57 protein-coding genes and 1 pseudogene (1 of these 58 running past the window's edge) are annotated in these 56,387 nt (G+C 63.5%); 26 read left to right on the top strand and 32 right to left on the bottom strand.

What is annotated here, in order from left to right:
- Both Q4F19_RS07130 and Q4F19_RS07125 read left to right on the top strand, forming a co-directional pair.
- Positions 1-371: the final stretch of an alpha/beta hydrolase gene (locus tag Q4F19_RS07130; RefSeq protein ID WP_303541125.1), read on the top strand. Its footprint begins 568 nt before the window's first position; the window shows 371 of its 939 coding nt (coding positions 569-939); its start codon lies beyond the left edge, outside the window; its stop codon occupies positions 369-371.
- Positions 368-832, top strand: coding sequence for a hypothetical protein (locus tag Q4F19_RS07125; protein WP_303541123.1), 465 nt, complete (start codon positions 368-370; stop codon positions 830-832). Before Q4F19_RS07130 ends, Q4F19_RS07125 begins: the two co-directional genes overlap by 4 nt.
- 693 nt (positions 833-1,525) lie before the next feature.
- Here Q4F19_RS07125 and Q4F19_RS07120 read toward each other — a convergent pair.
- Both Q4F19_RS07120 and Q4F19_RS07115 read right to left on the bottom strand, forming a co-directional pair.
- Complete coding sequence (locus Q4F19_RS07120; protein ID WP_303541121.1) at positions 1,526-2,005, bottom strand: hypothetical protein; 480 nt, start codon at positions 2,003-2,005, stop codon at positions 1,526-1,528.
- A 41-nt stretch (positions 2,006-2,046) separates the two neighbouring features.
- A complete protein-coding gene (locus Q4F19_RS07115; RefSeq protein WP_303541118.1) occupies positions 2,047-2,535 on the bottom strand; it encodes a hypothetical protein in 489 nt (162 codons plus the stop codon).
- On the opposite strand from Q4F19_RS07115, the gene Q4F19_RS07110 reads away from it, so the two are divergent.
- The 5 genes from Q4F19_RS07110 to Q4F19_RS07090 all read left to right on the top strand — a co-directional run bounded on the left by Q4F19_RS07110 (position 2,513) and on the right by Q4F19_RS07090 (position 8,647).
- Positions 2,513-3,673, top strand: a complete 1,161-nt coding sequence (locus tag Q4F19_RS07110) for a Gfo/Idh/MocA family protein (RefSeq protein ID WP_303541116.1) — start codon at positions 2,513-2,515, stop codon at positions 3,671-3,673. The genes Q4F19_RS07115 and Q4F19_RS07110 overlap by 23 nt on opposite strands.
- A gap of 514 nt (positions 3,674-4,187) precedes the next feature.
- Positions 4,188-5,219: a ribosome small subunit-dependent GTPase A gene (rsgA, locus tag Q4F19_RS07105; protein WP_303541114.1), complete on the top strand. Its 1,032-nt coding sequence runs from the start codon at positions 4,188-4,190 to the stop codon at positions 5,217-5,219.
- Positions 5,220-5,256: 37 nt separating this feature from the next.
- On the top strand, positions 5,257-5,583 hold the full coding sequence (locus Q4F19_RS07100; RefSeq protein ID WP_303541112.1) for a YdcF family protein: 327 nt from the start codon (positions 5,257-5,259) through the stop codon (positions 5,581-5,583).
- Between the two features lie 38 nt (positions 5,584-5,621).
- Positions 5,622-7,484 (top strand): glycoside hydrolase domain-containing protein, encoded by a 1,863-nt coding sequence (locus Q4F19_RS07095; RefSeq protein ID WP_303541110.1) that lies wholly within the window; start codon positions 5,622-5,624, stop codon positions 7,482-7,484.
- Positions 7,485-8,116: 632 nt separating this feature from the next.
- Complete coding sequence (locus Q4F19_RS07090; protein ID WP_303541108.1) at positions 8,117-8,647, top strand: hypothetical protein; 531 nt, start codon at positions 8,117-8,119, stop codon at positions 8,645-8,647.
- On the opposite strand, the gene Q4F19_RS07085 is transcribed toward Q4F19_RS07090, so the two are convergent.
- Entirely contained in the window at positions 8,599-8,952 is a 354-nt protein-coding gene (locus Q4F19_RS07085) for a hypothetical protein (RefSeq protein ID WP_303541106.1), read from the bottom strand. The genes Q4F19_RS07090 and Q4F19_RS07085 overlap by 49 nt on opposite strands.
- A gap of 172 nt (positions 8,953-9,124) precedes the next feature.
- On the opposite strand from Q4F19_RS07085, the gene Q4F19_RS07080 reads away from it, so the two are divergent.
- Positions 9,125-9,298 carry a hypothetical protein gene (locus tag Q4F19_RS07080; protein ID WP_303541104.1) on the top strand — a complete coding sequence of 58 codons (174 nt, stop codon included), beginning with the start codon at positions 9,125-9,127 and terminating at the stop codon, positions 9,296-9,298.
- Between the two features lie 138 nt (positions 9,299-9,436).
- On the opposite strand, the gene htpG is transcribed toward Q4F19_RS07080, so the two are convergent.
- Positions 9,437-11,317, bottom strand: a complete 1,881-nt coding sequence (gene htpG / locus Q4F19_RS07075) for a molecular chaperone HtpG (RefSeq protein ID WP_303541102.1) — start codon at positions 11,315-11,317, stop codon at positions 9,437-9,439.
- Positions 11,318-11,618: 301 nt separating this feature from the next.
- Between htpG and Q4F19_RS07070 the strand changes: the two genes are divergently transcribed.
- The gene (locus Q4F19_RS07070; RefSeq protein ID WP_303541101.1) at positions 11,619-11,813 is read left to right on the top strand and encodes a hypothetical protein; all 195 of its coding nucleotides are present in this window, start codon (positions 11,619-11,621) and stop codon (positions 11,811-11,813) included.
- A 487-nt stretch (positions 11,814-12,300) separates the two neighbouring features.
- Here Q4F19_RS07070 and Q4F19_RS07065 read toward each other — a convergent pair whose 3' ends face one another.
- The 11 genes from Q4F19_RS07065 to Q4F19_RS07015 form a co-directional block, all read right to left on the bottom strand.
- A complete protein-coding gene (locus tag Q4F19_RS07065; protein WP_303541100.1) occupies positions 12,301-13,056 on the bottom strand; it encodes a 3'-5' exonuclease in 756 nt (251 codons plus the stop codon).
- 128 nt (positions 13,057-13,184) lie between these two features.
- Positions 13,185-14,249, bottom strand: a complete 1,065-nt coding sequence (locus Q4F19_RS07060; RefSeq protein WP_303541099.1) for a lipocalin-like domain-containing protein — start codon at positions 14,247-14,249, stop codon at positions 13,185-13,187.
- Positions 14,249-16,753: an ABC transporter permease gene (locus Q4F19_RS07055; protein WP_303541097.1), complete on the bottom strand. Its 2,505-nt coding sequence runs from the start codon at positions 16,751-16,753 to the stop codon at positions 14,249-14,251. The genes Q4F19_RS07060 and Q4F19_RS07055 overlap by 1 nt, the downstream gene beginning before the upstream one ends.
- Before the next feature lie 2 nt (positions 16,754-16,755).
- Positions 16,756-17,433 carry an ABC transporter ATP-binding protein gene (locus Q4F19_RS07050; protein WP_303541940.1) on the bottom strand — a complete coding sequence of 226 codons (678 nt, stop codon included), beginning with the start codon at positions 17,431-17,433 and terminating at the stop codon, positions 16,756-16,758.
- The gene (locus Q4F19_RS07045) at positions 17,433-17,990 is read right to left on the bottom strand and encodes a 3'-5' exonuclease (protein ID WP_303541095.1); all 558 of its coding nucleotides are present in this window, start codon (positions 17,988-17,990) and stop codon (positions 17,433-17,435) included. The genes Q4F19_RS07050 and Q4F19_RS07045 overlap by 1 nt, the downstream gene beginning before the upstream one ends.
- A gap of 254 nt (positions 17,991-18,244) precedes the next feature.
- Positions 18,245-18,427, bottom strand: a complete 183-nt coding sequence (locus Q4F19_RS07040) for a DUF3606 domain-containing protein (protein ID WP_303541093.1) — start codon at positions 18,425-18,427, stop codon at positions 18,245-18,247.
- A 431-nt stretch (positions 18,428-18,858) separates the two neighbouring features.
- Positions 18,859-19,572 (bottom strand): SDR family NAD(P)-dependent oxidoreductase, encoded by a 714-nt coding sequence (locus Q4F19_RS07035; RefSeq protein WP_303541091.1) that lies wholly within the window; start codon positions 19,570-19,572, stop codon positions 18,859-18,861.
- On the bottom strand, positions 19,566-20,063 hold the full coding sequence (locus Q4F19_RS07030; protein ID WP_303541089.1) for a DUF427 domain-containing protein: 498 nt from the start codon (positions 20,061-20,063) through the stop codon (positions 19,566-19,568). Before Q4F19_RS07030 ends, Q4F19_RS07035 begins: the two co-directional genes overlap by 7 nt.
- Complete coding sequence (locus Q4F19_RS07025; RefSeq protein WP_303541087.1) at positions 20,060-20,422, bottom strand: DUF393 domain-containing protein; 363 nt, start codon at positions 20,420-20,422, stop codon at positions 20,060-20,062. The genes Q4F19_RS07030 and Q4F19_RS07025 overlap by 4 nt, the downstream gene beginning before the upstream one ends.
- Positions 20,413-20,952, bottom strand: coding sequence for a TspO/MBR family protein (locus Q4F19_RS07020; protein WP_303541086.1), 540 nt, complete (start codon positions 20,950-20,952; stop codon positions 20,413-20,415). Before Q4F19_RS07020 ends, Q4F19_RS07025 begins: the two co-directional genes overlap by 10 nt.
- Positions 20,949-21,194, bottom strand: a complete 246-nt coding sequence (locus Q4F19_RS07015; RefSeq protein ID WP_303541085.1) for a glutaredoxin domain-containing protein — start codon at positions 21,192-21,194, stop codon at positions 20,949-20,951. Before Q4F19_RS07015 ends, Q4F19_RS07020 begins: the two co-directional genes overlap by 4 nt.
- A 196-nt stretch (positions 21,195-21,390) precedes the next feature.
- Here Q4F19_RS07015 and Q4F19_RS07010 point away from each other — a divergent pair, with 196 nt between their 5' ends.
- On the top strand, positions 21,391-21,663 hold the full coding sequence (locus Q4F19_RS07010; protein ID WP_303541084.1) for an HAD family hydrolase: 273 nt from the start codon (positions 21,391-21,393) through the stop codon (positions 21,661-21,663).
- A gap of 117 nt (positions 21,664-21,780) precedes the next feature.
- Here Q4F19_RS07010 and Q4F19_RS07005 read toward each other — a convergent pair whose 3' ends face one another.
- Entirely contained in the window at positions 21,781-22,725 is a 945-nt protein-coding gene (locus tag Q4F19_RS07005) for an NAD(P)/FAD-dependent oxidoreductase (protein WP_303541083.1), read from the bottom strand.
- Between the two features lie 4 nt (positions 22,726-22,729).
- On the bottom strand, positions 22,730-22,852 hold the full coding sequence (locus tag Q4F19_RS07000; RefSeq protein ID WP_303541082.1) for a hypothetical protein: 123 nt from the start codon (positions 22,850-22,852) through the stop codon (positions 22,730-22,732).
- A 683-nt stretch (positions 22,853-23,535) separates the two neighbouring features.
- On the opposite strand from Q4F19_RS07000, the gene Q4F19_RS06995 reads away from it, so the two are divergent.
- Complete coding sequence (locus Q4F19_RS06995) at positions 23,536-24,282, top strand: Crp/Fnr family transcriptional regulator (protein WP_303541080.1); 747 nt, start codon at positions 23,536-23,538, stop codon at positions 24,280-24,282.
- Here the strand turns inward: Q4F19_RS06995 and Q4F19_RS06990 are convergent.
- Positions 24,279-24,452: a hypothetical protein gene (locus Q4F19_RS06990; protein WP_303541078.1), complete on the bottom strand. Its 174-nt coding sequence runs from the start codon at positions 24,450-24,452 to the stop codon at positions 24,279-24,281. The genes Q4F19_RS06995 and Q4F19_RS06990 overlap by 4 nt on opposite strands.
- A gap of 46 nt (positions 24,453-24,498) precedes the next feature.
- The gene (locus Q4F19_RS06985; protein ID WP_303541076.1) at positions 24,499-24,921 is read right to left on the bottom strand and encodes a hypothetical protein; all 423 of its coding nucleotides are present in this window, start codon (positions 24,919-24,921) and stop codon (positions 24,499-24,501) included.
- Between the two features lie 891 nt (positions 24,922-25,812).
- On the opposite strand from Q4F19_RS06985, the gene Q4F19_RS06980 reads away from it, so the two are divergent.
- Positions 25,813-27,807 carry a hybrid sensor histidine kinase/response regulator gene (locus Q4F19_RS06980; protein WP_303541939.1) on the top strand — a complete coding sequence of 665 codons (1,995 nt, stop codon included), beginning with the start codon at positions 25,813-25,815 and terminating at the stop codon, positions 27,805-27,807.
- Positions 27,808-28,047: 240 nt separating this feature from the next.
- On the top strand, positions 28,048-29,055 hold the full coding sequence (locus Q4F19_RS06975; protein ID WP_303541074.1) for a sensor histidine kinase: 1,008 nt from the start codon (positions 28,048-28,050) through the stop codon (positions 29,053-29,055).
- Between the two features lie 541 nt (positions 29,056-29,596).
- On the opposite strand, the gene Q4F19_RS06970 is transcribed toward Q4F19_RS06975, so the two are convergent.
- Entirely contained in the window at positions 29,597-29,998 is a 402-nt protein-coding gene (locus Q4F19_RS06970) for an acyl-CoA thioesterase (RefSeq protein WP_303541072.1), read from the bottom strand.
- A gap of 612 nt (positions 29,999-30,610) precedes the next feature.
- On the opposite strand from Q4F19_RS06970, the gene Q4F19_RS06965 reads away from it, so the two are divergent.
- From Q4F19_RS06965 to Q4F19_RS06955, 3 genes are all read left to right on the top strand, one after another.
- Positions 30,611-31,504 (top strand): SDR family oxidoreductase, encoded by an 894-nt coding sequence (locus tag Q4F19_RS06965; RefSeq protein WP_303541070.1) that lies wholly within the window; start codon positions 30,611-30,613, stop codon positions 31,502-31,504.
- Positions 31,505-31,589: 85 nt separating this feature from the next.
- On the top strand, positions 31,590-31,874 hold the full coding sequence (locus Q4F19_RS06960; protein ID WP_303541068.1) for a hypothetical protein: 285 nt from the start codon (positions 31,590-31,592) through the stop codon (positions 31,872-31,874).
- A gap of 3 nt (positions 31,875-31,877) precedes the next feature.
- Entirely contained in the window at positions 31,878-32,165 is a 288-nt protein-coding gene (locus Q4F19_RS06955) for a DUF1488 family protein (RefSeq protein WP_303541066.1), read from the top strand.
- A gap of 3 nt (positions 32,166-32,168) precedes the next feature.
- On the opposite strand, the gene Q4F19_RS06950 is transcribed toward Q4F19_RS06955, so the two are convergent.
- Positions 32,169-32,675, bottom strand: a complete 507-nt coding sequence (locus Q4F19_RS06950; protein ID WP_303541064.1) for a metallophosphoesterase family protein — start codon at positions 32,673-32,675, stop codon at positions 32,169-32,171.
- Entirely contained in the window at positions 32,672-33,754 is a 1,083-nt protein-coding gene (locus Q4F19_RS06945) for an SPL family radical SAM protein (protein ID WP_303541063.1), read from the bottom strand. The genes Q4F19_RS06950 and Q4F19_RS06945 overlap by 4 nt, the downstream gene beginning before the upstream one ends.
- 97 nt (positions 33,755-33,851) lie before the next feature.
- Here Q4F19_RS06945 and Q4F19_RS06940 point away from each other — a divergent pair, with 97 nt between their 5' ends.
- Together Q4F19_RS06940 and Q4F19_RS06935 are read left to right on the top strand one after the other, a co-directional pair.
- On the top strand, positions 33,852-34,316 hold the full coding sequence (locus tag Q4F19_RS06940) for a hypothetical protein (RefSeq protein ID WP_303541062.1): 465 nt from the start codon (positions 33,852-33,854) through the stop codon (positions 34,314-34,316).
- A 383-nt stretch (positions 34,317-34,699) separates the two neighbouring features.
- Positions 34,700-36,154, top strand: coding sequence for a CYTH and CHAD domain-containing protein (locus Q4F19_RS06935; protein ID WP_303541061.1), 1,455 nt, complete (start codon positions 34,700-34,702; stop codon positions 36,152-36,154).
- Positions 36,155-36,256: 102 nt separating this feature from the next.
- Here the strand turns inward: Q4F19_RS06935 and Q4F19_RS06930 are convergent, their stop codons facing one another.
- The gene (locus tag Q4F19_RS06930; protein WP_303541060.1) at positions 36,257-37,159 is read right to left on the bottom strand and encodes a dimethylarginine dimethylaminohydrolase family protein; all 903 of its coding nucleotides are present in this window, start codon (positions 37,157-37,159) and stop codon (positions 36,257-36,259) included.
- A 566-nt stretch (positions 37,160-37,725) separates the two neighbouring features.
- On the opposite strand from Q4F19_RS06930, the gene Q4F19_RS06925 reads away from it, so the two are divergent.
- From Q4F19_RS06925 to Q4F19_RS06915, 3 genes are all read left to right on the top strand, one after another.
- Complete coding sequence (locus Q4F19_RS06925; RefSeq protein ID WP_303541059.1) at positions 37,726-38,133, top strand: hypothetical protein; 408 nt, start codon at positions 37,726-37,728, stop codon at positions 38,131-38,133.
- A 135-nt stretch (positions 38,134-38,268) separates the two neighbouring features.
- Complete coding sequence (locus Q4F19_RS06920) at positions 38,269-38,415, top strand: hypothetical protein (protein WP_303541058.1); 147 nt, start codon at positions 38,269-38,271, stop codon at positions 38,413-38,415.
- Between the two features lie 100 nt (positions 38,416-38,515).
- Complete coding sequence (locus Q4F19_RS06915) at positions 38,516-38,803, top strand: hypothetical protein (RefSeq protein WP_303541057.1); 288 nt, start codon at positions 38,516-38,518, stop codon at positions 38,801-38,803.
- Between the two features lie 587 nt (positions 38,804-39,390).
- Here the strand turns inward: Q4F19_RS06915 and xth are convergent.
- From xth to Q4F19_RS21385, 3 genes are read right to left on the bottom strand one after another with little or no spacing between them, the layout of a single operon-like run.
- Positions 39,391-40,188 carry an exodeoxyribonuclease III gene (gene xth, locus Q4F19_RS06905; protein ID WP_303541056.1) on the bottom strand — a complete coding sequence of 266 codons (798 nt, stop codon included), beginning with the start codon at positions 40,186-40,188 and terminating at the stop codon, positions 39,391-39,393.
- Entirely contained in the window at positions 40,189-41,544 is a 1,356-nt protein-coding gene (gene ligD / locus Q4F19_RS06900) for a DNA ligase D (protein ID WP_341850182.1), read from the bottom strand.
- Positions 41,545-41,553: 9 nt separating this feature from the next.
- The gene (locus tag Q4F19_RS21385; RefSeq protein WP_341850164.1) at positions 41,554-42,054 is read right to left on the bottom strand and encodes an ATP-dependent DNA ligase; all 501 of its coding nucleotides are present in this window, start codon (positions 42,052-42,054) and stop codon (positions 41,554-41,556) included.
- A gap of 170 nt (positions 42,055-42,224) precedes the next feature.
- Between Q4F19_RS21385 and Q4F19_RS06895 the strand changes: the two genes are divergently transcribed.
- Together Q4F19_RS06895 and Q4F19_RS06890 are read left to right on the top strand one after the other, a co-directional pair.
- Positions 42,225-42,410, top strand: coding sequence for a DUF3606 domain-containing protein (locus tag Q4F19_RS06895; RefSeq protein WP_303541055.1), 186 nt, complete (start codon positions 42,225-42,227; stop codon positions 42,408-42,410).
- Position 42,411: 1 nt separating this feature from the next.
- Positions 42,412-42,735, top strand: a complete 324-nt coding sequence (locus Q4F19_RS06890) for a hypothetical protein (protein WP_303541054.1) — start codon at positions 42,412-42,414, stop codon at positions 42,733-42,735.
- A gap of 341 nt (positions 42,736-43,076) precedes the next feature.
- On the opposite strand, the gene Q4F19_RS06885 is transcribed toward Q4F19_RS06890, so the two are convergent.
- From Q4F19_RS06885 to Q4F19_RS06865, 5 genes and pseudogenes are all read right to left on the bottom strand, one after another.
- Positions 43,077-43,475, bottom strand: a complete 399-nt coding sequence (locus tag Q4F19_RS06885) for a BLUF domain-containing protein (protein WP_303541053.1) — start codon at positions 43,473-43,475, stop codon at positions 43,077-43,079.
- A gap of 109 nt (positions 43,476-43,584) precedes the next feature.
- Positions 43,585-43,959 carry a response regulator gene (locus tag Q4F19_RS06880; RefSeq protein ID WP_303541052.1) on the bottom strand — a complete coding sequence of 125 codons (375 nt, stop codon included), beginning with the start codon at positions 43,957-43,959 and terminating at the stop codon, positions 43,585-43,587.
- Positions 43,960-44,616: 657 nt separating this feature from the next.
- On the bottom strand, positions 44,617-46,113 hold the full coding sequence (locus Q4F19_RS06875) for an argonaute/piwi family protein (protein WP_303541051.1): 1,497 nt from the start codon (positions 46,111-46,113) through the stop codon (positions 44,617-44,619).
- A complete protein-coding gene (locus Q4F19_RS06870) occupies positions 46,110-48,644 on the bottom strand; it encodes an SIR2 family protein (RefSeq protein WP_303541050.1) in 2,535 nt (844 codons plus the stop codon). Before Q4F19_RS06870 ends, Q4F19_RS06875 begins: the two co-directional genes overlap by 4 nt.
- Positions 48,645-49,249: 605 nt before the next feature.
- Positions 49,250-50,053: pseudogene (locus tag Q4F19_RS06865) on the bottom strand (DUF4238 domain-containing protein); the annotation flags it as partial.
- Between the two features lie 158 nt (positions 50,054-50,211).
- Between Q4F19_RS06865 and Q4F19_RS06860 the strand changes: the two are divergent.
- The 3 genes from Q4F19_RS06860 (at position 50,212) to Q4F19_RS06850 (ending at position 55,737) form a co-directional block, all read left to right on the top strand.
- Complete coding sequence (locus Q4F19_RS06860) at positions 50,212-51,405, top strand: PIN domain-containing protein (RefSeq protein ID WP_303541049.1); 1,194 nt, start codon at positions 50,212-50,214, stop codon at positions 51,403-51,405.
- Positions 51,406-51,957: 552 nt separating this feature from the next.
- Positions 51,958-53,055 carry a sensor histidine kinase gene (locus tag Q4F19_RS06855; RefSeq protein WP_303541048.1) on the top strand — a complete coding sequence of 366 codons (1,098 nt, stop codon included), beginning with the start codon at positions 51,958-51,960 and terminating at the stop codon, positions 53,053-53,055.
- A gap of 126 nt (positions 53,056-53,181) precedes the next feature.
- A complete protein-coding gene (locus tag Q4F19_RS06850; protein WP_303541047.1) occupies positions 53,182-55,737 on the top strand; it encodes an ATP-binding protein in 2,556 nt (851 codons plus the stop codon).
- Between the two features lie 284 nt (positions 55,738-56,021).
- On the opposite strand, the gene Q4F19_RS06845 is transcribed toward Q4F19_RS06850, so the two are convergent.
- A partial coding sequence (locus Q4F19_RS06845; RefSeq protein ID WP_303541046.1) for a thioredoxin domain-containing protein occupies positions 56,022-56,387 on the bottom strand: 366 nt, incomplete at its 5' end.

Genomic DNA, 56,387 nt, shown 5'->3' with positions numbered 1-56,387 from the left:
CGCGTGTCGGCATGATTGGCTTCTCAGCCGGGGCACAGGCAACGTTGCAAACCGTATTGTCAGGCGCCCCGACCGACATGCCCGCGTTCATCGGCTACATCTATGGGCCGATGGAGAAGGTCGACGTACCGCCGGCGGCTCCGCCAATGTTCGTCGCCCTAGCGCTGGACGATGGCCTGTTCGGCCGTCAGGGCTTCGGGATTGTCGAGGCCTGGCATGCCACGAACCGGCCGGTCGAGTTCCACGCATATGAGCGGGGCGATCATGGCTTCGGTACGGGCCGCCCCGGGACGACGTCCACGCAGGTGTTGCCCGAATTCATGGCGTGGCTTGCGTCGCGCGATCTGCTGACAACCCCGACCCGGCCGTGACAGCCGAACATCGCCATTATCTCGCGGCCGAAACGAGCATAGGCTTCGCAATCAGTGCGGTGTTGAGCTTGGTCTTCTGCTTTTTCATTTTCGGCGGCCAAGCCTCCATACCGGTAGGCGGCACTGGCGGATTGATCGTTGACGCGATTCCCCAGAGTTTCATGGTGGCGTTGATGTCCACTTTCGTGCCGACGCTGCTGACGCGTCGCCGTGTCCGATCGGGCGCGATCCCCGTCCGTAAAGCGCGAAGTCGATTGCCAACGCACGCCATGCTTCGCGCCCTGCTCGTTGCCTGCTGTGCTGCCGGCATCGGCGTCCTTTTGACCGCTATCGCCCTGCTCGCAGGGCCTGACGAATGGCCTTTCGTGACCGTGGCGACGGTCAAGACGGTGTATGGAGCACTGCTTGGCGGCAGTGTCGCGGCGCTCGCGACGTGCGCGGCACTGGCCGACCCGACATAGGCTGCCTTCGGTGGTTGCCTATTTCCGATTGAACGAGGCGTTACAAAGCAGGAGCGTGGCGGTCCCAAGTTTCAATCCCACCTTCGCTCCTTGGCAGCGCATTCGCTTTCGACAGGCGTTACGAGATCAGTGGTCCGACCTCGTCGACTTGTCGCTCGCTATGCGCCGTCGACGTTCTTCAAGACGGCGTTCTGCCACCAACCAATTACCGGCGATCAACCGCTGGTTCGACTGCCCGCAAAAACGGCCATAATATCTCCATAAGCAGACGTCTAAAGGTGGAAATCCGAAATCGACCCGCCAAGGTCCAGGAATGGGTCGTTTCAATCAGGCGTAATGATGGGAGCCGGCCCGCACGAACTCTCCTGCGCCGCCCTTGCCGAAAGTCTTGATCTGCCGAGCCTGCGCATTGTTTTGACGGTCGATTGAAGCCGGATCGGGGGAACGGTGAGCGGAACTGTGTCGAGAGTCTCTTTGAAAGTCCGAGATCGACAATCACGACGAACTTATCAGCCGTCAGGGCTCCCGCGACGGCGCGATCATGCGGCACATCAATTGTTTCGTGCCAGGTGGACCAGCTCGGCACGACGTCGATATTGCAGCGCGCGAGTATCAGCGTGGATACGGCTACACGCGAGCGACAGGACGCCCGCGAGGATGCTCCATGTCGCATGGCTGATTGTCACAGCGTCATCATGGACGTCCGGCAAGCGCTATGTTTGCGATCGGCATGCCGTCGTCATAGCATTGCACGAAGCGGCCGTTCAGCTCGGATGTGAGCAGGACGAAGCCGTGCCGCGCCGGCAGACTCATGCGCCGGTAGACGTCGCCGACCCGACGCCCGATGCTGGTACGGATCGCCAGATCGATGAGCGGCTGCGCTGCGCCGAGCTTCTGCAACGACGCCTGGCGCGCATAGAAACCCGTTATCCACAGCAGGTTTCGGGAAATAGAGGGATCCGCCGAGCCGAGGTCGGAAACCGCAGTTTCGACACACTTGATCGCCTCCATCACGTCCCGCGGAGCATCGGCCGCGCCGATCGGGTCTGCCGCCGCGACGTCGACGGTGCTCAGGACGTGATCGGCGAAGCCGGCGCGGGCCAGCCGGTCTGCCACGAAGCGTTCGATTGCCGCGAAGGTCGCAGCACGGGTCGGCAGATCGAATTCGGTCACATCGACGATATTTTACCACCGGATAAGGTGCGCATGCAGCTTTACTCCGGTTCCGATCGCCTTGAACAATGAGGCGACGTCGAGGAAGTCATCGATTTCGGCCAGCGCCGTGGGCTCGCAAGCACGATATGCACGTGCATGGCTTCGCCGCGTTGCATGCCCTCGTAAAGGCCGATCGCCAGCGTGTCGTGGATCTTCCTTGGAACGAGCGTGGATCGCAGTTTTGCAAAGAGGCGCGGGGAGAACTCACGCAAGGCGGTGAAATCCTTGTCGCCAAGCCGTACATATTCCGAAGATCGAAAAGCACCGATAGTGTGCTTTCGGCATGACGTGATCCAGCGTAATTGCTGGCGCAGGACTATGCGGCATGCGTCGCCTCGCTGCTCGGCGAACAGGCGATGGATCGCGGCGAGGCCGTGACCTGGCCAACCTCGCTCGTCGCCGTCTGATGCCGTTTCCGTTTCATCTCCACCGGCGCGATGCCGCCTGACCGAAAGGCCGTTTTCGATGATCGATGCAGACCGCCGCACCCTTCTTGGTCTCGGGGCCGCCGCCGGCCTGTCGGGCCTTGCCGCCGCCGATGTCTTCGCTCAGTCCGCCACGCGCGGCGACGCGCCCACCGAAGGCGCGCCCGCGCGGCCGGCGCCCGAGGCCACATATCGCGTCCCCTTCGCCGTGATCGGGCTCGACCATAACCACATCTACAGCATCACGGACGCGATGATCCGCGGCGGCGGCGTGTTGACCGCCTTCTACGCGAGCGATCCCGGCCAGATCGCGGCCTTCCGCAAGCGCTATGGCGACGTGAAGCTGGCGCGATCGGAAGACGAAATCATCGACGATCGCAAGATCAAGCTGGTCTGCAGCGCCGCCATCCCCGCATTGCGCGCGCCGCTGGGCATCAAGGTGATGCGCGCGGGCAAGGATTATCTGAGCGACAAGGCGGCGGTGGTGACGCTGCAGCAGCTTGCCGAAGTGCGGCAGGCCATCACGGAGACAGGCCGCAAGTTCGGCATCCTATATTCGGAGCGGCTGGAGGTGCCGGCCGCGGTGATGGCGGGGCAGCTGGTGCACGAAGGCGCGATCGGGCGCGTGATCCAGACGATCAATCTCGCGCCGCATCGCTTGTCCGCGCCGTCCCGCCCCGAATGGTTCTGGGATACCAAGCGCAACGGCGGCATCTTGACCGATGTGGGCAGCCATCAGGCGGATCAGTTCGTATATCTCACGGGCAGCACGCGCGCCGAGGTGGTCGCCTCGCAGGTCGGCAATTTCGGCAACCCCCAGCATCCCGATTTCCAGGATTTCGGCGACATGATGGTGCATGGCGACGGGGGCGCTGGCTATGTCCGCGTCGACTGGTTCACACCGGACGGCCTGCCCACCTGGGGCGACGGGCGCCTCTTCATCCTCGGCACCGAGGGCTATATTGAACTGCGCAAATATGTGGACCTGGTGGGCCGGCCGGGCGGAAACCACCTCTTCATCGCCGACCGGAAGGGGGCGCGCTACCTCGATTGCTCGAAGGTGCCGTTGCCGTTCGGCCCGCAGTTCATCGCCGACATCGTCGAGCATACGTCGATTGCGCAGGATCAGGAGGGCGCACTGCTCGCCGCCGAACTGGTCCTGACGGCGACCGCATCTGCAAAGCGTGCCACGACGGGCTGATCAGAAGCAGGGTTGCGGACGCGACCCAGGCCGCCTCGTGGCGCTTGGTGCGTCCTGACGGTCGCTGAGTTTATTCATCACGATCGCACCGTGCGGCGAACGCTGTCCATCGCATCGAAGCCATAGGAATGAATGTTTGAAGTTGGGGGCGCGGCGACGGCGCTGAACGTCGGCTCTAGGGTCAGCGCTGACTCTCTTGGGCTACCTCAAGCCGCTAGCCTAGCCCCGAAGCCAGGATCGGTGTAGGCGGACCCGGGCGCCCAACGGCATAGGCCCTTCACGAGCGCCTGATCTTTTCGGAGCAACGGACACGCCACGCAAAACGAATTATGATTTCGAGCGCCGCGAGCGCGAGAAAAGCAAGGCTGCCGAGACCGCCGCGAAGGTGAAGGCCAAGGCGGATAAAAAGCTGTCCGGATCAGCGACGCCGAACAAAGAGAGCGGGATCGATCCCTAAGCGGACGAAGCTCCGCTCCCTCCGCATGCGGGTTCCGATGAAAGCTCTGTTGGACCGATGGACGCACCGAGCTTGACCCTTCACCAACTCGGCTGGAAGCCGTTTTTCAGCGAGCAGCTGTCCGGTGAGGATCGGCTGCACCTACCGGCTCGCGTGATGTCGGTCCATCGCGGAATGGTCGATGTGGTGGGGGAGGGGATCGATGGCTCCGTCTCGTCCAGCCTCGCGCTGCCGGTGGGGCCGCTGGACCGGCCTACCGTGGGCGATTGGCTCCTGATCGATCCGGAAACCCGGAGCATGGCACGCATTCTGGATCGTATCAGCGTGTTCAAGCGGCCGGCCCCCGGCGACGAACGGCGGGTTCAACTGATCGCCGCAAATGTCGATACGCTGTTCATCATCACCTCCTGCGATCAGGATTTCAATGTCGCGCGCATCGAGCGCTACCTCGTGCTCGCCCGGGACGTGAGCGTGAGGCCGGTCGTCGTGCTCACCAAGGCGGACCTTTCCTCTTCGTCCGAACAGTTCGTCGAGGGAGCGCGCGCGCTCCAGCCGGGCTTGCAAGTGGAACTGATCAATGGGCGCGATCCCAAGAGCGTCGCCCGCTTGGGCGACTATTGTTGTGCCGGCGAAACCGTAGCGCTCGTCGGATCGTCGGGCGTGGGCAAATCGACACTCGTCGGCACGCTGACGGGATCCGATCGCATCGCGACGCAGGCGGTACGCGCGAGCGACGGCAAAGGCCTGCACACGACGACCGTCCGGCAAATGTATCGGTTGGGTCAAGGGCCGGAGGCCGGCGGCTGGCTTGTCGATACGCCCGGCATGCGAGAGCTGCGGATGTCCGAGGTGAGCTTGGGCGTCGCCGAGGTGTTCGACGATATCTTGGCGCTGACGCTCGCCTGCCGGTTCTCGAACTGCACCCATCGTGACGAGCCCGGATGCGCAGTTCGCGCCGCGATTGCGGAAGAGGCGATCTCGCTCACGCGCTTCGAACGGTGGCGCAAGCTCGCCAGCGAGGACGGGGTGAACAGCAGTGCCGCCGCGGTTCGACGGTCCCGTGCCGCAAAGGGCGGCAAAAGGAGATGACGGTGGCGCATCGCTCCTCAAGCCATGGGCCCCAAGGATGAAGCGCCTGCTCGTCAGCACCTATGGCGTGCCGGCGGATCGCATCCTGATCGAACCGCATGCGCGCCACACGACCACCAATTTGCGCGACTGCGCGCACCCGCTGCTCGCGGCCGGGGTCCCGAGCGACCGGCCGGCGTTCGTCGTCTCCGATCCGCGCACGATCCCGTATACCGGCGGCAAGGAGCTGGCGCAGCGCAACCTGGCGGAGAGGCGCATCCAGCCGGGCGCCCCGATGCCAGGCCCGGACGAATCCCGCCTGCGCGTCGTGCCGGATCCGATCGCGTTCCAGGTCGATGCGGCGGCGGATCCGCTCGACCGATGAGGCGCCGGGCCGCCGCCCTCCTTTTCCTGTTTGCGGCCGTGTCACTCTCACGAGCGGCGGTCGCGCGGGATCTCGCGCACAAGGTGAATCCGTTCATCGGGACGCTTGCCGACTTCGGCCAGCTGAACCCGGCCGCGGTCGCGCCTTACGGGATGGTCCAGTTGGGACCGGATACCCGCCCCGCCAATCATGCGGGCTATGATTTCGCGGCCGGGCACCTCATCGGCTTCTCGCACACGCGCGGCGTCGGCGTCGGCTGCAGCGGCGCGGGCGGCGACGTGCGGGTGTCGCTCGGCTATGCGGGCACGGGGCCGGCGTGGGCGATCGACAAGGCGCATGAGACCGCGCACGCCGGCATCTATTCGGTCCGCTACGGCGGCGGCATCGCCGCCGCGATGACGGCGACGCGCGGCGCGGGCGTGATCCGGTTCGTGATGCCCCGTGCCGGCAGCGTCGATCTCCTCCTCACCTTCGACGAAGGCTATTCGCGCCGCCATGCCGCGCAATGGCAGGCCGAGCCGGACGGCGACGTCCGCGCAAGCTTCTCTGCCGGAACGGTCTGCGATCAGGGCCGCTACCATCTCTATTCCGCGACGCGCGTCACGCGTTCGGGCGGGAACGTCCGGCTGGTTTGGACCGGGGCGGGCGGCAAGGCCCGATCGGTGCTTCAGGTCCGCAAGGGTGAGGTGGTCGAAATACGCACGGGCCTGTCGTCGATCGATCCCACCGCGGCGGCGGCGGTACGAGATTACGAGCTCGGCACGCGATCCTTCGACGCGATCGCTGGCGCCACGCGGGCGGAATGGACCAGGCAACTCGCCCGATTGACCATCCGGGGCTCGGCCGAGCAGGAGACCCTGTTCTACACGTCGCTATTCCGTGTCATGCAGACGCCTGTCGCCATCGCCGATCCGGACGGGCGCTTTCGTGGGAGCGATGGCGCGATCGTGCAGCTCGCGCCCGGCGAACAGCATTATACGAGCTGGGCATTGTGGGACAATTATCGGACCCAGATGCCTCTGCTGGCATTCATCGACCCGCTACGCGCCGGGGCCATCGCTCGATCGCTCGTCCGGCTCTATCAAACGGGCAAGCAACGCTGGGCCACCACCACCGAGCCGTTCCTGACCGTCCGGACCGAACATGCCGGCATCGTCCTGCTCGATTTTCGCCGCCGCGGAATCGTCGATTTTGATGCCAAGGCCGCGTTGGCGGGGATGATCGCCGAAAGCGCGACGTTGGCGCGCACCACTCCAGACGAGCAGATCGAGGCAGCGTATGACGACTGGGCGATTGCCGAACTGGCAGCGGATCTGGGCCAAGCGGCCACCGCAGAGCAGTTCCGCGCCAAGGCGCTCTCTTATCGCATCATGTGGCGGGCGACCTTCGACATGCTCGGCGCGGATGCGGACCTTGTCCATGCGCGTGGGCTCTATCAAGGCACGCTCGCCCAATATCGCTGGGCCCCGGTCTTCGATCTTCCGTGGATCGCCGCCACGTTGGGCGCGCGCTTTCGCCCCGAGCTCGACCGCTTCTTTGCGGACAATCTTTATAACATGACCAACCAGCCTGATATCCATGTCCCTTACCTGTTCGCCTGGTCCGGCGATGCGCAGGCCACGGACCGGATCGTCGAACGCTACCTTCGTGATCGCGTTGCGCATCGCTACACGAATGCCGGCATCCGGCCGCAAGCGTGGACCGGGCGCAGCTTCGCACCCGCGCCGCAGGGCTTTGCGGAGGGCATGGACGACGATAACGGCACGATGTCAGCATGGTATATCTGGTCGTGTCTGGGGCTCTATCCGCTCGTTCCCGGGACGCCAGGCTATGTGGCGACGACACCGCACGTGCGCGCCGAAAGCTCCCAACGAGGGAGCTGGCAGACCTCGGTTCCATGATGGTGAAGCGGCAGGGTGCCGTGAAACGATCGGCTTCTGGGAGATCGGTGCCCTAGACGAGCTCGCGGTCCCGCGGATGGCGAGCGCGCCTTCAGGACCGCCGCAGCTTGACGCGTGATCGGCCACGACGCGTCGCGTGACCCCGACTTTATGGCGTTTACCCATCTATCCTCTGGGCGGTCGCGGTGAAGAGGCCGGAGCAGGTTTCGGCATCGGCCGAGACGATCGTATGATCAGCGGAGTTCATGTGGAGCGCCTCGCGAGCAGGAGCGGCCTGAAAAGTCGTGCGTCCATGTTGGCAGAGAGCCCGTCGCCCAGGGCGCTGCAGACGTCCGTAGCGTGCACTCCTGGAGGCAGGATGTCGTGGCGTTTCTGACCACCATCGTTCGGATCATCGGGGTTGATCGATGTGACCCGCAGCCCATGCACCGGCGGAAGCCCGGGGCTGCGGCCCTGCCAGGCCGATGCGAGAGGTGCCCCGATAGCCACGACCACCCTTTGATCAGCGCCTCACAAAGAACCAACAATGACACTTTACCCGCGGTTTTCGGGTAAAGTGTCATTCGTGTTTATTCACCTCCTCGCGCTCAAGAGGGATTCACATTCCGTTCCCGCTGTGCTTGGAATGTTCCATGATGCAGCCGGACCTCTTTGCTCGAGACGTGGCTACCGAGGATCTTGATCTTCCGGCGGTCCTCAAGCGCGTCGCGCAGACCTCTCCGAGGCCCCGTTATACGTTCATGGTCCTGAATCTGATTGCACGCGCCGCCGGCCAATCCAACAGCATCGGACCGTACGTGCGGGAAGCTGGGCATTCGATCCCCGTCAGGGATTGGCTCAGCGACGCGCTGCTACCAATGGTGCAGCGCGATTCCCGGCGTCAGGCGGTCATCGCACAGGTTCGTGCCGACTTGCTCCGGAATGGCCAGTTGCCGATCGAACCCAAAGCGGCGGAGGAAATGATCGCAAGCGAAGTGCGCGACCGTCTCCGTCATTCCGGACGGACCAATATCAGTCGCGCCGTGTCCGACCTGGTACGCGCCGGATTGGTCCGCCGTCACTATCAGGGCTTTCGCGTGGACCACGAGAATCGAGGGGCGCAGCGGGAGGCCGTCTACACGATCACTCCCGCCGTCAGACGGGCTTTCGGCAAAGCCGCGTAGGGGATCGGCCCCAGGGGCCGGTCAAAGCTGGATGAAGCCGCCGCGCACAGCCACCAGGGCTGCGCGAGGAGGATCGCCACGTCGAGCGTGCCGACGAGGCTGTTCAGATCGACTTTGACGATGTCTGTGGAGACATCAGCACGCGCGCAATTTCGGTGTCCGCCAGCCCTTTCGGCACAAAACGAGCGTGTCGAGTTCCCGGGGGTCAACCGCTCTCCGATGGCGTGCAGGACGATCTGAGCGACGTCGGGCGCACTCGCCCGCGCTTCGGCATGGTCCTTGCGGATGGTCTGCGCGACGATCACCCTGTGCGGCCGAGCGGATTATGGATGATATCCGGCGCAGCCTGCGCCCCAACTGGAGCATCCGTTCCCGAGATGGGCAACGCGCTACCGGCGGCCGGCTCCTCGGCATGTTGCATCCCGTCCAGCAGACGCTATCGGCATCGCTCCTGCACCGCGGAGCGATCGAGCCCCTTTGCTACAGCCCGATCCCGATCGCGAAGGTGCCGCTGCGATCTTGGACCACATCAAGACCACTCACATGGCCACCGCCTTCGCCGTGCGTGAAATGCAAATTCTGGTCTGGCCGCAAGCATCGGCGTTCGGAACGCAGGTCACGGTTCCGAGCGGATCCGATCGCGCGCCATAGACTTTCGAACTTTTCGCCAGCGCGGTCGGCGCAGCCTTCGCCCCACGCATCGCCCGCTGCATACCGTGCGGGGACGCGAGTTCGTCGCTTATGACGAACCCGCGCGCCCATGGGGCGTGATCGGCCCGCTGCGTGTGGCTACCAGCCCTGCGCAAGCGCGCGGGTCAGCCGCGTGGAGAATGCGCGGAGATCGACGGGCAGCTCGCCATCGGCAATCCGGGCTTCGTCGAGCAGGAGGTGCGCCGCATCTTCTCGACGCGCTTGCTCGCTGTCGCTTGCCTCGCTGAGCTTCACGATGAGCGGATGACGAGAATTGATCTCGAGCACGGGCTTTGCCGCTCGATCAAGCCGCCCCGCGCCGGCGAGCAGCTTCTCGAGCTGCCGATCCATGCCGTGTTCGGGCGCGACAAGACAGACGGCGCTCTCGGTCAGGCGCTCCGAGGCGCGAACGTCGGACACGGCATCGCCGAGCGTCGACTTCACGAACGCGATGAATCCAGCGACCGCCTCCGAGGCCGCCGCTGGCGGCTGCTCGCCATCTGGCAGCGGGATGAGTCCGAGATCGGTCAGTCCCTGCGTCACGGACTTGAAGGGCTTGCCCTCATAGTCGACGCCCGATGTCACCCAGAAGCTGTCGACCTGGTCGGCGAGCAGCAGCACTTCGATCCCGCGCGCGCGGAAGCCTTCCAGCTGGGGAGACGATGCCAGGCGATCGAGATCCTGACCGGTCGCATAATAGATCGCCGTCTGGTTCTCCTTCAGACCGGCGGTGTAATCCTTCAAGGATCGCCAGGCGTCACCCGAGGCGGTCGTCTTGAAGCGCGCGAGCTCCAGCAACGCCTCACGGCGAGCAAAGTCCTCGTAGAGCCCCTCCTTGATGACAGCGCCGAAATTGTCCCAGACCTTGAGATAGGCAGCGGCGTCGCTCGTCGACAGCTTGGCAAGTTCGCTGAGCACGCGGTTGGTGACGCCCTTCTGGATCGTGGCGAGCACGGGGCTCTCCTGGATCATCTCGCGCGAGACGTTGAGAGGCAAATCGCTGGAATCGACCAGCCCACGCATGAACCGGAGATAGCGCGGCAGGATCTGTGCTTCGTCGGTTATGAAGACGCGCCGAACGTAAAGCTTCATCCGTCCGGCACGGTCGGGATCAAACAGGTCGAAGGGCTTCGTCTCGGGCACGAACGCCAGCACGGTATATTCGTGAAGGCCTTCGGCGCGGTAATGCAGGGTCAGCGCCGGCTCGTCGAACTGACCGGCGGCGCTGCGGTAGAATTCCGTATAATCCTCGGTCGTGATCTCGGCCTTCGGTTTGGTCCACAGCGCCGCACCGTCCGCAATCTGCCGCGGTTCGGCGTTCGGCTTGTCCTTGATGTAGATCGGAACCGGTACATGCCCCGACTGAGCCTTGATGGTGGATTCGGTCTTCGGCGCCTGAGTGTAGGCGGCCGCCTCCTCTTTTAGGTGCAAGATCACCCGGGTGCCGCGCGCAGGCGCGGCGACCGTTTCGACCGGCCGAATGGTATAGGTGCCCAAGCCGTCCGACGCCCAGATGGCAGCGATATCCGCGCCGGCCCGGCGCGTGACGACGTCGACGCGGTCAGCGACCATGAACGCGGAATAAAAGCCGACACCGAACTGACCGATGAGCTGGCTTCCTTCGGCCTCCTTGGCCGCGGCGATTCCTTCCATGAGGGCCTTGGTCCCCGAGCGCGCGATCGTGCCCAGCGCATCGACAAGCTCGACGTCGCTCATGCCGATGCCGTTATCCTCGATCGTGACGGTGTTCGTGTCGGGATCGAGTGTGACCGTGATGCGCGGCTGGCTATCATCGCCGAGCAGCCCGGGGCTGTTGATCGCTTCGTAGCGCAGCTTCTCGCACGCGTCGGCGGCGTTCGATATGAGTTCACGCAGGAAGACGTCTTTATCCGAATAGACCGAGTGCACCATGAGGTGCAGCAGCTTGGCGACATCCGCTTCGAACGAGCGGGTTTGCGGCGCGGTGTCGGTCGTCGTCATAGCGTTCCAATCAGCTCCCAGGGGGTCCTGGCGCGGCAGATGGCGGCCGGGCGAACCGCTTTCAAGAGATTTGCGCGGGGCAGATTTGGCTGTCGTTGGTGCGGGGCTGCTGCCAGACTGGCCGTGCAACTCGGTGATTCAGATCCTATTGCGCGAGGCGCACCGACTGATCATCATTGGCGCGGTGAGGGCGTCACCGCGGCGCAAAGCGCTCCTGGATGAGCGCGGCCTCGCGTATCGGCGGACGTCCGCTTCGACTGAAACGGATGAAGTTCCAGATCGAGGGCGATATAGTGGCGTCATGGACGACCACGAAACGCGCGCCTTTCTGATCGCTGAGGAATTACTCGACGAGCATGGCGACGACGTTGCCCAATTTCTCCAGCACAAGATCGACGGGCTCACTGCGGCGCAGGACGTCGCGCAATTGTCGGCCTGGTTCGTCATCCGCAACGCGGTCTCGTTGTTGCTCGAATCCGAGCGAACCCTCCACTAGGTCGAGCGCTGCCAGTCGCCCGGCATGGGCATCACCCGCATCACTGAAGCGCACTGGGCGCCGCACCCCCTCAATGTGCTCCCCGATGGCGTCCATGTAGGGACGGTGGGACCAGTGGACCATCTCGACGGCGACCACATCAAGCTTACGACGGCGAGCCGCGGAGACGGCGGAGCATCACTACGTGGCGACCGCGCCGGTGCCGGACGTCCGCGGAAACACCGTGCCGCACCAAGCCCGCAGCCGACACGCTTACTTTAGCGCCGCGGAGCGCGAGTGAAGGCTAGCGCCGCAACCAGCGGCGATGCCGATGATCCTGGACGGAAGGTGATAGCAGTCTGCGGATGACCAGCGTCCCGGCTCGTCCCGTTCGACGGGCTGGCGGTCGCCGCCGCTGGAATCGTATCTCCGAAGACGGCTCGGCGGTTGCCCCCCCCCCCGCTAGCGGCCGCGAATGTGGACATGCGGCTGATCCCGGACAACGACGTCAAATCAAGCGCGCCTGAGCCGGTCGCTCAGGCTTCCGCTCGCGATCGCCGGTTCTTCGTCGCCACTCGGTCTCCGCAGAAAACCGGATGTCCTCGTCCCGATCAGAAGCAAAACGCTTGAGAATGTCATCCTCGAGATCCGCCCAATACCGGCCTCGCTCCGGTCCCGAGGGGACTCGCGGAAGCAGACCAGGTTCGTCGCTCCACGCAAGCAGCTGGTCCAAACTCGTCTCGTTGAGCAAGTCCCGTAGATGGTGGGCGGTCACATAGGCGTCGGGCATAGCGCGATGCACTGGCAACCCCGTCTCGCGATCCAGCCCCTCCGGCATGCGCCAATAGCGCAGAACCTGATTGGAGAAGCTCGGGCTGTCCGGCCATAGCCGCAACGCACACTTCCATGTGCAGACCCAGCGGGCCCCTCCCGATAGCGACGGCGTGCAGAACCGTTGTTCAAATGAAGCCCTGTGCGCGGCCAAAGCGAGCGAGCCTCCGTCCGGCCTGAGGATTGATGGCGCTACGTCGCGCCAAAATGGCGCCCCCGCCACGTCCGAGTCGATGATGTGATGGATCGCCATCGTGACGGGCGGAATGGGTCGGCCGGGATTTACGAAGCGGGCACCGCGCTCTGAACTGACGAACCACCGTCCGTCGTCGTTCCGCACGACGTCCTGCCAGCCAATCTCGCAGACGGCATGCGCGGGGGGCCTGGATCCCGTGGTCTCCAGATCGATGACGCGGAGGCGCTCGAGGGTCATCTTAGCGATATGGGAGTGCTGGTGCGACGGTTGTAGCCCGAGGAGAGGGAACGCCGGCCGCCCGGGATTTCGGACGAAACGCTGCGCCTCGCATAGCGGGCGCGACACGTCTGCGCCCGCCGCGCCGATTATAAGCGAAGTCGATCGGCATATCCCGTAAGTTCCAGATAGCCGCGGCCACCGGGGGTTGTCACGGCACCTTCCCAGTAGACCGGGCTGCCCGCCTTTCTGCCGTCGAGTTCCTGATCCGGGAACAGGGGGCGGAGCGGCAGGCTTCGGACCCCGCCGGGCAACCGCACGCGCAGCACCGGATCGACCGGATAAAGTGCCCCGGTGCGGGGTGAACGCCAGCGATGGCGCGGTACGAACACGACGTCTTGTGGCCCCAGCACCGTCACATTGCCGTCGGCTGCGCGCCACGACCCGCCGGCCCATAGCGACGCGCCGTTCACGCGGCGGATGCGGAACGCCATCAGCGCGGAGCCGTCGTCGAGGTTCAACCCCGTCCAGTCCCAGCCGACGCCGCCCGCCGGCAGGTAGCTCGACGACCATTCGCGATCGAGCCACGCGGTGCCCGTCACTCGCTCCGTTCGTCCGCCACGGGTCACGGATCCCGTGACGTCGAGATGGGGGAGGCTGTAATAGCGGCTGGCCGAGCGCGGGTCCGGCCCCTTGCGGCTGTAGCCGCCATCACCCTGCGCCAGCACCGGCTGATCCGGGCGGAACGAGACGTCGAGCGCGAAGCCATCACCCGCGACATGGGCGACGAAGCGACCGTCGGGCAGGCGACGCATCGTCCAGTCGTCGATGCGGACGTCGGTGTCCGTGGTCGAAGCGCGGGCAAGGCCGAGACCTTCGCGGGCGATGCGCTCGCCGATGAGGAGATGGCCCACCGCCGGATCGGAGAGCGCGGCATGCGCGAACAGGATCTGGCGCGGGGCGAATGCCGAGCGGCTCGCCGCGCGGAGCCCGGTCGCGGTGCGGAAGAAGGTGATCTGGAAGCCGCGATGGGTGCCGCCTGGACCATCAAGCCAGCCGGTCACATACCACCATTCGGTGCGGTGGTCGCGATGCGCGCCATGATCGCGCGGGAACACCAGCGCCACACCCGGCCTGACGTCGCGAAACGGCGGTCCGGAGGGCGCCGCCGCCATCAGCAGCGCCGCCCCCAGCAGCGGAAGCGTCCGGCGCATCACCAATCCTCCCGCACGGCCCGCACAGCGTCGGTAGAGACTGCCCGGCGGCCCGCGAGCATTGCTGTCAGCGCGGAAGAGACGACGAGCGCGGCGCCGACGCCGGCGAGTAGGCCTACGGGCCATCGTGTCTCCATCGTCCAGTTGAACGACTGCGGATTGACGACGTGGATCAGGATTTGGGCCAGGCCGCACCCCAGCGCGATACCAGCGATGCCGCCGACCAGCCCGAGAAGCGCGCCTTCCACGCCCAGCATCGCGACGATCTGCCGGCGGGTAACACCGAGATGACGGAGCATGCCGAACTCGCGCGTCCGCGCGATCGTCTGCGCCGAGGTCGTCGCGGCGACCCCGGCGAGCCCGACCAGGACCGCCACCAGCTCCAGACCGTAGGTGATGGCGAAGCTGCGGTCGAAGATGGCGAGCGCCTGGGCCTTCAACGCACGGGTCGGCACGATCCGGACGACGTCCAGGATCGAAGGCGGAAGCGCGCGGCGCAACGCCGAGATGGTGCCTGCCACATCGGCGCCCGGCGCGAGATTGATCGCCGCCTCGCCGCGCGCGGTGTCGCCGGTCAGCCGGTCATAGGCTCGCCCATCGATGGTGATCGCACCGGATTGCCGGGCATAGTCGCGGTAGATCGCAGTGACGAAGACGCGAACGGGCTTGCTTCCGAGCGGCAGCTGCAGCGTTGCGCTTGGTGTCAGATGGTAGAGGCGCGCGGCCGGCTCGGAGACGCGCACCGCGATCGTGCCGGCGGGTGCTGAGATCTCTCGTCCGATGGCTGGCGGCATGTCGCCGTCGCGGACGGAGAGGAGCACGGGCGGCCTGCCCGGTGACAGCGTGATCCCGCGCTGGCTCGCGAAATCGACGCGCCGGACGCCGGTTGCCCGGGTCAGGCGGTCCCGCGTCGCTTTATCGAGCGGCGTGCTGCCCTCCGCGCTGAGATAAAGGTCTGCCGAGAGGATCTGGTTCAACCAGTCGTCGACCGAGCCGCGGAAGCTCGCGACCATGACCGCCATCGCGATCATGAGGCCGACGCTGGCGACGATGCCCGACAATGCCACGGCCGCCTGCGATGGCGCGCCCCATAGGCGGCCGATCGCTAGTTGGATGACCGGCGACGTCGAGCGTCCACGCGCGAGCGGCGCAAGCAGGATGCGCGCGAGCCAGGGCATCGCGGCGATGCCGGCTGCGAGCAGCAGACCCACCGCGCCATAGCCGAATAGCGAAACACCGCGCACCGCCGGCAGCAGCGCGAAGCCGATGCCAATCGCGGCAAGCACGAACGCCGGCGCGAGGGGAGGGCGCCGCCGCGGATCGACCGCGTCGCCGATCGTCTTGAGCGAGACGGTCGGCGCAATGCGCGCGGCCTGATAGGCCGGGAGGAGGCTGCCGACCAAAGCGGCGATCAGCCCCAAGCCGGCAAAGGCCAGCGCTGCACCCGGCGCGAACAGCAGCGGCGGTGTGCCGTCACCGCCGAAATAGCCGCTGCCAAGATCGCCGCCGACGAGCCGCAGGACGCCCGCGGCCAAGCCGAAACCGAGCAGGATGCCGACCGCGGCACCGATCACGCCGAGGATCAGGCCCTCTGCGAGCAGTTGCGCGAGGATGAGACGGCGCGATGCGCCGAGCACGCGCAGGAGGGCGAAGTGCGGCCGGCGCCGCGCGATCGATAGCGCCTGCGCCGAATAGACGAGGAAGGCGCCCGTGAGCAGGGCGACGAGGGCAAGCATGTCGAGATTGACGCGATAGGCGCGGGACAATGCGTCCGTACGGCTCCCGTCGTCCTCCGCGCCCGCCAGGACCGCGTCTGCGGGCAGGATCGCGGCCAGCGCGGCACGAACATGGTCGGCATCGGCACTGCGGGCGAGCTTGAGATCGATGCGGTCGATCCGTCCCACCCGATCGAACCGATCCTGCGCGGCGGCGATGTCGATGATCCCGAGTGGACGGTCTCCCGCGCCCGCCACGAGGCCCGCGAGCCGGAAGCGCTGGGTGCGGCCATCGATGACCAGCGACACGGCGTCCCCCACATGCCGGCCCGCCAGCGCCGCGCGAGAGAGAAACAACGAGGCGGGATCGAGCAGCGCGGTCGCGTCGTGGCCGGGGCCTGGCTGGGGCACGATTATTGGGGTGACCCGAGCCGCGCGCAGAACATCGATCCCGAGCAGGTCGATCGCGCGGGCGTCGAGCTGGGCACGAAGTTTGACGACGGGGCTCGCCGCGCCGACGCCCGCGACGGATGCCGCGCGTGGATAGAACTGCTCGCCGAAGCCACGTCCGCCGGCAGCCTCGACCCTCAGATCGGCCCCACCGTTCACGGTGGCGAGGCCGCGCGCGAAGCGATCGAGCGCGGAGGCGTTGACCAGATGCACCGCGAAACCCAGCGCCACGCCGATGGCGATCGCGACGATCGCGGTCCCGATCCGTACGGGATGCGCCCGCCACTCGCCCATCATCATCCAGCGCGGCACGGTGACGGCGCGCCAGTCGAGCGCCATTGTCACGCCTCCACGAGGCCGGTGGCCGTCAGGCGCAAAACGCGATCGGCACAGGCCGCCGCCACGTCGGAATGGGTGACGAGCAGGCCGCCCGCGCCGGCTTCGCGGAGCTGTCCGATCAGCAGGGCCAGGATCCTCGCCGCCGTTTCGGGATCGAGATTTCCGGTCGGTTCGTCGGCCAGGATCAGCGCCGGGCGGTGAGCGAGCGCGCGGGCGATCGCGACCCGCTGAAGCTCGCCGCCGGAAAGCTGGCCCGGATAGTCGTTCTCCCGGCCGGCGAGACCCACGGCGGCCAATAAAGCAATCGCCCGCGCGCGGACCTCGGCGGGCGCAGCGCGCAGCAGGGCGAGCGGCAGACCGACGTTTTGAGCGAGTGTCAGGTGAGGGAGGATGTGGAACGCTTGAAAGACGAAGCCTATGCGTCTGCGGCGCAGCGCCGCGAGCCCGTCCTCGTCGAGTGCGGCGAGGGCGACGCCATCCAACTCCACCACGCCGGCGTCGGGCACGTCGAGACCGGCGATCAGGTTGAGCAAGGTCGACTTTCCCACCCCAGATTCGCCCATGATCGCGATCAGCTCTCCGGCCTCCAAGCGCATCGCTAAGCCGTCGAATAGCAGCCGGCCCCCGGGGACCGTTTTGCGCAGATCCGTTATCTCCAGAAGCAGTTTCGGAACCACCATCACGATCCGAGCCGTTTGGCTTCCACTCGGGCGACGTCCGCCACTGCGAGCCAGTGCGCCAGCTCGGCCTGCGCGTCCGCCATCGCGCGGTGTGCTGTCGGAAGCAGATCTTGCTGTTCTGCGCACTGCGCCACGATGCGTTCGATCAGCCGGCCGAGATCATGGCTCGGCGCCGCTTCAGCGAGAATCTGCTCGGCAACCTCACGTTGTGCCTCTTCGCTGTCGCGCAGGCGCAGTCCGTGCCGGGGCTGGCCGCCAGCCCTGAGAAGCGCGCTGAGCCATTTGCCGTCCCACGATGGCGCGCTTGCGAAGAGCTTGTGTCCGGACAGCGCCTGCATCATTCTGGCGGCGACCGTCTCGACCGGTTCGCCTTCGCTGAGAAGTGTGGCTCTCGCGATGCCGTGGACGGCTTCGGCCTTCTCATCCCAGTCGGTCCAATTCGGCGCAGGCAGGATCAAATGGCCTTCAGCCGTGCCATCCTCGAATACCCAGGCGACTTCGATCGGGTAGCTTCGCTTGCCAAGCGACGAAGCTTCGAAATCCAGGAAGGCTCTCAATTCATTGTCCTCGCTTCATGATTCCTTCGGCGCGCGCCGGCAGACAGTTGTTCCTGAGTCACGTTCAGCCATCGCGTCTCTTCCCGTCAGGCGCCTCCTTGATCAGGTCCGGCCTAACTTCGCTATCGATCCGGCTCCCACTTTGTCGGCATGGACGATCGCCGAGCATGACGCGGGGCCGTTTCCGCGAGGGGAGCGGACCAAATCCGCGTCAAGACTTTCCTCTCTTAATCTCAAGCCATACTGACAGGCGATCAGGCCGGCTTGCCGAGGCAGACCGCGACCTTATCCGCATCACTTCCTACCTGCCTGACCGCCTCCGCAAGAGCGTCGCGCGTCACCTCATAGCGGTTGGTCCAATATTCGACCTGATCTTCCTGACTCATGTCGATGCGGTGAGAATAGGGCGCGCCCCGCTGTTCAAGATGGTTCGACATAATGCCTCCGTCCAATGGCGCTACCTCAACGCACCAGCAAGCGACCGGCTCAATCCAGATAGTGCAGCAGGTCCGATTCACCTGCTCGCGGAGGCGAGAGCGACAATCGCTTTCCCGCCAGCGCCCCTACCGCAGATCGGAGCCGCGGCCGTCCGTCAGTTTCGCAAGCAGATCCGCCACATTCGTATTGAACGAGGTCACCTCTGCGACGGGGAACGCCGTGTGTAACGCGTCGACGACGGCGCGTCGGACGGACTGCTCCACCTTGTCGCGACGCTGATTTCCGCTGTCCACCTTATCATCTGCGCCGCGCACCACACCGCTTGCAATGGGCAAAGCGTTAGCTGACGCGCGTCAGTCTCGATGCAAGCTCCTCAGCGGATCGATGGCTTGACCGCGGGCGACCCTCGTCGGCACGGGCTCATCGTGCGTCAGGGAAAGATCTCGCTGCCGTCCCAGGCGAAAATTTTCCCACTCGATGCTGGATCCAGATCCGCGAGCACATCCAGGAGGTGTCGGGCGGCGCGCCCTGGAGAGAATAATTGGTCCGGCGGCACGCCCCGCTGGAAGGGCTGGCTAAGGTCGGTGTCCACCGTGCCCGGGTGCAAAGCGACGCAGAGCGCTTGGGGCCGCGACCGCGCGATCTCGATCGCCGCGCACTTCATGATCATGTTGAGCGCTGCCTTGGAGGCGCGATAGCCATACCAGCCGCCAGTGCGATTGTCGGAAATGCTGCCGACGCGCGCGGAGAGCGCCGCGATCACCGCCCGCCGGTCTTTGGCCAGCAGCGGCGCGAAATGCTTCAGCGCGAGGGCGGGTCCGATCATGTTCAGCTCGAAGAGCCGCGCGAGCGTGCTGCCATCCAGCTCGCGCAGAGCCTTCTCCGGCATTCTGCCATCCTCATGCAGGATGCCGGTCGCGATCACGACCAGATCGAGCGGCAAGTCGATCCGCTCTGCGGCGTTGCGGATACTGGCTTCGTCCACGACGTCGATGGCGCCGCCGACGATCCGGCCCTCGTTCGTGCGCGGGTGACGCGAGAGAGCATATATGCGCGTGTAGCGACCGGATGCCGCGAGCGCCTCGACAAGCGCGCCGCCGATGCCGCCGCCCGCGCCGATTACCACGGCGGTCGCGTCTACCAACCGTGGCTCCCCGGAACACCTTTGAACGGACCTGCAAAACGCGACGTGATCCAGCCTCCGTAAAAGCCACCTGGCTGAGGCATGACCAGTTCGTCGTCGACCAAGCAGGCGTCCATCGCGGAAGCGTAGAAGCCCACATGGTTGCGGATGATCGCGAATGGCGCCGTCGGATCAGGATAGGCCCAGGCCGCTTTTGCTCGAACCACAGCGCCGACCATGACGTCGAAATAGACCGCCGAGCCCTTCCACTCGCAGAAGCTGCCCCCTGCGACGGGCCGCAACGCTTCGCGCGCTATGTCATCCGGCGGAAAATAAAAGGTCGGCGGGTGGCTGGTCTCGATGGTGCGGATGCCGCGTCGCGTCTCGGCAATAACTCGTCCATCCAGCACGATGCGCAAATGCGCATCGGTGGGCTGGGCGATGGCCGGACGGGGAAAGGCCCAGACGCTCTCTTGCCCCGGCTCGATTGGATCAGGAACCGGCCGGATCATGCGGCCTGCCCCTCAAGGCGGCGGGCAAAGCGCTGCAGCATTGGTCGAGCCGCCAGAAAGCGCCCGTAGAGCCACTCGAGCTCGTCGAGGACGAACGGGGCTCGTGCCGCGAGTCCCAACGGCCGCAGCAGTGGAATCGCCCTCCACATCGCGGCGAACGCCGCCGCGCCCGAGAGCATGCGCCCATCGTCTTCGGCATGAAGGCGGTCGAGCAGCGCCTTCCTGTCGCGCGGACACGCGCTGGCCCCGTCGCTGGCATCCACGAACGTAATCGCACCGCGACGATCCAGCCGCCGCATAAGCGCAATCTCCCGGCGGCACAGCGGGCAGCCACCATCGTGCCAGACGGTCAGGCGCATTGGGGCAAAGCGGGCGACGGATTGCGCTGCCATACACGTGTCGCCAGCACCGTGGCGAACGCCAGCCAGCCCAACAGCGGGAGCGCCGTTGCCTGCGCCACGCGGTCGACCTTTTGCGTAGTCACGACATAAGCCGCCGTTGTCGCCAGCATCGCCCCGGATGCGGCGGCGCTCGTCGCCAGAGCGCGCTCGCGAAAGAAAAGCTCGGTCCAGCCACCGATCATGGCCGATGTTGCCAGCCAAAGGCCGATCGATGAATTTCGTCGGGGCGACGGCGCGTGGCGGAGCAGCCGATACCCGCCGACCGCCATGCCGGTCTCCAGCACGGGCCACACAGCCGCGAAGACCGCATCGGGTGGCGTGAAGCCCGGCTTGTCGAGGTGACGATACCAGGTCCGTATTCTGGGATGCGAGGGGGCGGGCGCATTCCGACGTCCGATGAGCGCGCTCAGACCTAGCACGCCGACGACGATGCCGCCCGCGACCAGCGGCGACAGACCGGGCAGGCTGTTGGCAGCGCGCTGGTTCATGCCGCGAGGTAGCGCTCGAGATCGTCGCTGCCGCCAATTCGCTCGCCATCGATAAAGATCTGCGGTGTCGTCTGGACACTGTGCTTCGCTTCAAAGGCGTCGACCTCGTCGCGCGATCGAAGGACATGCTCCTCGATCACAAAGCCTTTCTCTTCGAGCAACGCCCTAGCGCGAACGCCGAACGGGCAGGTCTCCTCCGGGAGGATCATGCGGTAGAGCGTTGCTGCCTTGTCGTCCGCCATGGCGTGTCCTTTCGCGCGGCCGGAGCGACCGCGCGGCTAAAGCGAAGCGGCGGCCTCGACGTTCCGGCGCCAGAAGCGGCAGGCCCTCCGTCGCGGACGGAGGGCCCGGGCGGTCAGGGCCTTAGCTCGCGGATGACGGCAGTGCCCGCGTGATGACGCGCGCGAGACGCGCCGAAAATCCGCGGGGACCGACCGGTTGCTTGCCGTCCGCAATCTGCGCCTCGTCAAACAAGTCGCCCTCGAGAAAATATTTTTCCTGAAGGCGGATGAAGTCCTGGTGGTCGGTGACCCGCCCTACGACACTGAGGCGGCGGCAAAGCGCGGGATCGCCGCGGTCGGCCTGCGGTCAGGCAGCTTCAGCGCTCAATCGCTCTTCGAAGCCGGCGCAATCGAGCTTTATGATGATGTCGCTGCGTTGCTTCGGGACTACACCAATTCGGCGTTTGCAGCTGCATCCGTCTTTGGCTGATTCAGATATCTCGGAACCCGCAGAGCGGCTCGCGGCCTTAAAAAGCACCGAAGCCGTCTTAGCTTGGACGACATCGCCGGGTCCGGTGACAGCAACGCCATCTGACGTCGATGACTGCTACCTCCGGGCCAGTTCCATGAGCGATGCAAGATCATTGCGAATGGCCGTCGCCGCTACCGCGGCCTCGCCCATGGCGTGGCTGATCTGATCCAGTCCCTTGGCCACGTCGCCAGCGGCGTACAAACCGGCGACGGTCGTTCGCTGATGGGCATCGATGACGAGGCAACCATCTTCGGTAGCCTCTGCGCCGAGCGAAACGGCGAGTTCGGACCGGATGACGGAGCCCAACGCCGGGTAGACGCTGTCAAAGCCAAGCGCCCCGGACGGCGTCGGCACGAAAAGCCGATCACCGTCGATCTCGAGCGGGCCGCATGGTCCATCGACAAGCTCCACCCCTAGACGCGCAAGTCGCTGGCGCTCATCGCTGCTGAGCGCATGAGCCGCGTCTGGCGCGATCAGCGTCACATCGCGCGTATATGTGCGCATGAAGACCGCCTCGTTGTGCCCATGAGCCCGCGTCCCGATCACGGCGATCTTCCGATCGGTAACCTCGTAACCGTCGCAGATCGGACAGTAGCGGAGCAGTCCTGTCTCCAGCGCTTTGGAATGAACGGCCTCGGCCATGCGGGGCCGGTTGTTAACGACCCCTGTCGCAAGCAGGACGGACCGGGTTTGGATCTCGCCACCGGCCAGCGTCGCGACGAAGGACTCGCCGTCCTTTCGAAGACCCGCGATCTCCGCCTCGCGGACTTGCACGCCAAATTCTTCCGCCTGCGTGCGCATCAGACCGAGGAGTTCGGTGCCACGGATGCCGCCCGGGTAGCCGGCATGGTTGTGCGTTCGCGGTATCAACGCCGCGCGGCTGTTGCCCGCGTCGACGATCGCGACCTTGAGATGGAAGCGGCTCAGGTAGATCGCAGCCGTCAGTCCGGCTGGACCGGCGCCGACGATCAGGACATCGCTGACGCCTGTTGGGGCGTTGACCTGTCCGGTCACCTTCAAGACGTCACTGATAGCCGCCCTCCTTGCGCTCTTCGGCCGCCTCTTCCTGCGCCTTCTCCAAGGCGTCCTTATCTTGCTCTTCGCTGGTCGGCTCGGACGGTGCGTCGTTTTTCGGGTCGGGAATCATGGTGGGCCTCCGGGATAAGTCGCAGTTCAACGAGCGGAGTCGTCGGTCAGGCCCAACGAATAACGTGCGCGCCGGTGCTTGATCGAGATGCTGCCATAGTACGGTCGCAGGCGTTCGTCGGACGCTGCTCCGATCTGCATCTGGCCTCCTAGAGCCAAGCGACGCGCACGGCAGGCACGCAGGCGGCATATGCAGCAATCACTGACGTTCTCGCGCTGCCTCGGTCTCCTCGGGCCCGCCGTCGACGTCCTTGAGATCGGTCCGCGGGCTATCGTCCGCCTTGAGCAGCTCATATCAAGCTTCGCGTGAATGGCATGCGTATCCCGGTGCTCGGCTCGCTGAATGAACAGTCATGACCTCGTCGCTCTCGTCTCGACGCTGCCAGTCAACGTTTCGCGCTCAAGCCCTATCCGCGGATCGGTGAGGATGACATCGGTAGTGAACGGGCGCACTCCCCTGCCGTGCCGCGCCCCTCAGACAGCAACATTATGACACAAACGCCGGCCTGACCAAGATTGGGGGTCGTCGCTGCTCATCCGGCTGCTTTCCTGATCGTCGTCGTTTATGCCGGCGCCTGTAAGCCTTGCACATCCGGAAGCGCGTCGGCCTTGGGCAGATCAGCCCCCCTGAGGCACTCCCTTCGAGAAATTGATTTAAATCACGTAGCGGTGTTAAGATGCGACGTGGACGGTGCCGAACTTGATGCGTTCGCGGCGCTCCTTCGAAAGCTCAATCGCGTCTGCGCGCTATCGGAAGCCGACGAAGCGACGATCCGTGGTCTGCCATGGTCGATCGAGAGCAAAGTGGCTCGTTCGATTCTGATCCGGGAGGGCGAGCACGCCGCGCTATGTTCCGTTTTGCTCGATGGCTATGTCGCTAAGGGCAAAACGGCTCTTAACGGGTCCCGCCAGATTGTCTCATTTCACATGCCGGGCGATCTGCTTGATATTGAGCATGTGTTCTTCCGACCCTCAGATCACAACCTCCATACAGTGACCAACGTGGTCGTGGCTCGCGTGGCGAGGGAGGATCTACGCAGCGTCACGTTATCCCGCCCCGGGCTCGCCGAAGCGTTTTGGTGCAGTTCCTTGTTGGATGCCGCGATTTATCGACAGTGGCTGCTCAATGTTGCGCGCCGCAACGCAAAGAGCAGAGTGGCTCACATGCTTTGCGAGTTCACGGTGCGCGCAAGCATGGCAGGGCTCGGATCACCGGCGGCATTCGAGTTTCCAATGACGCAAGTCGAGATCGCACATGCGACCGGGCTTACGCCGGTCCATCTTAACAGGATCATCGGCGATCTGGCTGAGCAGGGACTGATCGTCCGCAGGAAAGGCCGGCTAAGCATCGGTGACTGGATTGCAATCCAGCGCACGGCTGGTTTCAAACCAGCATATCTGGAAACGAATGCGCGCGTGTTGCTCGTCTAGGGCGCGGTTAAACCATCAATGGTGTCCAGCAGGGCGTTGATTGCCTCAGATTGCCCGGCGGCCTCCGCTGCGTGCGCCTCGTAGGTTTCCAGAAGCTCTTCATGGACTGATCGCACCATACACGACGTCTCCGCGACCTTCTGTCGCTCCTCGTCGGCCCGTCGAAGCATGAATGCTCCGTCGTCTTCCCCACGTCCGAAAGCTGATCGGGGATCATTAGCCATGGGGGTTCCCCGCGCTGACGTCGAAGGGAGGACGCTTGCCGGCTCGTTGATCCACGGCCTTGCCCGCACCGCCCTGTAGCCGATGCCCGGTCTCAGCGGCAGCCTCGGGAGTGAACGAGATCATGATGCCATCCGGCCCTTCCACGAGCACTTCGCCAGCCTCGGCACTGACGTCGCTCGGCGTATTGTGCGCCTCGGTTCGCTTCATCCACCGTCTCCTAGGGTGCGGGAACGCATAGATGCTCAATCGGATGCGACGCTGAGGCCCATCTTTTGTCCAAATTGCCGGCAACCCATCTTCGGCGCGCTGAAACCGGGGATTGGCGATGTCGAAGATCGAAGAGCTGAACGCCGAGCCGAATTTCAGCGAAGAGTTCCAACGCTCGTAATCCTCTGGCGCAAGGATCATGAACATCGCCCTCGGATGTATCACGCCCGCGATGCTTGCTTGAGGAAGGGATTCAAACCATTCCGCTCGCCGGCGCGTTAATTAATAGCGGAACTATAGTCACGAGCAATAGATCACGTTCGTCGGTCACTTCGATCCGGAAGTCCCCCTCATCGAGGATCGAAGGATCGGCTTCCATGCATTGGGCCAAGAATAATATCGCATGTTGGCGTGTTCACTCGGTGTGGACGCCGCTCACATCCGGGGATCCTGCGTCGGGTCTGAGTTCGATCGCGCTCCTCGCCGGCCTTCAAAATCTACTGAGCAAGATTTGCAGTTGGCCCGTCGACCAAGCTCTGAGGCGATCCGCCTCGTCGAGAACGCGCTCGAGATATGCTTCGGAGCCAGCTGGCCTGATCAAACGGGCCGGCGGGCAATTCCGCAGAATCACGATACTTTCACGGTCGGATTGGCAACGCCGATTCGGAGCGGCGGGGTGAGGCCGCTCTGCCCGCCGGCGCATTTGGTCCCCATGCCAAGCCGGCGGGCTTTTACAGGAGCACGGCGGGCCGAATACCGTCGTGCTCCTTACCTATCGAGCGCGGTGTATCGCTTCGGGTCCATCGCCGATGCGCGGAGCTCGAGCGCCTCAATGCCGGGGACGAGCCCACGCATGGCCGTCTCGCGGTCCATACTTATGACGGTAGATCAGATGGCTGGCTGCTAAACATATCGACGATCCGAAGGATGCGGCCGCGGCGAGGCAGCGCCACACCTGACGCCCCTGCGGGCCAGAAGTTTCGGCTGAATTCAGACGTTCGCGTGAACGGAACGCGGCCGATAGGCTCCGTGCAGCGTTACGACCGAACTAGCCCGATAATATAGCGCCGAACGCAGCGAGGGGATGAGACGGTGGGAATGCAGTCGGACCAGCTGGAGAGCCGCATCCTCGCGAGCGCGACCGACTTCGCGATCATCAGTCAGGATCGGGACGGATTCATCACAAGCTGGAGCCCGGGCGCCGAGAATCTTCTAGGCTGGCAGCGGCATGAGATGATCGGTGCCAACGCGGACCAGATCTTCACCCCGGAGGACCGAGAAGTCGGCGTTCCCGCCAGTGAGATGGCGCGCGCCCGGCTCGATGGCCGGGCATTGAACGAACGCTGGCATGTAAGGAAGGACGGGACCCGTTTCTGGGGATCCGGGCTGATGATGCGATTGCTGGGGACGGACGGACAGTTTGACGGCTTCGCCAAGATCATGCGCGATCGCACCCAGGAGCGCGCAACCGAGCAGCGTTACAACGCGCTTACGGCAGCCATTCCAGGATTTTTGTTTATCGCGGACGGCGATGGACATCTCACCGAGACCAACGAGCTGTTCCGGACCTTCACCGGCCGTAGCGACATGGAACTGAACGGTGATCACTGGCTCGAGGCCGTGCACGAAGATGATCGGCAGGTGACGTCGGATCGGTGGCGCCAGTCAATATTGGATGGCAGCCCCTACAGCGTGCGACTGCGCTTCCGCGCCAAGGATGGGCTATATCGCTCCTTCATGTGTCGCGCCCTTCCGGACCGGGATGACGACGGCCACATTACGCGTTGGATGGGCACCTGCCTGGATGTCGACAACGAAGCGCGCGCGCGGACGGCGCTGGAGCGCCTGACCGTTGCCCTAGAGCATAGAGTCACTCAGGGGACGGAGGACCTCGCGTCTGCGATCGAAAGCCTGCAGGCCGAGATGGACGACCGGATGAAGGCGGAGGAAGCGCTTCGCCACGCGCAAAAGATGGAAGCGGTCGGACTGCTCACCGGGGGCGTCGCGCACGACTTCAACAATCTCCTCACGGTCATCCGTGGAAGCGCCGAGCTGCTGAGGAAGCCGAACCTCGCGGAAGATCGACGCGCCCGCTATCTCGACGCGATCTCGGATACGGCCGACCGCGCCGCGGCGCTGACGGCGCAACTGCTCGCATTCGCGCGCCGACAACCGCTCAAGCCGGTCGTATTCGACGCCGTCGCGGCCGTTCGCGCTATGGAGCCGCTCCTAATGGCAACCCTTGGTAGTCGGGTCTCGTATGACTTCGATGTGGAGCAGCCGCCTTGCCTGCTGTTGGCCGATCCCAGTCAGTTCGACACGGCGATTCTCAACCTGGTCGTCAACGCGCGCGATGCGATGGGTGGAAGTGGTCGATTGAGCATCGCGATCGGCAAGACAGACGTCATACCCACGATCCGCGCGCATGGTCCGCGCACCGGCGAGTTTGTCGCGGTTGCGATATGCGACTCTGGACCCGGCATTCCCGACGGCAGCCTCGCCCAGATCTTCGAGCCATTTTACACGACGAAGGGTGTGGGACAGGGCACCGGTCTCGGGCTCAGTCAGGTGCACGGATTCTGCAAGCAGTCCGGCGGCGACATTGGTGTGGCTAACCGCAGCGAGGGCGGAGCCATATTCACGCTCTATCTACCAACTACGGGCAAGCAGGTTGAAAGCGTCACAGCCGCTGAGATCCAGCCCGCGGCCGCTCCCGGCGAAGGTCATGGTCTCATACTGATCGTCGAAGACAATGAGATGGTCGGCCGGTTCGCGACGGATCTCGTCGAAGATCTCGGCTATTCGGCACTGCTCGCACCGAATGCGCGTGCCGCTCTCGAAATCCTGGGGGATCGGGCCGGGAGCATCGATGCCATCTTCTCCGACATCGTCATGCCCGGAATGACCGGCATCGAGCTGGCACAAAGGGTGCGTGCGGAATATCCCGCGATGCCGATCGTGCTGACCAGCGGTTACAGCCACATCCTCGCCCAGGAGGGGAGCCACGGTTTCGAGCTTCTGCAAAAGCCATATTCGGCAGAGGGCCTTGAACGCGTCTTGTCCCGGCTGTTGACCCTCAGGACCGACGGTTAAAACCTAGCGCGCAACCGTGACCTAGTGGCGGACGACAAGAATGATCCAATCCAATTCGCATCGTCAGCGCAGCCGTCGCGAGGTTTAACAAGCGGTGCCGCGCAGACCCTCCAACGCCGTTCACGTTCGCATGCGCGGCTCTTTCATTGTGCAAGCTATACAAGTAGCTCAGACACATAGATAATGTCGGCGCGTTTGTGGACCTATGCGTCGTAGGAAGCACGCTTACCGAAAAGGGTAATGGCCGTGGTTCCCGAAATGCCGATCGCGCACACTTGGCAGCCGGAGCATCTGCGCCTTGCCGTGACGGCGGCAGGCGTGGCCCTTTGGGCTTGGAACGTCGACACTGATCTGTTCACCATGGACGAACGCGGCTTCGAGCTTTGGGGCTTGCCGTGGAGCGATGCGGTCACGTTCGAGGAGCTCTCGGCGCACATCCATCCCGCGGACCGCGATCGCGTTCGCGCCGCCTTTGCCGCCACGAGGGCGGTTCTCGGGCGCTACGAGACCGACTTCCGCATTCTGGTGGGCGGGGAGATCCGATGGATCGCGGCGCGCGGACAGGGCGAGGACGTCGGGATCGTCGGCCGCACCATGTTTGGTATATTCCTCGACGTGACTGGTCGGAAGCAGGCGGAGGAGAGCAACGAGCTTCTCGCAGGCGAGATGAGCCACCGGGTCAAGAACCTGCTTACGATAGCGTCGGCACTCACGGCGATCACGTCGCAGTCGACGACCAGCAAGGAGGAGATGGCGCATCGGTTGACCGAGCGGCTGACCGCGCTCGGGCGTGCGCACGATCTCGTCCGCCCGCTACCGAACGGCCAAGGACACGCGGCGTTGTTGGGCGATTTGATCTCGGTCTTGCTGGCACCCTACGATGATCTGGGGGCATTTAAGGGCCGCGTTCGCGTGGCAGTCGAACGGATGGGCGTCGGAGAGAACGCGGCGACCGGGCTCGCCCTTGTGATTCACGAACTGGCTACAAATTCCATGAAATATGGCGCTCTATCGGCGCAAACTGGAACGCTTGACGTATCCGGCCAGACGGAGGGAGCTCACATCGTGCTGACATGGCTCGAGCGAGGAGGGCCCGCCGTCACCAAGCCCGAAGCAGGCGCCGGCTACGGCAGCAAACTGGTCCGCCGCAGTGTCGCTGCCCAGCTGGGCGGCACCATCGATTACGACTGGTCAGAGAGCGGCCTCATCGTGCATGTCCGAATGGAGCGCGATCGCCTGTCGTCTTGACAAGCCCAGATCCCGGGCCGCAAGTCAGGATCCATGTTCGACTTTTTTTGAACGACCGGCCTGCCAAGTGTTGGCGAGGATGGCTTGACGCATTTAAGACTGTCGGAGCCGTACATCCGCCATGGTCGTAGCAGGGCTGTTGATCGCTTCAGGCCGCATTGGCCCCCGCGAGTCACAAAGGCTCGACATCAAGGCGTCTTGTTTGGCCGCATCATCAAGGGTGGAGGGTCCCGCCCTGGTGAACTTTGATACAAAGGTCCGGCCGCTCCCCGGATCGCCGCTGGTTGCCCAATGATCGTGTAGAACCCCAGGCCGATCAGCGCGGCCGCGGCAAGGACAATGCAAGCTAGCAGAATCCAGCATATTTTCCGATGCCTCGGCCCCATGGTCACGGTCGAGCATCCTTTATGGCAGTCGCCTACCGTAACCACGATCGTCCGCAGGGCAGACAACATGGATCAAGAGCGGCTGAATCATATGAGCGAGCGGATTGGGGCGGAAGGGGCGCGCGTATCGCGCCTTTTTTGGCCGGCTCAGGCGTTCACGCTATGAAGAGGGCCAAAATGTCCTTGGCCAGACGGGCGGGTCGTTTGGTCGCCGCATCGAGACAGCACCAGCTGCTCTTGACCTCGGCCAGCACCTCCTCGCCACGCTTGAAGAGCGTGGTGAAGAAGGTGCGTGCGCCTTGCGCGCGCTCAGCAACGACCTCGGCGATGAGGCCATCATCTAGAAACGCCGGCCGGCGATAAGTGATCTCGTGTTTCAGGGCGACCCAGAGGTGCGACGCCACAGCCTCGGGGGGCGCGACCCGTTGCCAGTAATCGACGACCGCTGCCTGCACCCACTTCAAATAAACCGCGTTGTTCACGTGACCCATGAAATCGATGTCGTCCGCCAAGATGCTGATCGGGAACTCGTAGATGCGGTCGGCGGCACTGGACATGGGATTGGGTCACACTTTGGGGGAACGCCGGATCAGCCTACGCCGCTGACCCAAAAATGGCCAGCGCCCGACCTTTACGAAACACCATGCGCGCCGCGGGAACCGTCCTCGCACCCATATGCGAGCGGCGATAATTGGCCTGCCACAAAGCGAGGTGTGGCCTGCAAAGACGGCAGCACAAGCGGACTACCGATCTCGGGCTCATGCTCGCCGGCCGTGGCGGTGATGGATTTATTGCGATCGGCCTTGATGCGGATGTCGAACGCGCGGGAATCGCACGAGATCTGCCCAATTCCCTTAGAACTCGAACTCCGTGGGCTCCGACTACGCCCGCCAGTCTCGGCGTCGCGGTCGGAGGGCAGGCGAGGATTTGGCCGATATCATGGCCCGGCGGACATCGTTTGTACAAGGCGAAGGCGGCGAGGCGCGATCGGTTGCCATAGAGTGAGCAGGCTCCGGCGCCTGAACAAATCGAGGGTATCGACTGGCGCGACATCGCGCCCCTCGTCGGGCTGGCGGGCCAATTCGCGTAAGCGCCGATTTGATGAAGGCTCCGCTGTCCGGTCCGCGCGTTCAACCGCTAGACCCAACCGGACGACCTCAGGAGGACCGATGACGGACCGGCTTACGATGCAGGACCCGCGCGACCAATACCCCCGCCCGCCCTTCCCGAAGCAGCCGCAGCCTGCTCCCGGCCTCGCAGCCGAAATGGACCCGAAGCCCGATCACGGGGAGGAGAGCTATCGAGGGTCGGGCAAGCTGACTGGTCGGAAAGCGCTGATCACCGGTGCGGACTCGGGGATCGGGCGAGCCGCCGCGATCGCATTCGCCCGGGAGGGCGCCGACGTCGCGATCGTCTACCTCCCTGCAGAAGAGCGCGACGCCAAGGACGTCGTGGCGTTGATCGAGGCGGATGGGCGAAAGGCCGTCGCACTTCCCGGTGACGTGACGGACGAGGGCTTTTGCCGCTCGCTTGTGGCCGATGCCGTCGCGCACCTTGGCGGGCTCGACATTCTCGTCATCAACGCCGGCCATCAGCAGACGCGCGAGGACATCTCGCAGGTCAGCTCGGCAGACTTCGACGTGACGATGAAGACGAACCTCTACGCGCTCCACTGGATCACGCAGGAGGCCGTTCCGCATCTGAAGCCCGGTGCATCGATCATCATGACAGCCTCGGTTCAGGCCTACGATCCGTCGGCGTCTCTCCTCGACTACGCTACGACCAAGGCTGGCATCGTCGCCTACAGCAAGGCGCTCGCCAAGCAGATGATCGAGAAGGGCATCCGCGTGAACGCCGTGGCGCCAGGCCCATTTTGGACGGCGCTTCAGCCGAGCGGCGGCCAGACGCAGGAGAAGCTCACGAAGTTCGGCGAGGCCAGCGCGTTCGGCCGGCCTGGCCAGCCGGTCGAGATCGCGCCAGTCTACGTCCTTTTAGCGTCACAGGAGGGAAGCTACATCACGGGCGAGGTCTATGGCGTGACCGGCGGCGCGGGCATCGCGTGAGCGTCTCGATGGGCACAGGCTCGTGCGGCCGAGCATGCGCGCCCGTCGGTTTGCTGTCGAGGCGCGCATCCGCGGAGACGTGACGATGACGGAAGCACCCTGGGCCGACGAGGCGAAGACGCCACCCATCGACTGGCGTGTGAGCGCCGCGCTCGAGAACGTTCCGCGCGGCGATGGCGATGTGGCGGACGTGACGTCTCTCGAGGGTGCGGTCCGCGCGTGGGCGCAGCTTGACCCCGAGCACCGCACGGCGGCCGTGCTGACCATTGAGCACCCGCTACAGATCAATGGCGCCGCGATGCTGACCTTGTGTGGCGAAGGCATCGCGGTTCTCGTGGAGCGGCTGCCGTCAACCGGCGAGGGACGCTAGAGCATGGCAGTAAGCGTGCGCTTCGAAGCCGGCGATTGGCAGTGGCTGCCCGAGCGCGAGGGCATGTTGTTCGTCGGCGAGACCGGGATGGGACTGGTCGAGTTCTTGATCACGATCGAGGCGCTGGCAGAGCTGTTCGACCCCACCGTCGAGGCGATCGACCGCGAAACCGCGATCGAAACGTTCATTGAATACGAAGCCGACATCCACAGGATCGCGCATCGCGAGTTCGTCAGCCGTCTGGGCGGCGAACCACCGATCTTGCTGACCGCTGCCGACGTCGCGGGCTGACGGTCACCCTTTCCGGTCGACCGCAGTGCGGCCGGTCAGCCTGGCTAGCGTGACGGGTGCGTAGTCGTGAACATCCACTCCGATATCATATTGGCGCGGCATTGCCTTCAGGCGGCCGTGGCTGTGTCCATGGAGGTTGATCGCGCCGCGATGCTGCCCGTTCCAGCTCCTGAAGGGATAATGGCACAGAACCAGCTTCTGACCGTCCACCTCGATCTCGGCGTAATCCTGCACACTCGTCCACCCGGACGCCGCGAGCGTCCCCTCGGGATCGTTGTTGCCACGGACGAGGTGCTTGCGACCCGGAAGTTTGGCGAGGATCGCCGCGACATCGTCGGCTCGCCGCGCGAAGTCGCCAAGGTGCCAGACGTTGTCCTCGGGACCAACGCTCTCCTCCCACCGCGCCAGAAGGACGGCGTCCATCTCAGCCATATTCGCGAAAGGCCGCTTCCAGATGTTGATCGTGCGGTGGTCGCCGAAATGGGTGTCGGCGGTAAAGTAGGTTGTCATGTCCAGTAGAGGATCTGAGCCGTGGGGAGTGCCTCGCCGATCCCTCGCTCGAAGAAGCTGCGTAGGGCGCGCATCGTCGCTGCGTCGTAGACCTGCTTCTCGGTGCCGAACTTGGTTCGCTTGGTCGTTCGGTTGGCATCGGTCATGTCGAGCGCCGATCCCGGATAGCAGCTTTCCAACATCGCCTTCGAACCCGCATTGAACCGATGCGTGATGAGCTCGACGGTGAGGTCGAGTGTCGGAATATCTGCGAGCGCCGCCGCGGCGTCCTCGATAAGCGCAATGTATGCCGCCTCCCAGCCTATGGCGGCAATGATCGGCGCAATCGTCAGGCCGACCGGATAGCCGGCAAGCGCCATGCGCCGTAGCGCCGCTAGCCGCGCTGCCACGGGGGAGGTGCCACCCTCGAAACGCGCGAAGGCAGGCGGATTGATCGAGGCGCGCATCCGGGTGCGTCCGCCGTGCTCGAGGCTCAGCAGCGGCTCGACGTCAGCAAACTTCGTCGTGAAGCGAAGCTGCGCGTCCGCGTCCCAGCGGCCGAACCAGGCGATCGCCGCCGAGAGCGAGCCGGTCAGCGGCTCGAGCGCCAGCGGATCGGTGTAGCAGGATGCCTCGAAAGTAGTGCCCTCGTGAGCGCGCATGCGGCTTCGCGAGGTGATCGTGCCTTGGCCCAGATAAGCGGGAAGGCTGCCGAGGATCTCCTCAAGGTTTGCGTAGACGCGCGTAATCGGCGGCCCCTTCAGTGATCCGGCGAGGTAGCAGTAGCTGCAATGCGCCGGACAGCCCTCGGCGAGGTCGACCCGCCAGTCGGCGCTCGGCGCGATCGGCTGCAGCTTTAGCTTCGACGGCGGTGCGACGACCACGGCCAGCGTCGCCTTGGCCTCGGCATAAGCGCGGCGAGGATCTTCGGGCAGGTCGAGCGAAAGGCGATCGCTGGTCAGTTCGATGATCTCAACGCCGGTCTCCGCGGCACGACGCGCGATCTCGCGGCCATGCGCCCAGCCGGCGGCAGAGCGCGTCAGCAGCAGCCGCCTCGGGAGCCACCGCCGTTCGGCTGGCAGGATAGGGGCTGTGCTCACCCCCTCTTAACGGCTCAGGTCGTGGCGCGTTCAACGACCATGAAATGGAACACCGGGCCACCTCCCACGCGTTGTTGCGCCGCAGCAAGGGGTTGAAATGACGACGGTATCAGAAAACGCGATGGCGCTATGGATGTGGCCGCTCAACAGTCTCAGCCTTCTCAATGACATGAGTGAGACGGTTTCAAGCGCGCACAGCGTGGTTGTAGCGAGGCTGCCGACGATCGCCGATGCCATGCGGCAGCCATGGACGGCCGACCATGTCGAGCTTTCGAAAATGGTGTCTGAAAAAACATCTGCCTTCGCGGTATCCGGACGAGCCGTGACGGCGGCCGGCGAAACCCTGCTCCTGGCTGCCGAGGCGAATATGGCGGTGATGGGCCGGCTGTTCAGCGGCGCCGCGCTCTGGCCGTCTGACTGGATGCGGATCGCCGAACAGAACCTCGCGGCCACCGCCGCCGTTGTGACCCTCCCGGCGCTCGCTTTGGCACCGATCCACCGCACGGTCGTCGGGAATGACAAGCGCCTCCGAAATCGGTCCGCTGCTTTGCAGACGCCCTGAGCTGGATCCGGGTCTCCAGACGAGCCTGCCGTACCAGCTCTGTCCCGCGGCGTGTTCCAGGCGGCGGATCGTGGTCGTGCAGTGGACGGCATATCCGTTTTCGCCTTCATTGGCCGCTTCCGCCCGGTCGGCCATCGTGATCAGCCCTTCCTGCGGTCGCATGACCTGATTCTTGCGAGTCCACGGACGACCATCTTGGCATCGCGGACACAGCGTCGATGGCGGCACGGCCGCTCAGGACGAACGGCTGGTCCGGGCGGACCATGACGCATGATGCTGTGACCTAGCTCGCTATAGCCAGCTGGAACGGTAGGCGCCGGCGGCGGAATGAACAGTGAGCCTTCCCGAGGGTTATATTCTTCAACCCAGAGAAACGGACCTGCATGGCAAGTGAGATCGAACTGAAGCTCGACGTGAGCCGGGAGGCGGCGCTCGCAATCGAAGGGTCTCCCTTGCTCGTCGGCGAGCCGCAGGTGATCGATCAGCGTGCCATTTATTTCGATACGCCCGAAAATGGGCTCCGCAAGGCCGGTCTGTCGCTCCGCATTCGCCGATCGGGTGAGCAACGCGTCCAAACCGTCAAGGCCGCCGGCGGGGGCACCGCGGGACTGTTCGCGCGTGGCGAGTGGGAGTGCCCCGTCGACGGCGACCAGCCTCGGCTCGACGAGACGAACCCGATCCGTGCCATTGTCGGCGATGCGGTCGAAAGGATCGAGCCGCGGTTCGAGGTGCGCATCGAGAGGCACCTTTGGATGGTTCAGGAGGGCGCTTCAACGATCGAGCTGGTGATCGATCGTGGTGAGACGATCGCCGCCGACCGCAACTCGCCGATCACGGAGATCGAGCTGGAACTGAAGGAGGGCGCTGCCGCCGACCTCTTCGCGCTGGCTCGGCGTCTCGATGCGCGGGCGCCGGTGCGTCCAGGCGTCCTGACCAAGTCCGAACGGGGCTATCGTCTCTCGGACGAGGTCCGCTCTTCGTTCAAGGCCGAGCCTGCGGCTCTGGATGACGGCATGACGTCGGCGGAGGCCTTCCAACGCATCGTCTACGGCTGTGTCCGCCATTTCAGGCTGAACGAAGCCGCCCTCTTTCCCGACCGAAATCCCGACACGCTACACCAGGCACGTGTGGCGCTGCGGCGATTGAGGTCGGCCTTTTCGATCTTCGCCTCGATCGTGCGCGGCGCAGAAGCAGAGCGGCTGCGGGGACAGCTGCGCGGGCTTGCGGCCGATCTCGGCGACGCGCGCAATCTCGATGTGCTGCTTGATCATACCGAGGCTGGGTCTCTGCGCGATCGAATTTTCTCAGCGCGGGAGGATGCTTATGATCGCGTAGAGGCGGTGCTCGCAACGCCGAGCGCCAGGGCAACGATGCTCGACCTGTTGGAGTGGACCGCCGCGGGGGAATGGCTCCGGAACGAAGCGCTGGAGACCGATCGATGCAGGCCGATCCGCGCGCATGCGGAAGGCGCGCTCAACCGGTTTCGCAAGAAGGTGAAGAAGGACGGGCGCGACCTGCTCACGGCGGACGACGAGACGCGTCATGAAGTCCGCAAGGACGCCAAGAAGCTGCGCTACGCGTCAGAGTTTTTCAAACCCATCTTTCAGCGCAAGCGAGAGAAGCGGCGCTCCAAGAAGTTCGTCGCGGCTCTAGAGGAATTGCAGGAGCAGCTCGGGGGCCTGAACGATCTCGCAACAGCGCCAGAGGTGCTGAGGCTCCTCGACCCAGGCGGACACGCCGCGGCAATAGCGTCCGACCCCGAGCGGAAGGCACGTCTGATTGAGGCGGCGGACGAAGCCTACGACGACCTGATCGACGCCAAATGCTTTTGGCGGTGATAATCCGGCAAGTGTCTTGGAGCGTGGCGTCCGGGCTATTGAGATGCTTTGCCTGATCCAATCGGGCCAAACTATGTTCGGCGGCTCGCGCCGTAGGATCGGCTAACCCCGTGCCAGAGGCATGGTCAGGCAATGGATCCCACCGCCACACGCCGAAAACTCGGAGATGTCGAACGTTTCGACCCGATACCCGCTTTGCCGGAGAGCCTCAGCAACCCTCGGCTCCCGATCGCTCGTGAAGATCGTCTTTCCGTCGATCGACACCACATTGCAGCCAAGGCGGCGCGCCTCCTTGTAGGAAACGGGTATGACCTTGATGCCGCGGTCTTCGAGCTGATCCAGGAATCCGTTGTCCAGCACGTCCGTGCATGCGAGCGCGGTGGCGTCGTCGAGCATACAGAAGATCGTGTCCAGGTGGAGGAAGTGCGGATCGAAGCGGTAGGTAATTACCTCCCAACTCTGCTCGCGAAACAGGCGGGCGAAGGCGTCAGCCCCCCGCTGGTCGGTCCGGTCGCCTGACACGCCGACGATGAGCAGGCCCGGCCGTGCGACGCAGACGTCGCCGCCCTCGATGAAGCCGTCTGTGATGCGACGTGCCGGGACGCCGCTGATGCGCTCGATCGCGGCAGAGAAGTGCTCCACCTCGATCGAGCGATGCGGCATTGCCGGGTTGAGCAGAACGAGGCCCCACGGTGTGGTGGCGGCGACGTCGCGCGTGAACGACAGGTCCGGCATGTCGGGCGCGGCGGGTATGACGTGGCATTGCACCCCGAAGCGCTCGAGCGCCCGCTGAAGAACGCGGTGCTGCCTGCCGGCCAACTCGGTATCGGTTTGGAAGCCATCGCGCAGCTTCTCGCGCGTGACGGAGCAGCAGGGCACCGGCGCAAGATAAGACGGCGGGCATAGAACCACCTCCCGCAGACGGGCAGTGTCGCCTATGACCTTAGGAGACCCGTCGCGAGAGTGAATTGGGACGACGATGTCGTCAAAAACGTTGAGCTTCATAGACTTGGGGCAAAGCGCGGCGACCCCGATAGTTCCATAGCGGCCCTTGTTCTGGCCGGCGCGGCGAGCATCGGGCAGGCTTTACAGAGGGGATTTAAGCCGCAGACCAGATCCTCACGGCGAGCAGAGATCCTGCTTTCCTACAGGTCCACGAATATGCGATCTGCGATTCGGCGGAACGAAAAGGGAACGATATGGAGATGAAGGTCGTCTCGCGCGGTTGGCCGGATAGGCTGGGCGACGTGGAGGCAGTCCAGCGGCTGCAGACCCTGTGCCTTGGTGCATGCGACGGGATCCAGGATCTCGCAGACGACGCGAGATACAAGGCGCTTCGTCGCTGCTTGCTGGCACGAGCGAATCTCCGTTCCCTCGCGCCCAGCTTCGTCGCGGCTCAACCCAATCTCCCGGCGCTGGTGCGTCATCTGCGAGAGGAAGGAAATCGCCAGGATCGACGTGAGCGGGTCCGCGCGGAGTTTGCGCTACTGAGGGACGAGGTTGCAGAGCCGCCCTCCCAGCGCTCAAGTCGCTGGACCGGGCGCTCGACGCTGCTCGAGCAATCCGCCGTCGTGCGCGCGCTCGCGCCGGCCGCGCTTGACGCGCTCGAACGGCTGATACGCGAGGAGGAGAGGTCGCGCGACAATGGCGGTCCGGTCGATGCAGATCGGGATCAGGCGCTTTTGCAGCTGCGCGCACTTCATGCGGCGCTCGGCGAACTGATCCGGCTCGCGCGCTCGGAGAAACCTCTGGCCGCGGCCTTGGAGCGGATCCGGACGCTTCGGCAGGAAGCCAAGGTCACGGTCGGTCGAGTTGCCGCCGCGGCGCCGGTAACAGGCTCCGTTTTGCTTGCGTTTGGGACGGTAGCTGGCATCGCCGACTTCTTCGTGGGAAGCACGGTGATGTCTGTTGCGGCGGGGACGTTGGCGGGAACGACCGTCAAGGATGCCTTGCTCAAGAGCCGGGGCACGGACGACTAGGTTGCACGCGCAACCACTCATGCTTTCCTGAGCAGTATCCGGGATCATGGCTGAATACGCCGTGGCGGAACGGCTCGGCGTCCTTCCCGTTTCCCGAGCACGAAGACGCCGTAGTTTGAAGCAGAGGACTATCTGATGACAGAGAAGAAGGGGCACGGCAGCGCCACCGCGCAGAAAGCGAACGCTAAGGCCGCCGAAGCCGGCGAGAAGAACCCGCGCAAGTCTTCTGCCGCGCAAGCCGAGCTTGGCAAGAAGGGCGGCAAGACGGCCGCCAAGAAATAGCGGCTATCGGCGGGAACGCTCGCGACGAAAGAACCGAAATGGGGGCCAAGACGCAGGCCCGAGCGATGGTGGCGATGGCCGCGCCGCCTACGTGACGCGCATGGTTTTCTCGCACCTCGTCGATCCGCCCAGGCTTGTCCCAGGTGGCGTCCTGTTCACCATGGATATGCATGATCTGCAGCGGACGGTTTGCGTCACGGACGCCGCGCTTGCGATCTTCGCGCCCGCGCCCACCAACCCCGCGAACGGCTGCGCTACGTCATGGGAGAACATCGAGGCCTTGATCGTCATAGCGAAGCGCATGGCCGTCTCCATGTTGCCGGAACTGGTGGTCATCGACGCGGCGGCGGCCCAAGCAGGTCGGACGGCTATCGTTGGGCAGCGGTGAGGGCCGCATCACTCGGCGCCCGGCTTTCGTACGTTTCAAATCTCGGCGCGCCGGACTCACGGAGTTATCCACAGAGGATCGCCGCGTCCTCGATCGAGACCCGCAAGATCCGGCTCGGCCGGACGTTTAATCGACTGTCGGTCCGCGTCCCCGCGCCCGGCATTGGGGAGGAGCGCGGCTGGGTCTCTACGCCGCGCTCCGACCGGACAGGCTGACCTCATGAAGCTGGCCTCGTGCTCCTGCTCAGCGTCCTCACGTACCATTCTGCATAGCAGGTGTTCTTCGCCATCCGTCGGTTGAGGTCGGGCGCTCCGTCCGTCCACCAAGGAGGTCCGCGTTCACCGAGCGCGACCTTGGCCCTGTCTACGGCAGAATGCGCCGCGATTTCTGCGGCGCCATCGCCAGCATGTCTTGCCAATGCCACCGCGCGGCGGGCTGCCATCAGTTCGTCGACGAGCGCCTGGCGCCCTTCAGTGGGGAGATGCGGGTTGGACGCGCGCCACAAGCGACCGCGTACGACGATATATCGACCGTCGGGTGTCACGGGCGGCCCGGACGGGTCGCCGGTCTCATCGGATGCCGGCACGTTACCGCTTCCTGCGCGTGGCCTTGGCGTCGCCGAGTTCGATCCAGGTCGGCGCGTGGTCGCTGGTCTTCTCCCATCCCCGGACGTGACGGTCCACTTGAGCGTCCTTCAACCGTTTTGCCAAGTCCGGACTCAGGAGCAGATGATCGATCCGCAGCCCCGCGTTGCGCTCGTAGGCGTGCCGGAAATAATCGAAGAATGTGTAGATCGTCTCGTCGGGATGGACGGTGCGAAGCGCGTCTGTCCATCCCTGGTCGAGCAGCCGGACGAAGGCAGCGCGCACTTCGGGCGCGAACAGAGCATCTTCGAGCCAACGCTCGGGCTTGTAGACGTCTTGCTCGGTCGGCATCACGTTGAAGTCGCCTAGCAGCACCACGGGCGCGCCGCTGGCCATCAGCCCGGCGGCATGCTCGATCAGTCGCTCGAACCACGCGAGCTTGTAGTCAAATTTCGGGCCGGGACGCGGATTTCCGTTGGGCAGATATAGCCCTGCGACCAGGATTCCGTTCACCGCCGCCTCGATGTAGCGGCTCTGTGACGGGTCGGGATCGCCGGGCAGTCCACGACGGGTCTCGTGTATTTCACCTACTCGGCTCAGCATCGCGACACCGTTCCAGCGCGGCTGACCGTACCAGACGACGTCGTAGCCGAGGTCGCGGATCGCCGCCTCTGGAAACTTGTCTTTCGGGGCCTTCAGCTCCTGCAGGACCACGATGTCCGGCTGCTCTTCGGTCAGCCAGCGCAGGAGCACCGGCAGTCGGCCGTTGATGCCGTTCACATTGTAGGTAGCGATTTTCATTCAGAGGTCCGGCAAGACCTGGTCAGCCCGGCCCCAGTTCGCCAACGCCTTCGATGCGGACCGTTTCAGGAGCTCCGCGGCGTCCCCGACATGCCAGTGTGCGGGGCTGTCGATCGTCTCCATCTCCTTCCAACTAATGGGGGCGGCGACGGGGGCACCGGCCCGGGCGCGGACCGAGTAGGGCATCACGGCCGTCGCGCCGCGTTGATTGCGGAGATAGTCGACGAAGATCCTCCCCTTGCGCTGCGCTTTTGGCAGCGCGGCCGTGAAGTTTGCGGGATCGACTTCGGCGACCGCCTGGGCGAGCCGGTGCGCGAAGCTCTTCACCTCGGGCCATTCGGCCTGCGGCGTGAGCGGCGCGACAACGTGGACGCCTTTGCCGCCCGTGACCATCGGGAAGGTCTCCAGACCTATCTGCTTCAAAATGTCCCGGAAGTGGAACGCGGCGGAACGCACCGCCTCGAAGGTAAGTCCTTCGTCGGGGTCGAGGTCGAACACCAGCCGGTCTGTTTTTTCCACAGCCTCAATGCGGGCGCCCCAACCATGGAATTCGATGGTGCCCATCTGCACGCAGGTCAGAAGACCGTCGGCGTCATCGATGTAGAGATAGGGCTCCTCGTGACCAGCCTTTTCGCGGATCGCGACCTGATGGACGCGTTCGCCGAACATTCCTGCGTCATGTTTCTGGAAGAAGCATTTCTTGGAGCGCCCCTGAGGGCAACGTACGAGACTGATCGGCCGGCTGCCGGCCCACGGCAGCATGATCGGAGCAACGGCTGCATAGTGGTCCGCAAGCTGGCCTTTCGTCGTGCCGCCGTCCGGATCGATCACCCTATCACGATTGCTGATCACAACGCTCGATGTCGCCGCCGCTTCGATCTGAGCGACGGACGCTTCCGTCTCGATGACGACCGCTTCCGGCTTTTTATCCTCCCGCATCCCCAGATAGCTCGGGTGGCGGAGGGTCCCTTCCGTTGTCATCTCGGTGAAGGCGATCTCCGCAACAAGCTTCGGCCTGATCCAGTGCGCACCCCTAGCCTCGGCGCGGGGCGCGGCGACCGTAGCCTCTCGCACCGCAAGCGGCTCCATGATCTCGCCAAGCCGCAGGATCTCGGCATTGTCGAACCCGGTGCCGACCTTGCCGGCGTAACGCAGCTTGCCGCCTTCGTTCACGCCCAGGATCAGGGAACGGAAGCCCCGACCCTTGTCAGACTTGGTCCAACCGACGATCACAAACTCCTGCCGGCAGATGCATTTGGTCTTGAGCCAGCTACCGTTTCTCGAACCGACATATTTGGCGTCGGCGCGCTTGGAGATGACGCCCTCGAGCCCAGCACCGCAGAACTTGTCGAACAGCGCCTCGCCTTAGCCCACGATGTGATCCGAATAGTGGATCACGCCATCATGGCCCTTGAGCAGTGCCGCTAGTTTCGCTTTGCGCTCCGTGAGCGGGCGGCCGGTCAGGTCCTCGCCATCCAGATGTAGCAGGTCGAACGCGTAGTATTCCAAGCGCGCGGGCGCTCCCTTTATGGCCGACTGAAGGGCTTGGAAATTTGTGCGGCCGTCATCGTCGATGACGACGACCTCGCCGTCGATGAGCGCCGACCTCGCGGGCAAGCTCAGCGCGTCTGCCACGATGGCATCGAACTTGTCGCTCCAGTCCAGCCCCGACCTCGTGAAGGCATGCGCGGCGGAGGCACCGACGCTGAGAAGGCACCTGTAGCCGTCAAACTTGAGCTCATGCAGCCACGCGTTCCCCACGGGGACATGATCGACGAGCTTGGCAAGCTGCACCGGCTGGAACGGCGGCGCGGCGGACGCGCCGGCGCTCCCGTCGTGGCTCTTGGCGGATCGCGTTCGGGCCATGGTGTCAGGAGCGCCATTCCATCGTCAGAAGACGCGGTCGACGACAAGTCGTTCCCGTCGCAAGCCGGCTACGGATGGATGGATCCGCTCCTCGCGACGGCCGACGACGTTCCTTGAGCGGGAACTCCTGAATGCGTTCGGGGATTCTGGATGCGGAAGAGGAGTTGGTCATGGCGGACGACAAGACGAACACGGGCGGCAACGACCGGCGGCAGGTCGCAGGCGAGGAGCCCTATGAAGTCGCCTACTTCGCGGACAAGCATGGCATAAGCCGCGAGCAGGCGCGCGAGCTCATCGACAGGCACGGGAACGATCGCGCCACTCTAGACGCGGCCGCCGAGAGGCTCTCGGCCTGATATGAACGTCGCGAAAACTCCCGCGATCGAGCGCATCGCGCGTGTTCTGGCCGGACGCGAGCTGAGCGCGAACGCGGCTGGAGCCGAGATCTCGGCCGGAGATGGCGTCGATGCGACCTGGCCGGCGCATCGCGAGGACGCGATTGCGATCCTGCGAACGCTACGCGAGCCTGATGGGGCCATGGTCGCGGTGGGCGACGTCGCTATCTGGGAACGGATGATCTCGGCGGCTCTAAGGACCGAGCTGCCGGATCGCTCTGCGGACCGCGGTGTCGCGGACCTCCCGCTCGACCTGGGCGCCGACCCCTTCGTCCAGCGCCCGTGACCCGCGCGCCGGTCTCGCTCGCCAAAGCTCCGATCGGTATGCCCCAAGTACAGGTGAAGCCTTTAGATCCTAAGGCTCAGGCTCGCTTCTCTTGCACATTCAGATATGCCGCATGAGCGTTTCCCCGATGAGGACCTAGTTCTATGTCGAGGCTCGCATATTGGGCTACGGCGATGATTGGCTCGCTTCGTCTCGCCGCTCCGGCGAGCGCGGCCAGCATGGTTGAAGAGGCACTCCACTCGTTTCACTGGTTCCGCTGATCGATGTAGCCGCGCCGCGACCGTTCCGGGAAATCCGGTCGGTCGCAGCTGTCTGTCGCGCCGACCGCCGCAACGAGCCCGCTACGATCTGGTGCCGAAGTGCGCTGCGAAGCTGGTGTGGAGATCCCTCGGCATGCCGGACAGCTTCCGTCTCAGTCGTCGGTCGAGATCGTCAATGGGCTGGCCTCGGCGTCTCAGCTCCATGCTCCAATAGCCGAACTCCCGCTCGCTTACGGTTCGATCGCTCACGACAGCGACATCCGTATGGCGTTCGTCAACTTTGATGCGATCGAACGTCGCGACGACGCTCTCGTCGGGCCCCTCAATAACCTGGACTACTAACAGGTCATCGACCCATAAAAGGCCAGAAACACCATCAATAGCGTTGTTATTTTTCGAACTCAGTAGCACTTGATCCAGATTGATATCGGACCGCGCTCGGCTAACATATATGATTTGCCGGAGGGTCATTTGTGCCATCGGAGCTGTCTATTGATATTTCGCCTGTTCGCAAGGCCCAGGCCGAGCCGTCGAACGGCGCTCGCCCGTCGACATCGGCAGCTTGACCAATGATCTCCAGCGGAGCGGATCAATCTTCAAACATTCCCTGTATATTTTGAACAACCGCATCGAGAGAGTAGGGCTTGCCGATGAAGCGGCCCGCGTCCGGTATTTCATCGTCAGAAAGTCTGCGGTGCCCAGACGTCACCAAGAGCTTGATCTTCGGCCAGCAAACGTGAACTCGCTCCGCCAGCTCTAAGCCGTCCATTTCTCCAGGCATCCGGATGTCGGTAAACAACACGTCGATGTTACCGGCACCCTTTAAGAGCGCCAATGCTTCGTCCGCATTTTCGGCTTCCAGGACCTCGTATCCGGCATCGGAGAGCGCATCCACGCTGACCATCCGTATGAAAACCTCATCTTCGACGACCAGAACGGTTGGATGGCAGGCGTTTTGGGACATCATGGCCTCGGTGCGGAAGAGCCTAAGCGACTGATAGAGCTAGGGGTTCCCTTGCCCTGGACGACCCGGCGCGACTTTATTTCCGCTGGAGGGGGCGGTCGGAACACGGGGCGCCTAGTGCGCGTAAAGGTCCGATATCAGCGCGGAGCGGGAAATCGATACACAGTGCAAAGCCGCCCGCCCGCGCTACTTCTACGCGCCGGGCACGAGAGGCCGATAGTCGTATGCGAAGTCAGCCAGCGGCAAGAGCGCGTGCAACTTCAGCCGCGCGACCCTCGCGCCGTCGCCGGCGCCCGTCACCACCGCATCCTCACCCCCCTAGGGAAAGGCCCAGCCGTTGGCTGGCTGCGCCCGACGCGGCACTCCGACGGCCCAGCTAGGGGTTCGGGCTGCATGCATCTAGAAAATGTTGGACGATCGATCTCTGGTGTACGCCGGACGGGTCGCTTGAGCGAATTGGGTGGAAAACGGAACGGCCGCTTTGAGGCTGCGAAATGCCTTCCCAGCCGTTTATTCAGGTCGAATCGCACGGTAGCTATGCGCCGCTATATCGGGCGTTCGCTGGGGCAGCCTGCGATCCTGAAAACCGCCGTTAGTTTCATCATAGGTTGTAGCACCGCTGCGAAACTCTCAAATTGACGGTCGTGGGTTCCTCACTCAGACGAAATATCTGAATGATGTCTCTTCGGGATCCTGGTCTCCGTATTCGTTCAATATACCTCCAACCCGTCGGGCAAACGACAGAGTCACCGGCCATTTCCCTCTCACGTCCGCCGTATTCCAGTTCATACGCGTGAGGTTGAACACGTCAGTGGCGGAGATCATCGAATCCTCGGGGCCTAGAGACCGGACCTCAAACGGTTGCGGTATGTGCGGTCCAGGGTAGGTGTCGATCTCGGGAATGAAGCCGGACGTGTAAAGGTACGTGCGCGAACCGTTCAGGCTGAAGACGGTCCCGACCTTAGGTGGATATTGGCTGAATCTAATGAGGCGCACTGCGCTCGGAACCAGCGTCACAAGGGAGACGATTGGAACATCGGCTAGAGCCGACCCAAACCCTCTCACTTCCGCATCATCGAAATGGCTAGTCTTGTGGATGACCAGCCTCAGAGGCGATCGACCTGTTCGCAGCAGATACTCGCTCAGTATTCGAGCGCCGAGATCAAAAGCCTGTTCCTCCGAAAGGTGGACATTCAGCCGCTGGCCGGGCGTCACGGGAACTCCGGTGCCACGGATCGCGAAGCCTTCGCCCTCGCTCGAGAACGCCTGCGCGAGACTCGACTGAACGACATGGCGCTGACGCGTATGGAAGTGGTGAAAAGTCACTCCGACAAAGCAGGTGTCAGGACCGGGCGGTGTCAGTCGCCATGGAATGCCCCCTGCCTTGTAATAAATACCCACCGAAAAATTCCACGCGCGGGTCGCTGGATCCTCGCCCTTCACGCTGTCGTAGAGCAGTCTCGACGTTACGAGTTGGATGGGAAGCCGCGCAGCGAGCGCGCGCGCCTTCAGTGCCTGACGCAGGTCGCGCTTGAGAAGGTCGTCCGCACCCTCCTCGATCTCATCCAGTACGTCGAAGAAGTCGCCCTGACGGCTAGCCTTTGACTTGCGGATCGCCTTGGCTCGTTCCCGCTCGTCCTCCGTGGAGTTGCGCTCGACCGTGCGACATTTCTCGACGACGGCGTCCGGGAGGCAAAGCAACACCAAATCGGGTCGATTGACATCGCGGCGCGAAAGACGATCTAGGGCCTCTCCATAGAGATCGACAACTGCCTGAAACCGGTCGAACGGGTCAGCATGCGCAAGAGCCAGTTCTATCGGATCTGCCTCTCCTTCGAGCGCCACGGTCATGAAATCGGTATGGATTAGCGATTTCCTGAAAACCGTTTCAAATGGTGGAAACGGGCGGCGCAGCGCAGTCGACGCGGACAGCACTGGTATGCCCGCTGACACGCGGTCGATCCACCTCCGTGCGTCGTCAGCGAGCGCAGGAGGCCCGATCACGCCGAGATTGATCGTTTCCTTCCTCGCCGAGCCGAACCTAATGTCGAAAGGACCCGCCGCCTCCAATCCTGCTTTGGGATCCGAGGTGTGGGCAGCCCCACCGAACTGAAGTGGCGGCGATCGCAATTCTAGGAGCGTGAGTTTTGTCACACTCCTTGATCCGTCTCGTTGTCATCCGGGTTTTCCACTTCGTCCATATCGGCCAGCTTCATCAGCTCCGTGTCGAGCTCGTCCATCTCGTCATCCGCAATCGCCTGGGAGATGGCGAGATCGTCGAAGGCGCTGGAATTCAGGGAGGCGCCAACCAGCTGATCAGAGATCACAATGTTCGGCGCGTAAGGCTCGAGCTCGGACGAAACGTCAGGTAGCAGCGAAAAGAGACCGGACTGCCCTTCGATGAGCATTGCAAGCCAGAACGTGAGATCGTTGTGGACGCTTGCATTGAAGTCCTTGGCCGCCCTTCTCGTCGAGAGACTATTGATCTTCTCGTTACCTATCAGTTTTCCGAATCCATTGCGGGTGAACGCATAGCCCGGTGACAATATTAGGCACCACTCCTCGCCCGCCGGAAGGATGGTGACAGAAAGCGCCTTGTGCTCGTAGTAGGAGACCTCATCGCTGTCCCGGCGCATGCGGACCTTCACCACCGTCCGCGTCGCCCGCTTGTAGCGCGCCTGGTAGGTGACGCGACGCTCGTCACCATCCTCGTAGCGCGGAAAGTGCGCTCGCTTCCGAGACCAGTCCACTTGCATCCCTAGGGCACGACAGTGACGCAGCACCGCATCTTGAAGCAGATGAATAAGGATATTCGTGCCGTTCGGCAGCAGTAACAGCTCGTCCACCCTCATAGCTTCAATGTCACCGACATCGAACGGAGTGACCAAACCGTCCGCCAGCTCCTCAAGATCAAACAGGGTATAGAAACGACCATCCTGAACTAGCCCAGGCGGAACTGGCAATCCACTAGCCGAGTGATACAGTCCTTTGTTCGTCCCCGCCGTCGTCCCAGCATGCCATACCCATTCGGGCATAGCACTGATCGGCAGGATGTTGCTGCTGTAACGGGTAACCTGAGATTCGTCCGCGACAGCAGTGTTAGTGATCTCGTCCACGGCCTCTTGGCGAGCGCGGATGGCGACCTCGAACCTCGTGTTGCTGTTAGTAGGTCCGAAGGTAACGTCGCCGTTGTTGTTGACCGTCTCGCGCCACATGTCCGAAAGTCCAGATCCAGTGTGGTCCATCTGACCGCCACCGTAGAAGAGATCGGAAATGACCGAGTTCCGGTAACCCTTGATGCTTCGACGTCCGCTCTTAATCAAGGCTTCGAGCTCGGAATCATACATCTGCGCTACGACTGCATCGACAAGTCCGCCCGGACTAACCGTCTGAATGCTGGCAGGTGTGATTTCGATCTCGACGGCTTCGTCGGTTTCGTAATTGCGGTGAACGAGCGCGTTCACGATCATTTCTTTGAGTGCGAGCGGGTTGTATGATCGCGCCTGCCGGGACACCTCCTGCTTCAGGCGAAACTGGCGGTTCACAAGTGATAGGATCTCGGTCAGCTGGTCGAGTTGCGACCAGAGGTTGCCACGAATGTCCACTTCGTAAACTGAGTCGTCTTCCTGGGGCAGGAAATCGGCGTCGTCGCCGAAGCACTGCCGCAGCCACCGCTCCGGCCCCTTGGCCCGAAGGCGCACGTGGGCTCCTGGCGACGCGGTGGGTTCGCCCTTGGAAAAAAGAAGGTTTCCCGCGACCGTCGGATGGAATTCGTTCCCAGTCGGCTTTCCAATCAGATGGAAGGTCTCAGCCAAAGACAGCGTCCATTCCCGATCGAAGGCGTCGGGCGCGGCTATGCTAAGGACCAGCGCATACTCTCGAAGCCGCGTGAAAAGCAGCACGAGATCCAGATCATCAACCGAATCCTGTTCCTGGACCCGCATGTCGAAGGGGACATCAATCGGGCCGCCTCGCGATGGCTGCCGAGTGGGCTGATGACCTTCCGTTGAAAGCCGATGCCAGAGCTCACGATCGAGTAGATCGTCAAAGTGCCGAATGCCGACCTTGTTGAAATTGCCACCGATGCGGGCGGCGAGTTCGGCCACCATCGGGGGCAGCGGCAGATCGATCTCGCGGTCAAGGACGCACCAGTAGATGCCATTGTAGAAGCGGTTGGCGTAGTCGACGTTGTCCAGGAAGAGCCTGCGCATGATCGACGGCTCCGCCCCGCGGTAGCCGATCACGATAACAGGATGGTCACGGAGCAGCGGCTTCACCCTGTCGACGATCTCAGCGTCGAGATCCTGCACGTCTGTGTCCAGGTTTCGGTCGGTAAGGTGTTCGACCGATCCATGAAGATACACGAGCTGAGGATTTTCCGGAGCCGACGAGAATCGAATCAGATCCGACGGTGTCTTGATCGACACTAGGTGGTGCGGGCGATTCTGGATGATGCTCGCGCGCTGAACGCATTCGTCAAAGTTCGCGGTTAGAACCGTTCGCACCCAGCCAGCGTGGAGGATGTTCGCCAGCGCCCTGTAACCGACGTTGGGTTGAACTTCGGGATTGATCATGTCCTCGAAGAAGGAGCGCCGATCGTTGGCGACGTTCAGCAGGTTCCTCACCGCAACCGGATACAGGTCGGCAAGTGGAACGGAGTCCGAATACCATGAAAGGGTGTTCATCCATGGCTTGTAGTCCCCGGGACGAACAGTTGGGTCTTTATGGGACCGATTGTTATCGAGGCACCATCGCCAACGCACGATTTGCTCAACCGCAGCGGCGGCGGCAGGAATGCCCGAGGAGATCGACGCACCCGCACCTATCAGTAGGACTGGTTCCGGCTGCTTGACGAGCAGGGATCGAAGACGTCCCGGGACGGCGGTCGCTTCCGACCCGGCTGAAGTGGCCACCTCTACTCCGTTCGAGCTGCTTGACGGAACGAATGTGAAACATCGGATGGAGTTAAGTCAACGCCTTTCGAGGCGAGAAATGAATCACTGTGGAGGCAATGATCGTGAACCCTCCAAATGGCAGCTTACCGCGGACATCATCGGCGACTTAACAGACCAACCGCTCGGGGGAGGGGGCGGGCTATGCAGAAAAGTCCGGTTGAGTCATTGCGGCGCACAGGTTGGCCCAACGATCGACAGCTTGCCCAGCACTGTGGCTCGGAACTCGCTTGTTAGCTTACGGCCCATTTTTGGCCGCTGTCATCGTCAAAATCGACGTCCGGTTTCGGGACCGGCGGGATCCGTCGTGAACGGTCGCATGGCCGTCGAAACCGCGATTAGCCTTCGACTTGGGACTTGAGCGATTCGACCATCGCCCGGTCCGCCGACGCGACGACCGTGCTGCGCTTGGCGATCGTGAGGTTGAACCGATCAATCTCAGCTGGGTCCTCGGGGGAACACAGCACTGCGCCTGTGCCTGACGAACCCGGTCCGAGCGCGAGGTCAGGAGCGACGGGCAGCCACAAGCGTGTATCCGGCAGGCGCAGGTCGCCACCCCAGCGCACGAAGGGATTGCTCCCGATCACGAACTGTCGGCCATCGCTTCCGGGCCTTAGGCCAGCGAGCGACCTTGCCGAAAGCAACGCCGCGAGCCTTTGCGATGGTATCTTTTGAGCCTGAATGCGCGCGGCCTTGAGCAGGCGCTTGCGCTCTTCGTCTGCGACCAGTGCGTCGGCTTCGTCGGCGCGGTCCGGATATTTTTCCTTCGCGAGCCGTGCGAACTCGCGGATATGGGCATCGCCCATCTGAAGTGTCGGCGCGGCGTTAAAGACATCCGGCGTACGCGAGTGTTGGGCGATGAAATATTCGTCCCAGGTTGAGCGCTTTCCGGCTTCAACGTCGGGCGAGAGGCCCGATCGCGCAGCTGCGAGCATCTCATTGATGACGGGCGTGACGCGCGTTTCGAGCTTGCCGAGATCATCCTCGAGGGACTGGTCGCGCGTCCCGTCGGGCATTGTTAGCGTATTGAGATGCGTCTCGCCGAAGGCATCGTTGATCGACCGGGGGAACACTTGGCCTGCGCGCTTGTCATACACCCATAGCCGCCCGGCGGGAGCGAAGCGCGCAAGATGGGTGCGCGCGACATAATGGTGGAATTTGGAGACGTTGGCGGAGTGGTCATGTCAGCGGGTCCGGAATTGTCGAACCAATATCTGGCGCCATTCTGTCTTTTTCCAATGGCTCCTTACCGGTGCGATCACCCGTTCGGATGCGCCGTCGGTCGTGCTAAGCGGGAGGGATGGCCTATGACGCGATTACTATCGACACGAATATCGCGATCCGGGGCGACCTCGATCTTGAGGCCGGCTTGCTGGGGCAACTCTCCCAGTTCAAGGACGGGCAGATCGATCTTGTTCTGTCCGAGATCGTTGTCCGCGAGATGCACAAGCACCTCGTGCTGCAGGTCAAGAAGACACGTGACCAGCTGCTGAGCGTCACAGCTAAGGTCGATGAGGTCCGGCTGCTGACAGGGCAGGCCGCGGCGGATTTCAGGAACGCGGCCGCCGAGCTCGATCAGCCCATCACCGTGGCGGGCAGGCGTTTGCGCGCTTTCCTTGAAGCCACGGGTGCCGGCAACATTCCGGTTTCGCTGGCGCCGATGGACGCGGTGGTGAAGGCGTATTTTGGATCGACACCCCCCTTTGAGACGGCGGGGGCCAAGAAAAGCGAGTTTCCCGACGCGATCGCGCTGGTCTCGATTGAGGCTTGGGCAAAGGACCATGGCAAGAAGGTCTTGGCCGTCTCGCAGGATGGCGGTTGGCAGGCGTTCGCGGATAAATCCGAATGGATCGACGTCGAGGCCGACCTCGCCAAGGCGCTGGAAATCTTGCAGGAGCATACCGACGCAGCGGGGCATTCCATGGCGGCCTTACTGGCGGCGGTTGAGTCGGGCGAAATTCCCGCTCTTGCCGCCCGCATCGAGGCTGGCATCGAACGCGCCGTCGGGGATTGGCAATTCCAGGCGGAGGGCGACGGTGTCTTCTCGCTCGAGGTGGACAGTGTCGAGCTCGTCTATCAGTCCTACGAATTCGAGAAGCTCGGTGACCATTTCGACATCACGATCGTGAGGCTGGGAAGCGACAGCGTCGCGGCAAGAATCGGCGTCAGCATCACGGCGACGGCGATGGCGGACTTCTCGCTGTATGCTTGGGATAGCGTCGACAAGGAGCATATGGGCATGGGGAGCCAGTCAGCAGAGCGTGACGTCACGTTCGACGGTGCGATCTTGCTGAACCTCGCAGGTTCGATTTCCGGCGCGCAGGATGATTTGGAGGTCGACGAGGTGGAACTTGTCGACGGGGTTCGCTCGGTGGATTTCGGCGAGATCCATTGGGACCGGGATGACGAGGACTACGAGGCTTGGCTCGCCGAGAATCCAGGCGAGGAGGGACCCGCCGAAGCGGCCGACGAGCCTGGCGACCACCCGTTCTAATCGGCTTGTCATGAGCCATAAATCCGTCCGCTGCGCTCGCGAAACTCGTCAACGAGATCTTCCCGGTCGACGCCCGGCCGCGGGCTACGCAGCATCCAGAACGCGGGCAGAGACCGTGCCGAATGACCGGAAAGTCCCGATTCAAGTTGTTATGACCGGAATGCCGAAACCGCTGAGCCAAATGAACGAATGGCGGGTTTCAAAAAAGGGGCCACGCCGGCCTGAATGTCCGCTAATGGGTCGTCGTAGCCGCGCGGGAGTTACGGCAGTTCCCGACCAATTCATGCCGTTCAGCGATCTCATAGGGGATGAGCGACTCCGACCGTCGCGGGAGAGCGCTGGCAATACGGGGTGTCCGGAGATGGCGTGTGGCGGACACAGAGCAGCGTTGCTTAGCGCCCTCTCCTGCAATAGGGTGAGATTGCACTCGGTGACGCCGCCGTACGCACGATCTTCATCGGGTGTGCTCTTCGCAGGGAGGCTCCGGAAAGTAGCGAAACGCTCCGTTCCGCGCATTGCCGATAAGGGCCACGGATGCACAGTTCTCCTTCGATGACCCTTGGCAATGAGCCGGATCGCATGGCTGCGGTCAGGCGATACGAGATCCTTGATACGCCACCGGATGGAGCGTTCGATCGGATCACAGAGGTTGCCGCCCGGCGCTTCGGCGTGCCGATCTCGATCATCAGCATCGTCGACCACGATCGCATCTGGTTCAAGTCACACCATGGCCTGGACGTCGAGCAAATCGACCGAGAGCCGGGACTTTGCGCATCTGCCATTTTGGGGAAGGACGCTTACACCCTCGAAGATGCAAGCATCGATCCCAGATCGTTGGCCAATCCCCTTGTTGCCGGCGATTTTGGACTGCGTTTCTATGCGGGCGTTCCACTCACGACCAGCGACGGCTTTAACCTCGGCACCCTTTGCGTGATCGATAAGGAAGCCCGGCCAATCGATGAGGGCCAGATTGCAGACCTCAAAGCTCTGGCGTCCGTTGTGGTTGACCACCTCGAGATCCGGCTTTCCGGGCGCCTGGCCATTGCCAAAGCCCAGATCATGGCGAAGGAAATCGACCACCGGGTGATGAACAGCCTGCAATTTGTATCCGGTCTCCTTGCGATGCAGAGCCGTACTGTTTCGGACACCGACGCCGCCGATCAGCTGACCTTGGCCGCGAACAGAGTAGCGGCGGTCGCTCAGGTTCATCGCAACTTCTACACCGACGAAGGCGATCAGGCTTCCGCCATCGCGTTTTTGCGACGCCTAGGAGGAGACCTGTCCGAGATTCTGGGGAGGCCGCTCATCGTCGAAGGAGATGAGGGCAACGTGCCGACCACGCTCATTCAGCCTCTCGGTCTTATCATGAACGAACTGGTGACGAACGCGGCCAAACATGGAGCTGGCTCCATCGATGTGACGTACCGGATTTCCGGGGGTCAGCACGCGTTGATTGTCTGCGACGAAGGGGACGGCCTGCCTGATGGATTTGATCCCTCAGTCGAGATGAAAAGCCTTGGAATGCGCGTCGTCAAAGCGCTTACTCAACAGCTGCGCGGCGAACTCACGGCGTCGTCGCGGTCAGAGGGTGGGGCCTGCTTCGAGGTCAAGTTTCTGCCCGATGTTCATACCGCCGGTAATATCGTGTGAACATGCGACGCTTCGTGATTGCTTGACGGTATTTCGCTCAAACCTGGCTAAGGTTACAAAGGCTTGGCTGAAGGTCGCGTCGGAAAAGTAGAGTTGAGGTTTATGGGCGCACCGCCGCCGTCGGGCATGGACGAAGTCTCCTATCGGGCGCTGTTTGACGCCTCGCCAATCCCGTTGCTGGTCGTCGCGCCGCCGAAATGGACCATAATCACCGCAAACGATGCGCGGCTTCAGGTGACCGGCACCAGGCGCGAGGACCAGATCGGTCGGCCGCTCTTCGACGTTTTTCCGGCCGACCCAAGCGATCCGACGGCAGACGGGGTTCGCAATTTGACGGCGTCGCTGGAACGCGTCGTCCGGACAAGATCAGCCGATGTCATGGCGGTGCAACGATACGCGCTGCCGACGCCCGAAGGGCAGTTCGTCGAACGCTGGTGGGCGCCGGTCAACACCCCGGTGCTCGATAAGGACGGCGCGGTTGAATACATAATTCACCGTGTCGAGGATCTCACCGAATTGATGAAGATGCGGGGTGAAGCCGAGGCAAGCAGCCAGCTACATCGCGAACAGCAGGCGATCATCGATAAACTGCGTACGACAGAAAGCGCCCTGCGGAAAAACGATGAGCGTCTGCGCTTTTTTACGGAGCTCGAAGAACGCCTGTTCAGGTGTTCGGGCGCGTCAGACGCATTGAGCGCCGCTACCGAAATGCTGGGATTGAAACTGGGGGCATCGCGTTGTGCCTATGCTGACGTCCAGAGCGACGGCGATCATTTCTGGATCCGAAGCGACTACACTGCGCCTGGGCTGGAGACGTCAGCCGGGACCTACCGCCTAGACCTGTTTGGTCCCCGAGCAGCACATGATCTGCGGCTTGGCCTAACGCTGGTCGTCCATGATATTCCTGCCGAACTCAAGCCAGGCGAGGGTCTCGAGATGTTCCAGTCGATCGGCATCGACGCGATCATCTGCTGCCCCCTCATCAAGGACGCGCGTCTCACCGCCATGATGGCGATCCATCAGAACCGCCCGCGGATCTGGACGGTGGACGAGATCGAGTTTGTAAAGGAAGTCATCGAGCGATGCTGGGCCCATGTCGAGCGGGTTGGCGCCGAAGCTCGGCTCCGCGAAAGTGAGGAGCGGTTGCGCCTGGCGGTCGATAACGCAGATGTCGGCTTCTGGGATCTCGACGTCGTCAACGACACGCTGACCTGGCCGCCGCGGACGAAGGCGATGTTTGGTATATCGCCCGACGTCCCGGTCACCATACAGGACTTCTATGACGGTCTTTATCTCGATGACCGCGACGCAACCAGCGCCGCGTTCGCAGCGGCCGCAGATCCTGATCAGCGCGCGCTCTACGACGTCGAATATCGCACGATCGGCAAGGAGGACGGGGTTATCCGTTGGCTGGAAGCCAAGGGCCGCGGTGTGTTCGACGAACAGGGTCGCTGCCTGCGCTTGGCTGGCACCGTCGTTCAGATCACGGCCCGGAAGGAAGCCGAGGAGGCACTCCGTGAACTCAACGCCACCCTCGAGGCACGGGTTGCGACCGCGATTGCGGAACGGGAAGAAGTCCAGGCTGCACTCCGGCAAAGTCAGAAAATGGAAGCCATGGGTCAGCTTACGGGCGGCGTAGCGCATGACTTCAACAATTTGCTGACGCCAATAGTCGGCAGCCTCGACATGCTACAGAGCAAGGGGCTGGGCGGGGAGCGCGAGCAACGCCTGATTGCCGGTGCGATCCAATCCGCCGAGCGCGCTCGCACGCTTGTTCAGCGCCTCCTCGCGTTTGCGCGGCGACAGCCTCTCCAGCCCAGTCCCGTCGACGTGGCCAAACTCGTGCAGGACATGGGAGATCTAATTTCGAGCACGACCGGACCGCAAATCAAGGTCGCTGTCGATACGCCAAATATGGCCTACGCCATGGCGGATGCGAACCAACTCGAAATGGCTATCCTGAACCTGGCCGTTAATGCCAGAGATGCCATGCCGGATGGCGGCACGCTGCGCATCTCCGCGGGGCGAGAGGCGATCCGCCCCGGCCACCGCTCGGGACTGCGAACCGGCCATTACATCCGCCTTTCGGTGGCGGATACGGGCACTGGCATGGACGAAGCAACCCTGGCCCGGGCCGCGGAGCCCTTCTTCTCGACGAAGGGTATCGGGAAAGGGACTGGCCTTGGCCTCTCCATGGTTCACGGGCTCGCCTCCCAGCTGGGCGGCGCAATCACGATTCAAAGTCGGCCCGGCCTTGGCACCAATGTCGAATTATGGCTCCCGCGGAGCATCGCTTCCTCTGGATCGGCCGAAGCGGCACACCCACTCGGGACCGTGGCGGTGGGTGGGACAGCCCTGCTGGTCGATGACGAGGAACTCGTCAGGGCGAGCACTGCGGACATGCTGAACGAACTCGGCTACGCGGTGGTAGAAGCGACATCGGGCGAAGAGGCGATGCGCCTCGTACATTCCGGTCAACATTTTGATCTGCTGGTGACCGACCATCTGATGCCCGGCATGAGCGGCACAGATCTGGCATTGAGCATTCGATCGCTCAGGCCCGGCACGCCAGTATTGCTGGTCTCCGGTTACGCTGAAAATGATAGCGTCAGCGCAGACATCCCCCGCCTTACAAAGCCGTTCCGCCGGGACGAACTTGAGGCAATCCTTTCCGCGTACTAAACTAACTGAGGCGCTTAAGTCTTCGGTCTGCTGCCTGGGCTTAGCTTCGATCGGAGTCGCCGCTTTTCGCTGAAACCGCCGTTCGGCGAAGCCCTGGCGTACGACGGGTTGTCCCAGTCCATGCCGTTCTGAGGGGTTCGCCTCGCTTGCCCGACCGAGCGTAGATCCACATGAACGGGCGTCCGGTTTCGGGAAGCCCTGAAGCGCGGCGGAGTGTCTGAGAATGGGTCCTACCCGCCGAAGCGATCTCGTCTCTCTTCGTCGACCGACATGCCGAATTGGCGTCAGGCCGCAGTGGCCAGGCGTGCTGCGTTGATCGACTGGATAACTGGCTCCGCCTCAGTCCGCCGCAACCAATCCGGGCTCGCATCGACGAACTGGACGATATGCGTCCGATCGATAATGACGATCGCGGGCTGCGGGAGCTCCCAGGTGCCCGTTCCGGTCAGTGTGCCGATCCAATGGGGATCGTCGGCCGGCACGGCAGGATTATCGGGAGGAATGAACGTCAGGCCGAATCGTCGGGCGAGCCCGTTGTCACGGTCGGACGCGACTTCGTAACCAAGTCCATGTCGCTGACGAATGTCACCCAGACCGCGCTCGGGCAGGTGGGGACTGACACCGAGCAACCTGATACCGGCGGCATCGAG

Source organism: Sphingomonas natans (assembly GCF_030546695.1).
Lineage (GTDB): Bacteria > Pseudomonadota > Alphaproteobacteria > Sphingomonadales > Sphingomonadaceae > Sphingomonas_I > Sphingomonas_I natans.
This window is presented reverse-complemented; position numbering and strand designations above follow the sequence as displayed.

Coding starts and splice junctions, on each gene's coding strand:
- Q4F19_RS06855 (WP_303541048.1), top strand. CDS start 51,958: ATGACCCTTGGCAATGAGCCGGATCGCATGGCTGCGGTCAGGCGATAC.
- Q4F19_RS07070 (WP_303541101.1), top strand. CDS start 11,619: ATGGACGACCACGAAACGCGCGCCTTTCTGATCGCTGAGGAATTACTC.
- Q4F19_RS07090 (WP_303541108.1), top strand. CDS start 8,117: ATGATGCAGCCGGACCTCTTTGCTCGAGACGTGGCTACCGAGGATCTT.
- Q4F19_RS07030 (WP_303541089.1), bottom strand. CDS start 20,063: ATGATCCGGCCGGTTCCTGATCCAATCGAGCCGGGGCAAGAGAGCGTC.
- Q4F19_RS21385 (WP_341850164.1), bottom strand. CDS start 42,054: ATGGCCCGAACGCGATCCGCCAAGAGCCACGACGGGAGCGCCGGCGCG.
- Q4F19_RS06870 (WP_303541050.1), bottom strand. CDS start 48,644: ATGAACACCCTTTCATGGTATTCGGACTCCGTTCCACTTGCCGACCTG.
- Q4F19_RS06940 (WP_303541062.1), top strand. CDS start 33,852: ATGACGACGGTATCAGAAAACGCGATGGCGCTATGGATGTGGCCGCTC.
- Q4F19_RS07110 (WP_303541116.1), top strand. CDS start 2,513: ATGATCGATGCAGACCGCCGCACCCTTCTTGGTCTCGGGGCCGCCGCC.
- Q4F19_RS07060 (WP_303541099.1), bottom strand. CDS start 14,249: ATGCGCCGGACGCTTCCGCTGCTGGGGGCGGCGCTGCTGATGGCGGCG.
- Q4F19_RS06880 (WP_303541052.1), bottom strand. CDS start 43,959: ATGTCCCAAAACGCCTGCCATCCAACCGTTCTGGTCGTCGAAGATGAG.
- xth (WP_303541056.1), bottom strand. CDS start 40,188: ATGAAAATCGCTACCTACAATGTGAACGGCATCAACGGCCGACTGCCG.
- Q4F19_RS06980 (WP_303541939.1), top strand. CDS start 25,813: ATGCAGTCGGACCAGCTGGAGAGCCGCATCCTCGCGAGCGCGACCGAC.
- Q4F19_RS06885 (WP_303541053.1), bottom strand. CDS start 43,475: ATGGCACAAATGACCCTCCGGCAAATCATATATGTTAGCCGAGCGCGG.
- Q4F19_RS06950 (WP_303541064.1), bottom strand. CDS start 32,675: ATGACAACCTACTTTACCGCCGACACCCATTTCGGCGACCACCGCACG.
- Q4F19_RS06990 (WP_303541078.1), bottom strand. CDS start 24,452: ATGCTTCGACGGGCCGACGAGGAGCGACAGAAGGTCGCGGAGACGTCG.
- Q4F19_RS06935 (WP_303541061.1), top strand. CDS start 34,700: ATGGCAAGTGAGATCGAACTGAAGCTCGACGTGAGCCGGGAGGCGGCG.
- Q4F19_RS06960 (WP_303541068.1), top strand. CDS start 31,590: ATGACGGAAGCACCCTGGGCCGACGAGGCGAAGACGCCACCCATCGAC.
- Q4F19_RS06970 (WP_303541072.1), bottom strand. CDS start 29,998: ATGTCCAGTGCCGCCGACCGCATCTACGAGTTCCCGATCAGCATCTTG.
- Q4F19_RS07040 (WP_303541093.1), bottom strand. CDS start 18,427: ATGTCGAACCATCTTGAACAGCGGGGCGCGCCCTATTCTCACCGCATC.
- Q4F19_RS07050 (WP_303541940.1), bottom strand. CDS start 17,433: ATGGTGGTTCCGAAACTGCTTCTGGAGATAACGGATCTGCGCAAAACG.
- htpG (WP_303541102.1), bottom strand. CDS start 11,317: ATGACGACGACCGACACCGCGCCGCAAACCCGCTCGTTCGAAGCGGAT.
- Q4F19_RS06985 (WP_303541076.1), bottom strand. CDS start 24,921: ATGTTCATGATCCTTGCGCCAGAGGATTACGAGCGTTGGAACTCTTCG.
- Q4F19_RS06895 (WP_303541055.1), top strand. CDS start 42,225: ATGGCGGACGACAAGACGAACACGGGCGGCAACGACCGGCGGCAGGTC.
- rsgA (WP_303541114.1), top strand. CDS start 4,188: ATGGACGCACCGAGCTTGACCCTTCACCAACTCGGCTGGAAGCCGTTT.
- Q4F19_RS06930 (WP_303541060.1), bottom strand. CDS start 37,159: ATGAAGCTCAACGTTTTTGACGACATCGTCGTCCCAATTCACTCTCGC.
- Q4F19_RS07065 (WP_303541100.1), bottom strand. CDS start 13,056: ATGACCCTCGAGCGCCTCCGCGTCATCGATCTGGAGACCACGGGATCC.
- Q4F19_RS06915 (WP_303541057.1), top strand. CDS start 38,516: ATGGTTTTCTCGCACCTCGTCGATCCGCCCAGGCTTGTCCCAGGTGGC.
- Q4F19_RS07015 (WP_303541085.1), bottom strand. CDS start 21,194: ATGGCGGACGACAAGGCAGCAACGCTCTACCGCATGATCCTCCCGGAG.
- Q4F19_RS07100 (WP_303541112.1), top strand. CDS start 5,257: ATGAAGCGCCTGCTCGTCAGCACCTATGGCGTGCCGGCGGATCGCATC.
- Q4F19_RS07020 (WP_303541086.1), bottom strand. CDS start 20,952: ATGAACCAGCGCGCTGCCAACAGCCTGCCCGGTCTGTCGCCGCTGGTC.
- Q4F19_RS06920 (WP_303541058.1), top strand. CDS start 38,269: ATGACAGAGAAGAAGGGGCACGGCAGCGCCACCGCGCAGAAAGCGAAC.
- Q4F19_RS06955 (WP_303541066.1), top strand. CDS start 31,878: ATGGCAGTAAGCGTGCGCTTCGAAGCCGGCGATTGGCAGTGGCTGCCC.
- Q4F19_RS06890 (WP_303541054.1), top strand. CDS start 42,412: ATGAACGTCGCGAAAACTCCCGCGATCGAGCGCATCGCGCGTGTTCTG.
- Q4F19_RS06850 (WP_303541047.1), top strand. CDS start 53,182: ATGGACGAAGTCTCCTATCGGGCGCTGTTTGACGCCTCGCCAATCCCG.
- Q4F19_RS07000 (WP_303541082.1), bottom strand. CDS start 22,852: ATGATTCCCGACCCGAAAAACGACGCACCGTCCGAGCCGACCAGCGAA.
- Q4F19_RS07055 (WP_303541097.1), bottom strand. CDS start 16,753: ATGGCGCTCGACTGGCGCGCCGTCACCGTGCCGCGCTGGATGATGATG.
- Q4F19_RS06860 (WP_303541049.1), top strand. CDS start 50,212: ATGGCCTATGACGCGATTACTATCGACACGAATATCGCGATCCGGGGC.
- Q4F19_RS07025 (WP_303541087.1), bottom strand. CDS start 20,422: ATGCGCCTGACCGTCTGGCACGATGGTGGCTGCCCGCTGTGCCGCCGG.
- Q4F19_RS06965 (WP_303541070.1), top strand. CDS start 30,611: ATGACGGACCGGCTTACGATGCAGGACCCGCGCGACCAATACCCCCGC.
- Q4F19_RS06975 (WP_303541074.1), top strand. CDS start 28,048: ATGGCCGTGGTTCCCGAAATGCCGATCGCGCACACTTGGCAGCCGGAG.